At 44.1% G+C, this 51,009-nt stretch carries 45 protein-coding genes and 1 tRNA gene; 28 read left to right on the plus strand and 18 right to left on the minus strand.

Annotation, left to right across the window (positions count from 1 at the left end; translation table 11 throughout):
* Positions 1-186 precede the first annotated feature (186 nt).
* The 4 genes from CWC29_RS23275 to CWC29_RS23290 form a co-directional block, all read right to left on the minus strand.
* Positions 187-573 carry a hypothetical protein gene (locus CWC29_RS23275; RefSeq protein WP_128725847.1) on the minus strand — a complete coding sequence of 129 codons (387 nt, stop codon included), beginning with the start codon at positions 571-573 and terminating at the stop codon, positions 187-189.
* Positions 573-2,165, minus strand: a complete 1,593-nt coding sequence (locus CWC29_RS23280; RefSeq protein WP_128725846.1) for a S41 family peptidase — start codon at positions 2,163-2,165, stop codon at positions 573-575. The genes CWC29_RS23275 and CWC29_RS23280 overlap by 1 nt, the downstream gene beginning before the upstream one ends.
* A gap of 63 nt (positions 2,166-2,228) precedes the next feature.
* Complete coding sequence (locus tag CWC29_RS23285) at positions 2,229-2,849, minus strand: endonuclease (RefSeq protein WP_138523004.1); 621 nt, start codon at positions 2,847-2,849, stop codon at positions 2,229-2,231.
* A gap of 84 nt (positions 2,850-2,933) precedes the next feature.
* Entirely contained in the window at positions 2,934-3,644 is a 711-nt protein-coding gene (locus tag CWC29_RS23290; RefSeq protein WP_138523024.1) for a hypothetical protein, read from the minus strand.
* Between the two features lie 155 nt (positions 3,645-3,799).
* Between CWC29_RS23290 and CWC29_RS23295 the strand changes: the two genes are divergently transcribed.
* On the plus strand, positions 3,800-4,180 hold the full coding sequence (locus CWC29_RS23295) for a hypothetical protein (protein ID WP_128725844.1): 381 nt from the start codon (positions 3,800-3,802) through the stop codon (positions 4,178-4,180).
* Between the two features lie 89 nt (positions 4,181-4,269).
* On the opposite strand, the gene CWC29_RS23300 is transcribed toward CWC29_RS23295, so the two are convergent.
* Positions 4,270-4,908 (minus strand): hypothetical protein, encoded by a 639-nt coding sequence (locus CWC29_RS23300; protein WP_138523006.1) that lies wholly within the window; start codon positions 4,906-4,908, stop codon positions 4,270-4,272.
* 264 nt (positions 4,909-5,172) lie between these two features.
* Between CWC29_RS23300 and CWC29_RS23305 the strand changes: the two genes are divergently transcribed.
* Entirely contained in the window at positions 5,173-6,342 is a 1,170-nt protein-coding gene (locus tag CWC29_RS23305) for a DUF3103 family protein (protein WP_128725842.1), read from the plus strand.
* 69 nt (positions 6,343-6,411) lie between these two features.
* Here CWC29_RS23305 and CWC29_RS23310 read toward each other — a convergent pair whose 3' ends face one another.
* Positions 6,412-8,022, minus strand: a complete 1,611-nt coding sequence (locus CWC29_RS23310) for an endonuclease (protein WP_138523008.1) — start codon at positions 8,020-8,022, stop codon at positions 6,412-6,414.
* Between CWC29_RS23310 and CWC29_RS24215 the strand changes: the two genes are divergently transcribed.
* The 6 genes from CWC29_RS24215 (at position 7,983) to CWC29_RS23335 (ending at position 14,105) form a co-directional block, all read left to right on the plus strand.
* Positions 7,983-8,129 carry a hypothetical protein gene (locus CWC29_RS24215; protein ID WP_368439803.1) on the plus strand — a complete coding sequence of 49 codons (147 nt, stop codon included), beginning with the start codon at positions 7,983-7,985 and terminating at the stop codon, positions 8,127-8,129. The two genes, CWC29_RS23310 and CWC29_RS24215, sit on opposite strands and share 40 nt — an antisense overlap.
* A 194-nt stretch (positions 8,130-8,323) precedes the next feature.
* Positions 8,324-10,141 carry an assimilatory sulfite reductase (NADPH) flavoprotein subunit gene (locus CWC29_RS23315; RefSeq protein WP_138523026.1) on the plus strand — a complete coding sequence of 606 codons (1,818 nt, stop codon included), beginning with the start codon at positions 8,324-8,326 and terminating at the stop codon, positions 10,139-10,141.
* Between the two features lie 44 nt (positions 10,142-10,185).
* The gene (gene cysI, locus CWC29_RS23320; RefSeq protein WP_128725840.1) at positions 10,186-11,907 is read left to right on the plus strand and encodes an assimilatory sulfite reductase (NADPH) hemoprotein subunit; all 1,722 of its coding nucleotides are present in this window, start codon (positions 10,186-10,188) and stop codon (positions 11,905-11,907) included.
* Between the two features lie 38 nt (positions 11,908-11,945).
* The gene (locus CWC29_RS23325) at positions 11,946-12,686 is read left to right on the plus strand and encodes a phosphoadenylyl-sulfate reductase (protein ID WP_138523010.1); all 741 of its coding nucleotides are present in this window, start codon (positions 11,946-11,948) and stop codon (positions 12,684-12,686) included.
* A 104-nt stretch (positions 12,687-12,790) separates the two neighbouring features.
* A complete protein-coding gene (locus CWC29_RS23330) occupies positions 12,791-13,552 on the plus strand; it encodes an amino acid ABC transporter substrate-binding protein (RefSeq protein ID WP_128725838.1) in 762 nt (253 codons plus the stop codon).
* A 13-nt stretch (positions 13,553-13,565) separates the two neighbouring features.
* On the plus strand, positions 13,566-14,105 hold the full coding sequence (locus CWC29_RS23335) for a DUF4124 domain-containing protein (RefSeq protein ID WP_138523012.1): 540 nt from the start codon (positions 13,566-13,568) through the stop codon (positions 14,103-14,105).
* Here the strand turns inward: CWC29_RS23335 and CWC29_RS23340 are convergent.
* The 3 genes from CWC29_RS23340 to CWC29_RS23350 all read right to left on the minus strand — a co-directional run bounded on the left by CWC29_RS23340 (position 14,102) and on the right by CWC29_RS23350 (position 15,992).
* Positions 14,102-15,187, minus strand: a complete 1,086-nt coding sequence (locus tag CWC29_RS23340) for an NAD(P)/FAD-dependent oxidoreductase (RefSeq protein WP_128725836.1) — start codon at positions 15,185-15,187, stop codon at positions 14,102-14,104. The two genes, CWC29_RS23335 and CWC29_RS23340, sit on opposite strands and share 4 nt — an antisense overlap.
* A 71-nt stretch (positions 15,188-15,258) precedes the next feature.
* Positions 15,259-15,477 (minus strand): hypothetical protein, encoded by a 219-nt coding sequence (locus CWC29_RS23345; protein ID WP_128725835.1) that lies wholly within the window; start codon positions 15,475-15,477, stop codon positions 15,259-15,261.
* A gap of 77 nt (positions 15,478-15,554) precedes the next feature.
* Positions 15,555-15,992, minus strand: a complete 438-nt coding sequence (locus CWC29_RS23350) for a PaaI family thioesterase (protein ID WP_138523014.1) — start codon at positions 15,990-15,992, stop codon at positions 15,555-15,557.
* A gap of 95 nt (positions 15,993-16,087) precedes the next feature.
* Here CWC29_RS23350 and CWC29_RS23355 point away from each other — a divergent pair, with 95 nt between their 5' ends.
* A complete protein-coding gene (locus tag CWC29_RS23355) occupies positions 16,088-16,849 on the plus strand; it encodes a hypothetical protein (RefSeq protein WP_128725833.1) in 762 nt (253 codons plus the stop codon).
* A gap of 130 nt (positions 16,850-16,979) precedes the next feature.
* Here CWC29_RS23355 and acnA read toward each other — a convergent pair whose 3' ends face one another.
* Positions 16,980-19,718: an aconitate hydratase AcnA gene (acnA, locus tag CWC29_RS23360; RefSeq protein ID WP_138523016.1), complete on the minus strand. Its 2,739-nt coding sequence runs from the start codon at positions 19,716-19,718 to the stop codon at positions 16,980-16,982.
* A gap of 270 nt (positions 19,719-19,988) precedes the next feature.
* A complete protein-coding gene (locus tag CWC29_RS23365; protein WP_138523018.1) occupies positions 19,989-20,357 on the minus strand; it encodes an RNA-binding S4 domain-containing protein in 369 nt (122 codons plus the stop codon).
* Positions 20,358-20,555: 198 nt separating this feature from the next.
* Between CWC29_RS23365 and CWC29_RS23370 the strand changes: the two genes are divergently transcribed.
* Both CWC29_RS23370 and CWC29_RS23375 read left to right on the plus strand, forming a co-directional pair.
* Entirely contained in the window at positions 20,556-20,825 is a 270-nt protein-coding gene (locus tag CWC29_RS23370) for a hypothetical protein (RefSeq protein WP_128725830.1), read from the plus strand.
* 84 nt (positions 20,826-20,909) lie between these two features.
* Complete coding sequence (locus CWC29_RS23375; protein WP_128725829.1) at positions 20,910-21,572, plus strand: hypothetical protein; 663 nt, start codon at positions 20,910-20,912, stop codon at positions 21,570-21,572.
* On the opposite strand, the gene CWC29_RS23380 is transcribed toward CWC29_RS23375, so the two are convergent.
* Complete coding sequence (locus tag CWC29_RS23380) at positions 21,549-22,556, minus strand: extracellular solute-binding protein (RefSeq protein WP_128725828.1); 1,008 nt, start codon at positions 22,554-22,556, stop codon at positions 21,549-21,551. The genes CWC29_RS23375 and CWC29_RS23380 overlap by 24 nt on opposite strands.
* Positions 22,557-22,736: 180 nt before the next feature.
* Here CWC29_RS23380 and CWC29_RS24190 point away from each other — a divergent pair, with 180 nt between their 5' ends.
* Together CWC29_RS24190 and CWC29_RS23390 are read left to right on the plus strand one after the other, a co-directional pair.
* Entirely contained in the window at positions 22,737-25,343 is a 2,607-nt protein-coding gene (locus tag CWC29_RS24190) for a putative bifunctional diguanylate cyclase/phosphodiesterase (protein WP_328820821.1), read from the plus strand.
* A gap of 173 nt (positions 25,344-25,516) precedes the next feature.
* Positions 25,517-26,347, plus strand: coding sequence for an arylamine N-acetyltransferase family protein (locus CWC29_RS23390; protein ID WP_128725826.1), 831 nt, complete (start codon positions 25,517-25,519; stop codon positions 26,345-26,347).
* A 48-nt stretch (positions 26,348-26,395) separates the two neighbouring features.
* Here the strand turns inward: CWC29_RS23390 and cysQ are convergent, their stop codons facing one another.
* Genes cysQ through cysG form a run of 6 tightly spaced genes read right to left on the minus strand, consistent with a single transcriptional unit; the run spans position 26,396 to position 33,314 of the window.
* Entirely contained in the window at positions 26,396-27,166 is a 771-nt protein-coding gene (gene cysQ / locus CWC29_RS23395) for a 3'(2'),5'-bisphosphate nucleotidase CysQ (RefSeq protein ID WP_010376240.1), read from the minus strand.
* A gap of 3 nt (positions 27,167-27,169) precedes the next feature.
* Complete coding sequence (gene cysC / locus CWC29_RS23400; RefSeq protein WP_128725825.1) at positions 27,170-27,766, minus strand: adenylyl-sulfate kinase; 597 nt, start codon at positions 27,764-27,766, stop codon at positions 27,170-27,172.
* Between the two features lie 8 nt (positions 27,767-27,774).
* A complete protein-coding gene (locus CWC29_RS23405; protein WP_193554556.1) occupies positions 27,775-29,502 on the minus strand; it encodes an SLC13 family permease in 1,728 nt (575 codons plus the stop codon).
* 33 nt (positions 29,503-29,535) lie between these two features.
* Complete coding sequence (gene cysN / locus CWC29_RS23410; protein ID WP_128725823.1) at positions 29,536-30,951, minus strand: sulfate adenylyltransferase subunit CysN; 1,416 nt, start codon at positions 30,949-30,951, stop codon at positions 29,536-29,538.
* Positions 30,951-31,850, minus strand: coding sequence for a sulfate adenylyltransferase subunit CysD (gene cysD, locus CWC29_RS23415; RefSeq protein WP_128725822.1), 900 nt, complete (start codon positions 31,848-31,850; stop codon positions 30,951-30,953). The genes cysN and cysD overlap by 1 nt, the downstream gene beginning before the upstream one ends.
* Before the next feature lie 42 nt (positions 31,851-31,892).
* Positions 31,893-33,314 (minus strand): siroheme synthase CysG, encoded by a 1,422-nt coding sequence (gene cysG / locus CWC29_RS23420; protein ID WP_128725821.1) that lies wholly within the window; start codon positions 33,312-33,314, stop codon positions 31,893-31,895.
* A gap of 348 nt (positions 33,315-33,662) precedes the next feature.
* On the opposite strand from cysG, the gene deoC reads away from it, so the two are divergent.
* The 15 genes from deoC to CWC29_RS23495 all read left to right on the plus strand — a co-directional run.
* Positions 33,663-34,412 (plus strand): deoxyribose-phosphate aldolase, encoded by a 750-nt coding sequence (deoC, locus tag CWC29_RS23425; RefSeq protein WP_128725820.1) that lies wholly within the window; start codon positions 33,663-33,665, stop codon positions 34,410-34,412.
* A complete protein-coding gene (locus CWC29_RS23430; RefSeq protein WP_138523022.1) occupies positions 34,396-34,896 on the plus strand; it encodes a hypothetical protein in 501 nt (166 codons plus the stop codon). The genes deoC and CWC29_RS23430 overlap by 17 nt, the downstream gene beginning before the upstream one ends.
* Before the next feature lie 96 nt (positions 34,897-34,992).
* Positions 34,993-35,069, plus strand: a tRNA-Trp gene (locus CWC29_RS23435).
* Between the two features lie 133 nt (positions 35,070-35,202).
* Positions 35,203-35,580 carry a preprotein translocase subunit SecE gene (gene secE / locus CWC29_RS23440; protein WP_010376231.1) on the plus strand — a complete coding sequence of 126 codons (378 nt, stop codon included), beginning with the start codon at positions 35,203-35,205 and terminating at the stop codon, positions 35,578-35,580.
* A gap of 4 nt (positions 35,581-35,584) precedes the next feature.
* Positions 35,585-36,142, plus strand: coding sequence for a transcription termination/antitermination protein NusG (gene nusG / locus CWC29_RS23445; protein WP_010376230.1), 558 nt, complete (start codon positions 35,585-35,587; stop codon positions 36,140-36,142).
* Between the two features lie 167 nt (positions 36,143-36,309).
* Positions 36,310-36,738: a 50S ribosomal protein L11 gene (gene rplK / locus CWC29_RS23450; protein ID WP_010376229.1), complete on the plus strand. Its 429-nt coding sequence runs from the start codon at positions 36,310-36,312 to the stop codon at positions 36,736-36,738.
* A gap of 6 nt (positions 36,739-36,744) precedes the next feature.
* A complete protein-coding gene (gene rplA, locus CWC29_RS23455) occupies positions 36,745-37,449 on the plus strand; it encodes a 50S ribosomal protein L1 (RefSeq protein ID WP_010376228.1) in 705 nt (234 codons plus the stop codon).
* A gap of 339 nt (positions 37,450-37,788) precedes the next feature.
* The gene (rplJ, locus tag CWC29_RS23460; protein ID WP_128725818.1) at positions 37,789-38,283 is read left to right on the plus strand and encodes a 50S ribosomal protein L10; all 495 of its coding nucleotides are present in this window, start codon (positions 37,789-37,791) and stop codon (positions 38,281-38,283) included.
* A 71-nt stretch (positions 38,284-38,354) separates the two neighbouring features.
* Positions 38,355-38,717 (plus strand): 50S ribosomal protein L7/L12, encoded by a 363-nt coding sequence (rplL, locus tag CWC29_RS23465; protein WP_070982798.1) that lies wholly within the window; start codon positions 38,355-38,357, stop codon positions 38,715-38,717.
* Between the two features lie 350 nt (positions 38,718-39,067).
* Positions 39,068-43,093 carry a DNA-directed RNA polymerase subunit beta gene (gene rpoB / locus CWC29_RS23470; RefSeq protein ID WP_128725817.1) on the plus strand — a complete coding sequence of 1,342 codons (4,026 nt, stop codon included), beginning with the start codon at positions 39,068-39,070 and terminating at the stop codon, positions 43,091-43,093.
* Positions 43,094-43,202: 109 nt separating this feature from the next.
* Positions 43,203-47,384, plus strand: coding sequence for a DNA-directed RNA polymerase subunit beta' (rpoC, locus tag CWC29_RS23475; protein WP_128725816.1), 4,182 nt, complete (start codon positions 43,203-43,205; stop codon positions 47,382-47,384).
* Between the two features lie 351 nt (positions 47,385-47,735).
* On the plus strand, positions 47,736-48,110 hold the full coding sequence (gene rpsL, locus CWC29_RS23480; protein ID WP_010367657.1) for a 30S ribosomal protein S12: 375 nt from the start codon (positions 47,736-47,738) through the stop codon (positions 48,108-48,110).
* A gap of 101 nt (positions 48,111-48,211) precedes the next feature.
* Positions 48,212-48,682: a 30S ribosomal protein S7 gene (rpsG, locus tag CWC29_RS23485; protein WP_099031881.1), complete on the plus strand. Its 471-nt coding sequence runs from the start codon at positions 48,212-48,214 to the stop codon at positions 48,680-48,682.
* A gap of 27 nt (positions 48,683-48,709) precedes the next feature.
* Positions 48,710-50,824, plus strand: coding sequence for an elongation factor G (gene fusA, locus CWC29_RS23490; RefSeq protein ID WP_128725815.1), 2,115 nt, complete (start codon positions 48,710-48,712; stop codon positions 50,822-50,824).
* A gap of 57 nt (positions 50,825-50,881) precedes the next feature.
* The coding region (locus CWC29_RS23495; protein ID WP_033023824.1) for a GTP-binding protein at positions 50,882-51,009 on the plus strand (128 nt) is incomplete at its 3' end.

Here is a 51,009-nt window from a genome sequence, read left to right on the forward strand (position 1 = left end):
ATACCAATTGCACTAAGTCTCCAATCAATTTGAAGGGTGAAATACCATATTAGCGTCGTTAAAAATTTCTCATTTAGAACAACTAAATAGCAAAATTTTTGCCTAGCTACTAAAGTTATTTCCCCGCTTCAAATAGCTCATTTACCTAGTACAATTGGTATGAGGTTAAGAGAATTACGGCTGGCGTTATTTTTCCAGCTTTTTGCAGCTAACCTTACTGAGCACGACATAGGTATCCTTTTTCGGGTAGTAGAGCACACACTGGGTGTCGCGAAGCTGCAAAATGAAACTCTCATAAGCGAGATTATGGGCGCCTAAAATTGGACTGCCATTGCCATCTAGGCTTTGGCCATGCTCAAGCAGTAGTGTTGGACTACGTTGAAAAGCGGTGCTTGCGAGAGTCGGTGGTACGCCGCCTTTGAGTTTTACTATAGCTTGCTTGAGTTGTGATAACACTTCGGGCGAAGATGTTGAGAGTACAGCCTCATTTACCGAAGTTGCTGCAGGCGTGCTATTGCACGCTTGCAGCAATAAAGCCAAAACGGTGATTTTCGCCGCTTTTAGTAGCGCCATTATTGCGACTCCTTAGGCTTCATCAAAATGGCATTTTCCCGCAGTGGATAAACTGGAAGCGTAACCGCATGCTCCTTATTTTGATACTGTGGCTGAGCGTTAGGCGCAAATTGCGCTACATTTGGGCAACGACCGGTATCTATATGCGTAAGTGCTGCGGCTAAGAGTCCTTCATTTTCACTGCCTAACGGTTCTGAGAAGTCATCTGCGACAATACAACCTGGCACTTGCGCGCTTAGGCCAATTTCGCCACTGCTCGAAGCGCCTGATGGGGTGAAGCCATCTGCGTAAGCGTCAAAGCCCTTCGCGTTTTCTGAACCAAATTGGATGGTATAGTAAACCGTGCCGCAGTTTTGCGCGGGTACAAAGCCATAGGGCTTGCCTCGAGTGGTACCGCCGATCAAAAATACGTCAACATCAATGCCGCGCAGGCCATTAATCACATTTTCACTGGCAGAGGCTGTGCCTCGTGTTGAGAGTATATACACTCTAGGTAAGGTTACCGTGGGTAAAGAGGTGGTTGTAAACTTGTTTTCAGCCCAGTTTATTGCTCTAGACTCAAATTCAGTTCGTTCTTCTTCTGCAGTACGCTTGTCATTCAATGTGCTATAAGTGAAGGTTTTGTTTAGGCTGCTGTTGCCCGCAACCATATAGCCTAATTGCGCTGCCATAATGACGCGACCTCCACCGTTGTAACGCATGTCGAGCACTAAGTCGTCTATTTGTCGTGTTTTAAATAGATCAAATGCTTCAATTAATCCTTCTTGGGCTGTTGGAATAAATTGATTGAACTGCACATACCCAACCTGCTTCTCGCCATAGCTAATGACTTTGGCGTTTTGCACCGGTGAGGTTTCAATATCGACTGAAGTCAGGGTAATGGATTTTTCGTTGCCTGCTTTATCTTCAAATACAAAGGTATGAGGCTCGCTTTGCTTTGGTGATAGGCCCGCATTCAGTGCAGCGCTATTATCGCTTGAAATAAAGTCGATGCCATCTATCGAAAGGATTTTATCTCCACGTACGATCCCTGCATTCGCGGCTGGTGAATTGGGCTCTACTGCGGCGACAGTAAAATTACGTGGTGGTGATGTGGCAATGGCCGCCCAGCGAATGCCATAACCAGTTGCAACGCCCGACTGTGCTTCTTTTTGGAAGCTTTCATAAGATTCGTGGAAGTGAAATTGATCTTTGGCATTACCCGATGCTGTTGTTTGGTTTGTTTTTAATTGCTCAAAGTAATCGATAACGGTATCGAATTGTGTTGGGTCGTTGTCTAGTACTTCATCGTACCAAAGGTAAGTTTCATTGGTAAAAGAGCGGAGCCACATCTTTTCATGCATCGCTGTACCAACCTTATCGGGATAAGGTTGGTTGTTGTTATATTTGTCTATACCCGTTCTTGGGGAGGCGCAATAGTTAATAAACTGACTTGATGCAGGAAATTGATTGAACGTCCAAGTGGGCGGCTCGGTTTGTCCAGTGTTATTACCTGGGTTATCGGTGCCTAACGAATCGCTACCACCGCCACCACAAGCGGCTAATAACAAGCTCATTGCTGTTGATGCGAAAACTAGAGTAATACGTTGCATCGTATTCACGTTCCTGTTTTAGTTGTATGACTAAAAACTAGCACCGCTTGGGTTATCTCGCAATCACTGTTTTTGCCAAGCTGTGAATAATTTCCGCTGTTGTGGGGAGATTTTTAGTCCGTAGGTTCTTTCCATGTAAAAATACGCCTCAGCGATGCGTTTTCTTGCATATTCTGGCGGTTCAATTCGGCGTAATTTAAAGTCTATCTTTACTGGACATGCGCCATAGTTTGCTTCAGTGCTTGGTAACATGCCGAAACGAAAATTAGAGCGATCCCCATTAATTTCACCAATTGCTGGGGCGAGATTGTGAATATCGGCTTCCATCTTCCTAAATTGTTCACTAACCTTACGGCAGTTCTTTCTACCCCCATCTTGCCAGCACTGTAACTGATGTCCAAACTCCCACGCGGGCACGATATGCTCCCACTCAATGCGCTGAGCACGGGCGTTTTCTTTGCCGTTGCGAGTGTAAGGTAACCTCGGGGTATAACCACAACTTGCAGAGTCCGGCACCAGCTTTTTGCCTTGCTTTTTGATATTACAATTACAATAAAGCGTACGGGTATTTTCGGTAACTTGTTGTGATAAATGTTTCTTTGCTTTTGAGAAAGACGTGAATTCTTGAGCGTTAGCTGTTAATACAAATAAGCTAAGCGCTAAGATATAGTAATACCGTGACATAACCTCTCACCAAATGGTGGAATACAGGGAATGTCACTATATCAAAAAAGTCATTAATACCAACAGGGGTATAAGGCAACCCTTTTATTTATTCCGTGCTGGGCGGCGCTTTTGCCAAGGTGTAGATTGCAATAATAACAATATGCCGGTTAGACAAAAGAGTACACTCGTTGCAGCGAAGGAAATGAGCAAGGGGTTATTAAAATCCTCACGTTCGTCGTAATCCATAATGTGTAACATCCAAAAAAAATCAAAGATGCGCCACAACGTGCTACGAACCGTCACAACCTCGCCACTAGTTGCGCTTAGATACAGCGTGGTGGAGAGGATATCGTTATACTCGACTCGCCAAACATCTTCCTTGTAACCTGCTTCTCTAGGAGCGGTGGCAAGTCGTTCAATATGGCTTACATCTGCTGCAATTAATAGGTGTTGGTTGGCCTGTTGTATTATTTGCTGTTGATTTGGAGTGCTAAAAGGTTCCCCTGTTATCCCATTGAAAATGAGATTCTCATCTTGGTTGAGTTTGATGATGGGAGTATCGAGAAAATGGCCTAACTGGATTTGGTGCACTTGCACTGTGTTTTGTACTAACTGATTGAGGTCTGCCCGGTACGCAGCGGTGGGAAAGGGGTTATCTAAGTTTCTATGTGCCAAGTGTTTACCATGGACCTTTTCTAATGGGATCGCGCTCATGACCAGCCCGCCTAATAGCCAAGCAAAGATCTGTAAAAACAGTAAATAGCCAAGATACTTGTGGAGTTTACGAGCGGGTTTTAGCAGTTTTTTAATCATCACAATATGTTATTCTAGGTATTCGTGAGTATGATAACTATAACGCACGGTGCTTAGAATGTGACAAATTGTCGCATTGTCCAATAAGTAATGTCCTTATCACGCCGATAAGTAAGCCATTACTAGATTTAGCTTTACAAGGTAGCTTTTAATACATGTCTGAAATTCAATTTTTAAATGTCGATTTGGAACTGGAGTCAAAGCAAGATATCAGTGCGCTAGTTTCAGATTTAAAGAAAAATGCTATCGTGCTGCATTACGATCAAGATGACTATCGTCAATTGGCTCGTATTGAGGCAAATACCAATGAATTAACTCCTGATAAAGCGATTAACCAACTGTGTGAGTTAATTGAGTCTTGCTCTAAAGCGGCACTAAAGCAATGGCTAGGTTGTACCAAGCGTACATTTGATATTGGTTTTAATTCAGGCAAGTCACCCAAGTGCTTCTCACAAGCGCTACATGCTGATACGTTGCTTAGAATTTCGGCAATAGGGGCTAGCATCGAAATCACTATCTATCCAATCGAGTCTTAGGCTAAGTTAGAATAAAATAGTGTGGACTGAGTTACTCGCTGCTATTTTTGAAACTAGAGGGGAAGAAATGGCTCCCCCCTAGCTCTAGATCAATTGGTGAGACCAGGTCGACAGCTTATTAATGATACGTCCGTAACTACTTGACTGGTTTCTACATTGTTATTTAGGCTCGGATAAGCTGTGAAAATCGCTGTCTTATACTCTGTCCAAGGCTGGATATAAGTACGGCCTTCCCACCGTCCAGGGTGATACTTAGAAAATGTTCTTTTGCCTTCAATAGGGCTGGTTAACCTCGGGCATGACGGAATTTCTCCACCTGGGTTATAGTTGCTTTTATTCAAAGAGCCTTCCGTGTAAGTTGGTACGTGAATTGTTCTCATCCCAGAACCTGTGTCGATAAAAGCTGTAATCCATCTGCCGGGAATAGTTTCTACTCGAGAGTCACGGTTAGATGGCTTTGCTTCAGCGCTTCCGCTTTGTGATCTCAATGATTGTCCAGTGAAAGGATTTCTTGCGTCACCCCAATATAAATACTTACAGGTACGTGTTGATTCAGATTCAACTTTAATACTGCACGCAACAGGTCCTGAACCACCTCCGAATGATAATGTTGTGGCATCTGAATCAGCAAGTTTCACCGTCAATGGTTCTACTTCTGAAGATTCAGTTGCACTCAGTGTAAATGGTATGGTGAGCAAACTAGCAATATAAATAGATCTAATACTCATTAATGTTCCTTATTTGATATATTTGTTTTCTTTTTCAATACAAATGTTATTACTTTGTTTTTTGGTGGTCAATAAAAAGAGTCTTTTGTTGTATTTGTCTTTTTCAGATACTTGCTGAATGCAGGTGTTTAGTAATGGAAGTATAAAAACTCTAAAAGCTAGATTAAATTGTTTTGTATGTTAATGGTGTTAACTAGTTGATAATTTAATTTTGTTGTTTTATCTTGTTTGTTCCACAACACGGATTATTTCTAGGAACGCAAGATGAAACAACATGTAACGATCTCTACACTAATGATGGCTATGCTCGGCGGAATCTCTTTCGCAAGCTCAGCTGCAGACAAGGCTAACCTTAATACCTACAGTTCACTTAAGCAGCTTGATAAATTTAACGCTGCGCCAGTCCAAGTGGCTGATATAAAGAAACAAATTGCGAAAAAGCTAGCGCTATCCCTCAATCGTGTGGGTCCTCAGGTTCAAACTAAACTTAGCCAATATCAAGATGCTATTTCATTAGAGCAGTTACAAGTTTCGGGGGCGGCTCAGCAACTCATGACAGAAGCGAGCCAATACACTCGTTCGTTAAAGGGCTTAACTAACCATAATTCTAATTTATACCAGTTGCGTATTGCTTCTAGCGAAATGCTAACAAAGTGGCAACAAGGTGAAGCGCCTTTAATTGCTTTTGCACCTAAAGGTGATGATAAGCATTGGCAGTATGTAGAGGCCTTTGATGAGCATGGTCAATTACATTTACTTGACGCACATACAATGCCTGAGCGGCCGGTGTTAATTGTTGAACTTGATAGTAGTAAGGTGAAGCAAGAAGGCATGCAGGTAATGAGGCAAGTGTTTGCCAAGCAAGGCTTAGTCATGCCATCAATAGAAGTGCAGAGTAACGACGATGTGGAGCCGATTTCAACCAGTGTATTGAAAAAAATCAGACTAAATGACGATGAAGAGCCTTGGGTATCTGGGGCTGCGGAAGTTTACGGCATTGTGACTGGGGTAAATCCATCTCGAGATGAGCCCATTCTAGATATCGTGGATATGCCTTATTTGGATCATGATGGTACGGACTATACGCCTAATCAAGTTATCATTCACTGGGAACGATATCGTTGGCAGGCAGCAGATCTATTGTTAATGGAGCAAGATGACAATACCAATTACCAAGACTTAGCTACGACGTTTTTAGATATTGTGACGCAAGTAATGCGTGCCATTCCTGACCCCAATGTTCAGGGTTATGCGATTATCCCACAACTGACGAATCAATTGATCAAGGCGATGCCAAGCCACTGGTTTACTAACGATGATGACTACGTTGACGTATTTTACACCTTGTTTGAAGGACAAACTTACAATGGGCATATGGGCGCAAGTGGTAATGCGAAAGTGACGATTGAGCCACTTACAATTAACCCTCGCTAAATATTAGCCAAAGTGATGTTATTGAAAAAAGGCCAGTAACTGGCCTTTTTTATTTCTTTTTATTTATCGTTACCAAATTGCTTCGACAAATTCCGGATGGTCTACAAATGGATTTCTGTTACCCTGAAATTCATAAGCCGCTTGATTGCGTGCTTGCTCTAGAGCATCGACAGGATCTTCGTTATGCCATCTTTTTAGCATGTTGATGACCCAAGTTTCGAAGACCTGGTGCTGGGTGCCATTGAGTACCGCATTGCTGTAACTGGTATTGTTTTGCCAATTTGCAATCACATCTTGATAACGCGTTGCCATATAAAAGTAGACACGAGCAAAATCGCCTTTGAATTTGTCAATTGGCTCAAATACGGTACCGCTGTAGTTAATGCCAGATGCTGAACCTAAGCGACTACCATTACTAGAGGTATAAGAAGCGCTTCCTACTTCGCCAAATGGATAGTTACTGCGCTTTGAATTTACATAGCCATCGGAAGCAAAAATATGATGGATATCCGAATTCATCGGTTCTATTTGACCGCCAAACCAAGATTTGGGGAATGAGTGTTCTCGGTTATAGCAATCGCCTTCGCTTCTGTAACTGCCGCACTGGGATCCTGTAGAAACATAGTTGATACTATCATTTGCCGTTGGCTTTTCAGAGTAGCGATCTAAGATGCTGTTATCTTTTTCAAAATGGCGATCGCGCTCGTTCTGATCGATAAAGCTCCAAATGGCAGAGTAACCCTGTGATTGGTGGTTACGAATAATCTGGTGTAACTCTGTTTTCAGTGCATAACCGCTAAGTCCAGCAGTGGAGGCATAGTAACCATCGCCAGAAGGGGGAGGTGTGGTTGTGCCAAGCGTAAAGGCATGATCTTGACGATTACCGAACTGGCCGCCGGAAGCGAGTGTGGTACCCGCATGTGTTAAGGTGTATTGGCCATTACCATTGGTACAACAAATTCCGTCACCATAGCTGTCTAGAATCGTAAAGGTAAAACTACCGTCGTTAAGGCATAGGTTTTCATTTACCGATTGGTTATTGCTATAGCCACTACCACTAGCAACTGTTGTGTTTGTTGTATTAGTGATTTTCCAGCTAGTTTCGCTACCATAATTATCGGTCATCAAAGCGAGAGTGACACTATTATTTTGACAGCTTTGAGGCGGCTCTGGTGTGGCAGAAGTTGGAGCAAAGCCGTCAACGTAGACAGTTTCATTGCCGTCAAAACCACTGCCATCGTAAAAGCGTAAGCCAACATTAATCGCCGTGGTTGCCGTTGCGGTATAAGTATAGCTAAGTTGTTGCCACTGTCCGACATTGAACTGATCTGAATAGCCATGATAGCCATCCACCACCAGTCGAGCTTTTACGCCGCCTTCTGTATGATAGATCCAAGTGCTAAATTGATAGCTTTTACCCGCTTCAACGTTTACTTGCTGTTGTAAGTCAGTGCTACTTTGCGTTGCTGTGGTTACCTGCACCGCTGCGGCAAGGTTACCGCTTTTTACTGGTGTATTAACCGAAGTAAGTGCGATGCCCGAGTCTATAGTTGTCCACCCAGTAGGTACTTGACCACTCCAACTCTCGAAGCTGCCATTTGTTACCTGTGCGGTAACGTTGACGCTCAGTAAAGCGCAGCATGAACCGAAAATCAGATTTTTATATTTCCCGTGTTTCATTGTTACTCTCAATTATTTTGTTTATTTATATTATTAGTTTGTCTGTATATGACAGTTTGATTTTGCATCAAAACTGTTACGGCAATGTTAAACTTTTTGGCGGTTAAATATCGAACTTCTTTTAATCTGTTTTCTTTGGACTTTTCGATCTTCAATAACTAAAAGGAATATAAAAGCAGATTCTATTCTTTTTGATCTCTCAATTTGCCACGTATGCTTCACGCTAATAAAAGTAGGCTACGCTCTGTGCGAGCCAGTGATGCAATGAGCAAGCAAAACCTTTTGGGTACGGGGATCCATGATGTTGTTAAGTCAACTTAATGCTGCAGCAAGTCCGCTGACACATGAACAACTGCAAAAACTACAAGGCTTAGTTGGAGAGTTAAATCCAATCCAACAGGCATGGGTGAGTGGCTATTTAGCTGCAACCGCAAATTCAGCTGCATTATCAGGTATTGCTGGGCAAGCAGCAGCGGGCGCTGACGAGTCTGCACCTCTGACTATTTTATTTGGTTCACAAACTGGTAACGCAAAAGGGGTTGCAAACCAAATTAAAGCTCAGGCGGAAGCGCGTGGCTTGACAACTAAGTTAGTCAATATGGCTGACTACAAACCTGCCAACCTGAAGAAAGAGAAGTTCTTAGTGATTGCTGTCTCTACTTACGGTGAGGGTGAGCCACCAGAAGATGCAGAAGCATTGCATGAATTTTTAGCAGGTAAAAAGGCGCCTAAGTTGGAAGGTGTAAAGCAAGCAGTGATTGGTCTTGGTGATTCAAGTTATGAATTCTTCTGCCAAACAGCAAAGGATTTTGAAGCGCGCTTGGCTGCGCTTGGCGCTGAAATTGTTGTGCCGCGAGCTGACTTAGATGTGGATTATGAGGCTGAAGCTGAGGCGTGGATCGCACAGGCGCTAGATGCATTGGAGCCTGCGCTTAAAGCTCAGCAGCAAGCAGGTGGTGGTAAGGTTATCAGCATGCCGTTTGGTGCGCCTCAGGCCGCAGCGAGCCAATATACAAAGCAAAATCCATTTGCGGCTGAGCTGAGTGTGGTACAAAAGATCACCGGCAGAAACTCAAGCAAAGATGTGCGTCACATTGAAATTTCCCTTGAAGGTTCCGATATCACTTATCAGCCGGGTGATTCACTTGGCGTGTACTTCTTAAATGACCCACAAGAAGTGGCAGCGGTGATCGATGTCTTAAAACTCGACAAAGCGCAAACCGTAAAAATAGGTGAACTCACCGTTTCGTTAGAAACAGCATTAATTGAACACCTTGAGTTAACACAGTCATATCCCGGTTTCGTTGAGAAGTATGCGATTGCAACTGGGAATGAGGAGCTAAGCGCACTTACAAACGATAAAGCGGCATTGCGTGCGTATATTGAAGAGCGACAAATCTTTGATGTGATTAAGCAAAACCCTGCGAACATTGAGGCGCAAGCGCTAGTTGATTGCTGTCGCAAATTGCAAGCACGCCTGTACTCTATCGCGTCAAGCCAAGCAGAGGTGGAAGAAGAGGTGCATTTAACCGTAGGGCTAGTTGAATTTGATACCTTTGGTGAAAAACACTTTGGTGGCTGCTCTGGTTATTTAGCGAATCGAGCTGAAGAAGGCACGAAAGTGAAAGTATTCAGTGAGCACAACGATAACTTTAGATTACCAGCGGACAATGCCACACCTGTGATTATGGTTGGCCCAGGTACAGGTATCGCACCGTTCAGAGCCTTTTTGCAAGAGCGTGAGGCGCGTGACGCAGAGGGTGAAAACTGGCTGTTCTTTGGTAATCCACACTTTACGGAAGATTTCCTTTATCAAGTAGAAATTCAAAAGTATGTAAAGTCGGGTTTATTAACACATGTAGATTTGGCATTTAGCCGTGATCAGGCAGAAAAGATTTACGTGCAAGATAGACTGCGCGAGAAGGGCGAAGCTGTATTTGCATGGCTTGAAAAGGGCGCCCATTTTTATGTCTGTGGTGACGCTAGCAGAATGGCCAAAGATGTACACCAAGCACTTATCGACATCATTAAAACCCATGGAGGGAAAGATGATGAACAAGCTGAGCAATATCTTAAAGCATTGCGTAGCGCAAACCGTTATCAGAAAGACGTTTACTAACGCGTCTTGTTATACCGTCAGCCAATTTTAATGTAGGAAAGACAATGAGCAACTCTGAAATCAAACCGAATAGTAAGCTCGATGCAAACGCAAAGTTTTCTGATAATGAGCGTTTGAAGTCACAAAGTGCCCACTTACGTGGCACAATTTCAACGGATCTGACCGATCAGCTAACCGGTGGCTTTACTGCGGATAACTTCCAATTGATCCGTTTCCACGGTATGTATCAGCAAGACGACCGCGATATCCGCCCTGAGCGTACTAAGCAACGCCTTGAGCCATTGCATAACGTGATGCTTCGCGCTCGTATGCCTGGCGGTATCATTAAACCACATCAGTGGTTGGCGATTGACGAGTTTGCAGCGGATAAAACTATGTATGGGAGCATTCGTCTAACAACGCGTCAAACTTTCCAGTTCCACGGTGTATTGAAGCCAAACATCAAAGGGATGCACCAGCTGCTGAATAGCGTAGGTATTGATTCTATTGCGACGGCAGGTGATGTAAACCGCAACGTGTTATGTACAACTAACCCGGTCGAGTCTGAGTTACACCAAGAAGCGTACGAGTGGGCGGCTAAAATTTCAGAACACTTGCTACCAAAAACCAAAGCTTACGCTGAGATCTGGTTGAATGGTGAAAAAACGGAAACAACGGCCGAGCCGATTTTGGGTGATACGTATTTACCACGTAAGTTCAAAACCACGGTAACCATACCACCAAATAACGAGGTAGACGTGCATGCCAATGACCTCAACTTTGTTGCTATTGCAGATGAGGGCAAGCTAGTTGGCTTTAATGTGCTTGTGGGTGGTGGTTTGGCGATGACCCATGGTGACGTTAATACCTATCCACGCAAAGCTGATGACCTTGGCTTTATTCCGCTTGAGCACACGCTTGCCGTTGCTGAGCATGTGGTCTCTGTGCAACGTGACTGGGGTAACCGAGTAAACCGTAAAAATGCAAAAACTAAATATACGCTAGATACATTTGGCACTGAGGCGTTTAAAGCGGAAGTTGAAAACCGTGCCGGTATGAAATTTGAGCCAAGCCGTCCTTATGAATTCACCCACCGTGGTGACCGTTTTGGTTGGGTTGAAGGTATTGATGGTAAGCATCACTTAACGGTGTTTATCGAAAATGGCCGTATTTTAGATTTCCCAGATAAACCGCTAAAAACAGGTTGTCGCAAAATTGCAGAAATCCACAAAGGGGATTTCCGCATGACTGCAAATCAAAATTTAATTATTGCGGGAGTTGCGGCTGAAGATAAAGCGCAAATCGAACAAATTGCCCGCGAGCATGGTTTGATAGATAACCAGCATTCAGAGCAGCGCAAGAACTCAATGGCATGTGTATCGTTACCGACGTGTCCACTTGCGATGGCTGAGGCAGAGCGTTACTTACCTGAGCTTGTGACAAAGGTAGAAGAGTTGCTCGCCAAGCATGAGGTTGCTGAAGAGAATATTATCCTTCGTGTAGTTGGTTGCCCTAACGGCTGTGGTCGAGCGATGCTAGCTGAGGTTGGATTCGTGGGTAAAGGTCCTGGTAAATACAATATGTATTTAGGTGGTAACCGTGCCGGTACTCGCATTCCTAAGCTGTATTTGGAGAATGTTGGTGAAGACGTCTTCCTGCCAGCGCTAGATGAGTTGATTGGTCAGTGGGTCAGTGAGCGCAACGAAGACGAATGTTTTGGTGACTATGTCATCCGCAAAGAAATCGTTGCGGAAGTCAAAGTGTCAAAAACTGATTTCCACGCTTGATTTAGAACGGGCAGCTCTGCTGCCCATTGGATGAGAAAATGAGTGATTTTAAGCAAATATTGACTCTGGACAGTGCAACTCAGCAGATGCTACTCGCGGATGCTAATGCCCTGCTGAGTGATAAAACTGCCGAGCAGAGAGTGGCTTGGGCACTGGAAAACTTACCGGATACTCACTTTTTGTCTTCTAGTTTCGGTATTCAAGCTGCGGTTATGTTACATCTTTTGACCCAGCAGCAGCCTGATATTCCCGTGGTACTTACCGATACAGGTTATTTGTTTCCTGAGACGTATCAATTTATTGAATCACTGTCAGAGCGTTTGGCACTCAACCTTAAGGTATATCGAGCTAAACAGAGCCCGGCTTGGCAAGAAGCGGTGTATGGTAAGTTATGGGAGCAAGGCGAAGAGGGTATTAAAAAATACAATACACTGAATAAAGTTGAGCCAATGACTCAAGCGTTGCGTGAACTTAGCGCTGGCACTTGGTTCAGTGGCTTACGTCGTCAACAATCCTCAACACGTGCGGATAAGCCAATCGTTGAGCTCAGCCGCGGCACGGTCAAGTTTTACCCTATTATTGACTGGCATAATCGTGATGTGTATCAATATCTTACAAAATTTGATTTACCTTATCACCCGCTCTGGGAACAAGGTTATGTTTCTATGGGGGATGTTCACACCACCCGTAAGCTTGAGCCCGGCATGACAGAGGAAGAAACACGCTTCTTCGGTTTGAATCGTGAGTGTGGGCTGCATATTGATGGTGATGGTATTTAGACCCCCAATGTCCATTTAGCAGATTTGAGTGTGGCTGGTTTTTTGACTTGGAAATTCCCTGCGATCGGTCATACTTAGTCTATTATTTGTTCAAGGTCTTGGAGGTGGCTTTGATCTACTTACCCAAGACAAGACTGTTACTTAGTTGTGCTCTGTTTTTTTTCGGGCAGGCTAAAGCAGCAGAAGAGAGCAAAACGTTTATCAATTTTGCAGTTCAGTATTATCCTCCTTTTATTATTGAGCATGCTCAAGAGCAGGGAGTGCTGATCGATATTTTTGAGCTATTTTCGGCTCAATATCACTACCAACCACATTATCTAGTTTATCCAGAAAAGCGTTCTTCCATAGCAATTGAACGAGGGAATGTCGATGTGCGTATGGAGTCTGAGCATTGGTATCGTGGCACAATGCAAATGTGTTGGAGTGAGCCAATTTATACGGTTGAAGATGTATTTGTTACACACAAGGAGAGTGGGAAATTTGATATAAATGGCTTAAATGAACGTTTATTTTTAGGTCGATTTGGCTATACCTACCCTCAGTTAGAGCTGTCTTTTGATAATAACTTGCTGCAGCGCAAAGACTATTACTCAGAATTTGATATCTTGTCCGTGCTTGCAGGAGGAAGTGACAAAGGTCTCGCTTTCTCTATTGTTGGCGAACCAACACTGCGTTGGTTACAGCTGAAATATCCAGTATTCAAAAGTACGATCAGCGTGCATGGGGTTTCTGATGTGGCGCCGTTGCAATTGCAGTTTGGTCGCACTCAAAGAGCGAAAAAATTGTGTGATGACTTTAATCACTTTTATACCGACTTCAAAAAAACTGAGCAATTTAAGCAGATCCTGTTAAAGTATGGGCTCTAAGGAAAGTCAGAGTATGAAGATGAAAGCCGCAAGTTACTTGATGATTATGATAATGCTGGTGGCGTTAGCCAGTTTATTTGTATTGAAGCGCCCTGATGGAAAACCATGGTTAAGTGTAAATTCGTTGACCAACAAGGTTGAGCAGCAGGTAACAGAATTAACCTATCAAGGTGTGACAGCGCTTGAGAAAGTGAAGACACACACTAAGGAACTAGTGAGTGACGACACTCAACAGCCCACACCTTTGCTACAAGTGTATCGTTGGCAGGATGCCAAAGGACAATGGCATTACTCAGATAAACCCAGCCCAAACGGCGAGTCGCAGCATTACCAATTAGACGAACGTAAAATTACCGTGGTAGCAGCCGAAGACACTAGCATTTTGAATAAACAACCAGAGCAAGTCGCAAGTAAAGAAACCGCTTCGGCATTACCAACGGCATTAAATCCAAAAGCGGTAAAGCAGGTGATGGAAGATGCGAAAAACGTCCAACAGCTAATGAATGATAGAAAGAAACAGCTTGAAAAGGCGCTGGAGGAAAACCAGCGCTAAAGTCGTTGTTCAATATATTCTGCAATGGCGAGACTCGCAGTCAATCCTGGTGACTCAATTGCCATTAAGTTAACAAAGCCTGATATTCCATGTGCTGCCTCGAACTGAATTACAAAGTCACTTTGCTTTTCTTTGCTTAACTTGGGTCTTATTCCAGTGTAATCCGCTGTTAGTCTGCTCTCATCCAGAGTTGGCCAGTATCGTTTTATTGCGGCGACAAAGCGCGCTTTTTCGGAATCATCAAATTGGTAATCAATGTTTTCAATATAGTCGGTATCAGGACCAAACTTAAGTTGCCCAGCTAAATCTAATGTCGCGTGTACGCCCAATCCATGCGTGTTAGGTAGAGGATAGATGAGCTGTTGAAAAGGGTGCTTGCCCTGATAGCGATAGTAACGGCCACGACAATAATAGGCGAAGGCTTTGTCGCTATCACCGGTAACTTTATTGAATACATCTGGCGCGTTCAGTCCGGCGCTGTTTATCAGCTGGCTGCAGCCCATTTCGAACAGCTCGCCATTGCAGCGCATCGCAACAATAAAATCACTGTCTAATTGCTGTGCGTGAATAAACTCACTTTGCGTTGCGACAATCCCCCCATTACTTTCAATCTCAGCGATGAGTGACAACATAAATTGGTGACTATCTAAAATACCGGTGGAGGGGGAGAATAGTGCGCTATGTATTTTCAAATAGCTAAGCTGTTGCTTGATTAGTTTGGATGAAGCAAAGTCAATGTCTGTGACAGAGTTAGTATGGGCACGAGTCTTAATTTTTTCTAGGCTTTGCGCTTCCTCGTCGTTTGTCGCGACAATGAATTTTCCGAGTCGCTGATAGGGAATGTTTAGCTGCTCACAGTGTGTATAAAGAAGCGCTTTCCCTCTAACGCATAGCTGGTGTTTTAAACTACCATGGGGGTAGTAAATGCCTGCGTGGATCACTTCACTATTTCGGCTACTCGTATGCTCACCAACGCGAGATTCTTTATCTATAACAATAACGCTGCGGCTATGGCTGAGCTTTGCCGCTATTGCTAAACCTACAACGCCAGCGCCAATAATTAGGGTGTCGACCTTTTCCACAAACTGATTACCTTTATAAACGTAGACGCTCAGGGTGCAGTAAAACCGTCCCAATATCAAGCTGGTATGCGCTAATCGCGGCGCTCTCGACGCATCAGCAAAATGGTCAGATATATTTTAGTCGGTAAAGAGCAAATGAGACCGAGCGCGACACAGCTCGCACCAATAATAAAACCACTCGGACCAAGATCGTTCAACCAGTCGCTCGTTAACATGGTGTGGCCCGTGAAAATTAAAATTAATCCCACTACGATGAGCGTATGAAGAGGCCAAAGCTTTTGAGTTGACACATTACCACCTCACTATTCTTTGTGTTGCAATAATAGTGAGGTGGGTTTGATTTTTTGTAATTGTGATAGATCAAGTTTTAGCGTGATACAACCGCGGCGGTCATTCTGGAAATGCAGCATAGTTCGTTGCGACTGTTAGTAATACGGATTTCCCACACAGATGAACGTTTTCCTAGGTGTACAGGCTTAGCTACGGCTGTGAGTATTCCTGTTCTTGATGCCTTTAAGTGATTCGCATTTATTTCTTGCCCTACGCAGTAGAATTGTTTGGTATCTACAACAAAATTTGCTGCGTAGCTTGCAACAGTCTCCGCCAAAGCGACGTTTGCGCCGCCATGAACCATACCCATTGGGTTATGATGCTCAGGAATGGCTGGCATAGTGGCAACTAGATAGTCGTCACCCACTTCACTGATTTCTATTCCTAGCGTCTTCATGAGCGTGCCTTTTCCCGTCGCTCCCTCTTCTAACGATTTACATAGCTCAAGACTAATTGGGTTAAACCATATGGACATGTTTGTCCTCCTTTTATATACATATGCTTACACTTTTTTACTATGGCGATTTTTTCTCATCGTTACAATCTTTGCATTATCGAAAAGGGGAAAACATGAAAGTACTTCCAATACTTAGCTTGCTACTTTATTCAGGTGTGAGTGCAGCCAATTCACATGAAGTAAGTATCGGTTTTGGTGAATTTTTAGAAATTGAGGACGGATTCTTAGGAGTTCAGTATAAACATTATCTGACAACTCTGGAAAATAATAGCACACCGTACAGCTTACAGGGATATATACAAAAAAGTGATAACTTCTCTTTTGGCGGGTTCTCAAATGATGATTGGCAACTGTACCAAGCTGATGCTGAGCTGTTTATCGGGCGGCATTGGCGGGTTGAGGTAGATATAACCCAATTTAGAGATGATGAAGCATTTTTCACTTCTACTAAAGACACTATTGCGCTGTTACAAGTTGGTCGTTTTGTGAGCCGTAATATGCAGTTAGGTTTAACATTGATCGGTCAGCGCTCAGAGTTTGATAGCTTTGGTGTAGATGAACGTAGCACTGAAACAGCACTAGCTCCCTTTTTTAGGTATACCGAGATTGAGGATGGGGTTGGATGGGATGTGAAAATGCAAAAAGTTGCGGCTGATACGGACTTTTGGCAAGTGCAAGCTGGTTATCACTTTGCCAAAGACTGGCAGGTTGCGGTGTCAGCGAGGCTGCAAGAAGAAGAGTTTAATGAGTCTATTGTTGAGCTGCAAACAGAGTACTGGTTTAACGCTCATACAGCGTTGCGATTTGGCTTGGGATCGGATCTAAACGATGCCGATCTCAACACTGTTACACTTATTTTTACTGGACGGCTTTGATACTTAAGGTTGTACTGCTTCACCGTAACAAGATTGAAAACAGTGAAAAACTTTTGTGAGGCTAGAAATAAAAGTAGAGCATAGCGCGGACTTTCAACTTCGGCGCTATGCTCCCTTAAATGTTGTTGGGTTAATTAAGCATTTGTCTCAATACATACTGCAAAATGCCGCCATGTTGGTAGTACTCCCACTCTTTGGGGGTATCGATCCTGATATCCGCCGAAAACTTGACTTCTTTGCCATCCGCATTAGTTGCAGTGACTATTACTTCGGTTGATGTATCGTATATTCCTTCAATTTCGAACTCTTCTTCACCTGTTAATTCTAGTTCCTCGTGGCCATCACCTGATTTAAACTGCAGTGGTAGTACCCCCATACCGATGAGGTTAGAACGGTGAATTCGTTCATAGCTTTTAGCAAGTACAGCTTTAATACCAAGTAGTAAAGACCCTTTAGCAGCCCAATCCCGTGATGAACCTGTACCGTATTCACTACCAGCGAGCACTACGAGTGGCGTATTACGCTGTTGGTACTGCTCCGCAGCATCGAAAATACTCATAAGTTCGCCCTCGGGTAATAGGCGGGTAATACCACCTTCGGTACCTGGAGCCAATTGATTGCGTAAGCGTACATTTGCGAATGTACCCCGCATCATAACTTCGTGGTTACCACGACGCGAACCATAAGAATTAAAGTCAGCTTGCTTTACTCCTTGTGCTTGCAAATACTCCCCTGCTGGTGCCGAGGCTTTAATATTACCTGCTGGAGAAATGTGGTCAGTCGTTACAGAGTCGCCTAATTTGGCGAGGCAGCGTGCGCCTTTGATACTGGGGATCCCAGGTGGCTCTTTACTCATATCATCAAAGAAAGGGGCTTTTCGAATATAAGTGGAGCTATCTTGCCAATCATAGCGCTCGCTCTGATTTACCGCGATTTGTTGCCAATGTTGGTCGCCTTGGTAAACGTCAGCATAGTTCTTCTCAAACATGGCTTGTGTGACAGTCTGAGATACAAGTTCACTGACTTCAGAGACCGATGGCCATATGTCTTTTAAGAATACATCCTGTCCATGATCGGTTTGGCACAGTGGCTCATTATAGACATCGATATCAGTGCGACCTGCAAGTGCATAGGCAACGACAAGTGGCGGCGACGCAAGGAAGTTCATTTTTACATCTTGGTGGATCCGCCCCTCAAAGTTACGGTTTCCTGATAAAATGGAACTGACGACTAGCTGGTGTTTAACGATGGCTTCGTTAATTTCTTTTGGTAAAGGGCCTGAGTTGCCGATACAAGTCGTACAACCATAGCCGACTAAGTCAAAGCCGAGTTCAGCAAGCGGTTCTAAAAGGTCAGCTTGCTCTAGGTAATCGGTAACTACTTTTGAGCCTGGAGCCAATGAGGTTTTCACCCAAGGCTTAGGTTTCAAACCAAGCGCCTTTGCTTTTTGTGCCACAAGACCCGCGGCAAGAATAACACTTGGGTTAGAAGTGTTTGTGCAACTTGTGATAGCGGCAATAACACAGGCACCATCGACTAATTCAAACTCTTGCTCTTTAAATTTAACCTTACCAACGCCAAGTGTTGCGGGCTCATTTTGAGCAACCCGAGAAGTTCCGCCTTCACCAACAGTGCGAGCTTCATCTTGATCTGACACGGCATTTTTTTCACTGCGTTCATGCTGGAATTCACCTAAATGGGCTTGAATTGTTTTGCCTGCGTCATTGAGAGGAATTCTATCTTGTGGGCGCTTTGGACCTGCAAGGCTCGGAACCACTGTCGCTAAGTCTAGTGTCAGTACGTCGGTGTAAAGTGGTTCATCACCGGGTTCTCGCCACATACCTTGATGCTTAGCATAACCTTCTATCAGTGCAATTTTTTCTTCATCACGATTAGTTAATCGCAGATATTCCAGGGTTTCGTTATCAATGGGGAAAATACCGCAGGTTGCCCCATATTCAGGAGCCATATTGGCGATGGTAGCACGATCAGCAAGTGGTAAGTCTGCTAAACCATCACCAAAGAATTCGACAAACTTACCCACTACGCCATGTTCACGTAGCATTTGTGTCACGGTGAGTACCAAGTCTGTTGCGGTTGTACCTTCAGGCAACTGCCCTTCAAGTTTAAAACCAACGACCTGAGGAATGAGCAGTGAAATTGGCTGACCAAGCATAGCGGCTTCGGCCTCAATGCCACCTACGCCCCAACCCAAAATACCAAGGCCATTGATCATTGTTGTATGAGAGTCAGTTCCTACTAATGTATCAGGGTAAGCGAATGGCATACCGTCGATTTCTTTTTCAAATACCACACGTGCTAAATACTCTAGGTTGACTTGGTGCACGATCCCAGTTGCGGGTGGCACCACTTTTAGATTGTCAAACGCGCCTTGCCCCCAGCGCAAAAACTCATAGCGCTCTTTATTGCGTTGGTACTCTAACTTAGCATTAAGATCAAAGGCACCATCGTGGCCATATTCGTCTACTTGTACTGAGTGGTCTATGACCATTTCAGCGGGTGATAAGGGGTTGATTTTGTTTGGATCTCCGCCGAGTTTAGCCATAGCATCACGCATTGCTGCAAGATCCACGATGGCCGGTACGCCTGTAAAGTCTTGCATCACAACGCGCGCAGGCGTAAAAGCAACTTCTTTACTGGGTTTATCTTCCGGTTTCCAGTTGAGTAAGGCATCGATGTCTTGAGCAGTCACGTTTTTGCCATCTTCATGACGCAGTAAATTCTCTAATAAAATTTTAAGCGAAAACGGTAATCTTCTTGCTCTGTCGCTTAAAGCTGGAAGTGAGTGAATATGGACCTGACGTTCGCCGACGGTAAGCTGAGTCAGGGTGTTATATGAGTTATTCATGCTTGACCCTTTCCTTATACCAACTGCACTTAAGGTTTGCTCTATGTTAATAGGGAAGTAGAGCATCAAATTAAGCGAATTGGTTTGGTTCTAAAAATGCAAAACATGGTGCATAGAATGTACCAGTTGCAGATTTGCTGCTTTTTTATACTTCTTATAGTCCTAGTGTTGATTGAGTACTTTTTCAAGGGGGAAGTGCACTTTAGCGGGGTATCAGTGCACTAAAAAGGTGAGCCTTTTTGTTATTAAGTGTGTCAGCGTGTGGAATTATCAGCCAAAGGAAATGGGCTTTCGACCTGTATTTTTGTCTACTTGTGTGTAAGATTTTCCTGACTTTTGTCGTTTTTTCTTACTTGATTTTGGTGCCGTTTCGGCGCGTGGTGTGGCTACCGCACGGGGTTGTGGCGTTGCATCAGGTGCTAAGGTTAAATGAAATTCATCACCATCAAAATGCAGAATATCGCCTGAATAAATCTTTTTACGCTTTTGCGTACATATTTCATCGTTGACTGCTACATAACCTTCAGTGATCAGTAACTTAGCATGTCCACCAGTTTCTGCTAAGTCCAGTACTTTCAAAAGGTTACATAATTCTATTGGCTCTTCTTCAAGCTCAATTTCAATAAACCCATCTTGCATTTAATTAACCTCAACATGCCGTATTTACTTAACACGGCCAGTGCCTCATTGTCTTATACGACAGTATATAAAATTACTGCGATGAATGACGAAACTTTTTCGTTAAATCTGAGGTCTTTAACATTACTGAAGCATTTGGTGTGTATCTTGCACGCCGACCACGCGATTTGTTTTTATCAGTATTATATGGAGGCAACGATGGGTATTCGCACAGCATTAAGAAAAGAGCTTATGAACGTAGATAAGACTGATCTAATGACCGCGGATGATGTACGTCACTATGTCAATGAGTCTCTTACGCAAGCCAAGGATAAGCTTTCGGTCATCTCTCGATTCAATGAGCATCATAGTCAGGTGCAAGCGGGACTGCCAAGTCAGGAACAGCACCTACGTCATCAACAGCATCGATTGTTTAAAGATATTCTCTATCCTAAATCATCTGTTCAAAATTGGCTATCTAGGTGTTAATCTAAGGTATTAATAAGACTGAGGTTGAAATGCACTACCTAGATTAGGTGCATTTCAAACCGAGGCATAACACCAAGGATGACAATGCAACGTATCTTCGCAATGGCCGCTTTACTATTGAGTGGTTGTAGCATCCAAACTCTACATATTTTTGAGTCTGGTCTTGATGACAGTACCAGAGCGGATCTAGTTAAAGCTTTAGAAGAGCGAGATATTCATTATCGTTTTACAGAGCTTCCCGTACCTCAACAATATGAAGATGCACGCTTGAATATTCCACCGATGACTTCAGGTGACAAGTGGCATAGGGAGATTGAATATGTGGTTAGAGAGATTGGTTTTGATTCGCTGACAATCTCTGAATTTAATATGCAAAGGCATCGCTATACTCCAAATAATGCAGGATTGTATTTGGTGCAAAACAGAGCTGTTCAAGCATTGCCAGATCTATTATTTGCCCACCAATGCAAAGACGATTCTATCCAATTGCAGCTGAAATCTAGTGGTCATTGGCAGCAAGTTGGCACTGAGTATCGGGGGCGTTGGACTTATAAAAGTAAATATCTCACGCTCACGTGGCGTGAGAAGCCCGAACAACATCCTTACCAGCAAGTGTATTCCGAGCGAGAACATATAGTACAGACACTGCACGGGCCGAAGCCTGCAAAAACATTTACCCGGCAGCAGCTTTTCGATGGACCTGTGCCAGTATTTAACTGTGACTTACAAGTGATCTTTGCTGAGTGAGTTAATGGCTCGCTGGGCTCGTGAGACTTGCTGCAGGCCAAGCTTCACCTGTTGCATGGCGGGAAGAAATGGAGCAGGAACTGTGTTCGAGCTCTGAATCACAGGGTATTCATGAAGTAAATTAGCATACATGGACTGAGTACTCGGTTTCAGCAAGAAATCAATAAATAGCTCGGCATTGTGTGCATTGGGTGAGTGCTTTGCTATAGCAACTGTCGTGGTAGAAATAGGCGTTTTTCCCGAGTGCATTTTCAGAAAGTGGATTTCTAGCTGTTCGGCAAGGGCCTTGTCGCGCTTATTTTCGGAGTGCTGCATCATGCTCCAGTAGTAGTGATTTGCCAACGCGAATTCGCATTGGCCTTGTGCAAGCGCTCGCAGTTGATCTCTATCTCCTCCAACAGGGCGCTTTGCTAATAGCGCATTGGCTTGGCTGAGCCATGCGGAGTCATTGTTATGTGAAGAAGCATAGAGGCTCGATGCTAACGTCAAGTTATAACTATGAGACCACTGGCGAATGCAAAATTTACCCTTATAAAGTGCTTTATCTAAATCTGAAAAGTGTTCTGGCAAGGGGGTAGAAACGCCTTTTTTACGGAATAATGCGCGTGTCCTTATAGAAACGCTGATCCAACGCTTATCATCATCCTTGAGTTCATGATTTACTGCTTGCCAATTTGTGATCTTGTCGATAGGCCGCAGTAGTGTTTTGTAATCATGCAACTGAATAAGATCGGAGGTGAGTAACACATCGGCCTTTGAGTGGGCACCATCGCTTTTGAGACGCTCAAGCAGTTGTGCTGATTTACCATTTACTAGGTTTACGGTGATCCCAGTCTCCTTTTCAAATGCCTTAAGGACAGGTTGAATTAATTCATATTTTCTAAATGAATAGACGTTTACTTGCGAGGTGTGGGGCTGCTTCGCAACCGCTTGACCAAAATGTACCCAAAAGAGCAAAAAAAGGAAAAGTTTACTTTTATTCATTGCAAATAAGAATTATTATCGAATGGGTGTAGCATACAATGTTCAATGAAGATGTCCAGACTTAAACGACGTATTTTTACAAGCGCCAGGCTCACTAAAGCTCGAGTGCTTTTTAAGCGCGCTTTCCCTGCATTATGGCTATTATTATTATTTGCTACATTAATTTATGTCGGGGTGATAGTGAATGTTTACTATCAAAATCAGTCCGATAGTAAAAGGGCACAAGAATTAACACGCTTAGAATACTTGTTAGATGGTAAGTTGCAGCACGTTGCCCACCTACTGTATTCGATAGATGCCTACCTTAACACCCACCAAGATGCTGACTTTTACGAGATAGCACAATCACAGCTTACCACGGCGAACTTAGGGTTGAGTATGGAGACATACGCGGCGGTTTCACCAGATCAATTCTCTATTTTAGAAAAAGTGCAGCGAGAAAGGGGTTATTTTGACTTTAAAGTCAGACGCGAAGTAGAGGAACAGGCTGAACAGTGGTTGGTGGTTACCCGCGCTGCACCTGTGTCTGAAGTTGGCCAAACGGTTGGGCAAGCGCGTGTACTCGCACAAGATATTTTTGCAGAGCGAGATGAGAATGACCTAACAACTTATGTCTGGCCAGATAGACAAAAACTCAGTGTCTTGATAGAGCAGCCTCGACTTGGAGAGCTTAAGACGTTATTAGGGTTAAGCTTCGAGCTGCCAATGTTGCTAGATTCATTATTTGGGCAACTCTACCAACAGCGCAAGCAACACATATTGGTCTCTTCAAAAAATGAAATTATTTATAGCTCCGATTGGCAGAAACGTTTTGACCTTAATAGCTTAACGCCAAGTGCGGTACACACCATTAATTTTTATGGTTTGTCTATTACTATGCAGTTGTATGATGAGGCGTGTTTACATCCAAGTTGGTTAAATAATCATAGTGTGCTGATTGTACTCTTTTTAGCTATTTTGGCTGCATGTATTTTATTGGTGTGGCTCCAGCTAAGACAACTGAAAAACCGGAATGAAACTGTCAATAGTTTAGTGATTGAAAGAACCAAAAGCCTCGAGGTGTCGAACCACAGATTACAAATTGAATCTAATAAGCGATTGGGGGCTTTGCAGCAACAGGTCGCTGCAGAGCGTAAATATAAAAGTTTGTTTTTTAATAGTCATGAAGGTTTGTTTGTACTAAATCGTCATGGCCATATTATTGACTCTAACCCTGCATTCAATCAGTTGCTTTTTGCTGGGCGCATTCCTTCGCCTGATACGAACTTTGCTGTGCTTATGCAAGATCCTGAATGTCATGAGCAGTGGAACCAGATTGTTGCTATGAAGCGAGCTCACCAAGAAATGGAGTGGCTGGCAAAGGCTGAGTCTGGGGAGCACATCTGGCTTAGACACTCTGGGAATTGGTTGCATCAACCAGATAGTTGCCTATACGAGGGGAGAGTGACGGACATAACTCAGGCGAAACTATTCCAAGAACAATTACACTATAAAGCGCAACATGACAGCTTGACCGATCTGCTAAATCGCCAAAGTTTTGTGCCTTTGGTTGATAAGCTCCGTGAGCGTAGAAACGCCAAATTTACCCTGCTGTATATAGATTTAGACCGCTTTAAACTCATAAACGATACTTTGGGCCATCAATCAGGCGATAAGCTACTTATCGAGTTTGCAACGCGAATGCGCACGCTGCTTAGTAGCTTTGCAGATATTGCTCGACTTGGTGGAGATGAATTCGCCGTCCTTATTTACGATGAACATCTACCTCAACCAATAGAGGGAGTATTAGAAGATATTCTTGCGCGGATCCGAGCACCATTTTTGTATCAGGGCAATAGTCATTCTGTGAGCGGTAGTGTCGGTGTACGTCACTTTACCGTTCCTTGTCTAAATTACGATGCTGAGAAACTACTACATGATGCTGATATTGCTATGTATGAGGCGAAGAAGCGAGGCAAGAATACCTACCATGTATTCACTAATGCAATCGCTTGTGAAGCTGGTCGAAAAATCCAGATTGAGCAAGCACTTCAAGCAATGGTAATGTCACGTGAATTAAATCTGAACTTGCAACCCGTCTATTGTCAGCAAGGGCAGAATCTAAAAGGATTTGAAGCTCTGTTACGTTGGAATAGCCCAACGCTTGGAGAAGTGAGTCCCGCGGAATTTATTCCTATTGCAGAACAATGTGCGAAGATTTCGGAGCTTGGTCGTTGGGTGTTTGATCAGGCGCTAAGTTTTATGAATGAAGTAGGGGACAGTATGCTTTTTATAGCTGTCAATGTTTCTCCACTGCAGCTCCAATCGCCTGAGTTTGCTGCTTGGTTAATGTCTCGTTGTAAAGATGAGGGAATTGCGATGGAACAGATCAAGCTTGAACTTACGGAGTCCGCTATGATGGCAGAGGAAAATATGCTTATTGGGCCGCTTGAGCAGCTACATCAAGCGGGATTTGGTATTTATATTGATGACTTTGGTACCGGCTATAGCAGCCTTGCACGACTAAATCATCTTCCAGTGGATGGCGTTAAAATAGATAGGGCATTTATGTCAGGTATTGAACAGGGCGGTAAGGCGACGCAACTGATCGAAGCGATTTGTGCCATTGCGAACAGCTTTAACCTTGTAGTGACAGCCGAAGGTATTGAAACGGCAGCACAGCTTGATGCGTTATCAAGGCTTTATTGTCATCAAACTCAAGGCTATTTTATGTCAAAGCCGCTCGGTGTTGCGAATGCTAAACGTTTGGCTCGAGGTAAGGCTGAAGTTCATCAATTATTTGGTTAGCTTACAGTCGCCCAGTTTATAGGCTTAAAGAGAATAAAAAATGATGCTTAGCTTTGTTGAGCTACGTTAAACTTAAGGTTCATTTTGAGTGCCAAAAATTATTTTAAAATAATCTATTGACCTAAAGTCGGGTTGAGGTTTTAACCTAAGCTTATCAACTTAAGGAGCTAGTCATGGATTTAAAAGTAAAAATTAATCAATATCTTGAAAGTTTGAATTTGCAATGTTCAGAGGGGCTTGCGCTTGTTACTGAGCTGCAACAAAAGCATCAATCTCATTTTTCTTTTTCTAGTATCAATGCCATGTACGGAGAGCGCTTACTCCTTGATGAACAGCCGCTTTTTGAGCGTTTGGTAAGTGGCAAGCAAGGTGGATATTGCTTTGAGCACAATAAGGTAGCATTTCTTGCACTACAACAGCTTGGTTTCAATGTAAGGCCTGTGTTGGGAAGAGTCATGTTGAATGGTAGTTTAACCAACCCTCGTTCTCACCGCATCACACTATTAGAGCTAGATGGTGAGCAATATCTTGTAGATGTTGGCTTTGGTGTGAAATCTCCTCGGGCACCAATTAACATCAATCAGGCCTTAACTATCCAGGGTCAGCAGACTTATCAGGTACAAAAAACAGCAGACACAGTCAAAGTGACTTTGTTAGAGGAGGGAGAAGCACCGCTCACTCTTTATCATGTCGACCTTGCTGAGGTGTTCGAATCCGATTGTGAAGTGGCACACTTTTATTCCCATCAACACCCTGAAGCAGCGTTTGTGAATAACCTAGTGGTTTCTCGAATTACAGATTGCCATCGCTATTTGCTGCGCAATCAGAGCTATTTTGAATGGCATGAATGCGATGGCAGCGTTACTGAAACAGCAGTAGAGAGCTTTTCCCAGCTGGAGCAGCTCGTAAAGGAGGTATTTTTGCTTGAAATACCAAGAGCGGTTTTAAAAAGCGTATACGATAAAGTTCTAACTCGCGCAGCCAACAAACCAGTCGAACGTTAGTTCGACTGGTCTTACGTGAACTAGCTTAAGCTATTAAAACCGTCTCGTTTAGTCTTCCAACCTAGAAACTACAAAATAGGGGTTAAGATACTCGGCTTTTTGATTGTAGCGCAGAGGCTCGCCATTCACTTGGCTGACCTTTGCCCCTGCGATACTTGCCACTGCGTGTCCGGCTCCGGTGTCCCACTCTGAAGTCGGGCCAAGGCGAGGATAAACATCGGCTTTACTTTCTGCCACTAAACATAACTTGAGTGAGCTACCTTTAGGCACCATGTCGACTTGCTCGAAACGGGTAAGGTACTCAGCTAAATCTGGTGAAGGGTGTGAGCGCGAGCCGACCACCTTAATTAATCCTTGATTGGGCTTTGTTGTGACTTTTAGTTCTATGCGAGCTTCACCCGTTTGCTTGAACGCGCCAATACTTTTTTCTGCAAGGTAGCTCTCATTTAGTGCTGGAGCATGAACAACACCGAGAATAGGTTCGCCGTTATTGATAAGTGCAATATTTACTGTAAATTCGCCATTTTTCTTGATGAATTCCTTGGTGCCGTCAATGGGATCAACCAGCCAATATTCTTGCCATTGTTGGCGTTCTTGCCAATCTATTCCCGCGCTTTCTTCACTTAATATCGGCATTTCGGGAGTGAGGGTTTTAAGGCCTGCAACAATAATTTTATGTGCAGCGAGATCTGCCTCAGTGACGGGACTTTCATCTTCTTTATACTCAACATTAAAGTCCTTGGCATAAATCTCCATAATCGCTTCACCAGCGCGAATACTTAGATTTAATACTTCTTCCAGCAGATCCGTATGATTCATGACTTACCCTATTAAATTTTTTGACAGTAGATAGTGTATTAGCTGCTGGACAGATTCTTCCAGCGACTGCTCGGAAGTATTTAAACATATTTCTGGACTAATTGGGGGCTCATACGCCGAATCTATGCCAGTAAAATGTTTTATTTCTCCAGCACGCGCTTTTTTATACAAGCCTTTAGGGTCTCGCTGCTCGCAAACAGCAAGCGGCGTATCTAGATATACTTCAATAAACTCGCCGCTTGCGACTAAGTTACGCACCATGTCTCGCTCTGCTTGAAAAGGAGAGATAAACGCGGTGAGTACCATGAGTCCCGCATCGACCATGAGCTTGCTGAGTTCACCCACTCGACGAATGTTTTCGACGCGGTCCTCATCGCTGAACCCTAAGTCTTTACACAGTCCGTGCCTGACATTATCCCCATCAAGGAGGTAGGTATGTATGCCTCTTGCTTGCAATGCATGCTCAAGTGCATTGGCCACGGTGCTTTTACCTGAGCCTGAAAAGCCTGTAAACCACAGCACGCAAGGCTTATGACCTTTTAATTCGCTACGTTTTGTTTTATCTACGGCATAGTTATGCCAAACAATATTTTCGTCCATACTTTGCTCTATGAAAATGGAAAGACAAGTGGAATAACAGTCAGTACCGTCGCTGAATAAATCAATGATAAGGGCAGTCCCATGGTGACGTAATCACGAATTCGATAGTTGCCTGCGCTATACACCATGAGGTTAGTTTGATAGCCAAAAGGTGAGATAAAGCTCGCGGATGCGCCAAAGGCTACCGCCATTACAAATGGCAGTGGGTTTACACCAAAACCACTTGCTAGCGCATAAGCCACCGGGAATGAAAGTGCTGCCGCGGCATTGTTAGTGATGAGCTCGGTAAATATCACGGTCATCACAAAAATGGCGATAAATGCACCGTAAGGACCAAAATCCCCTAACAACCACAATAAGCTTGAAGAAATCTCGGCTGCCAGTCCGGTTTCAATCATTAACTTAGCTAGTCCTATCGCACTGCCAACAATAGCGACAAGCTCGATAGGAAAGCGGCGTTTCATCTCTGGGACTTTAATTGTGCCGAGCACCACAAGGGCGGCGAGTAACACAATCAACCCTTTTACCAGCGGCACAACCCCAAAGATACTAAGGCCAACCACTGTCGCAAAACTCGCAAGTACCGTGTTGGACTTATTGCGAGATAGATGTGTTTGTAAATCTAGGCCCGAGATATACACAAATTCGCGTTTGAGATTGGGGAGTGCATAAAAATCGCTGCTTGGGGCAAGTATTAAAGAGTCGCCTGCTTGTAATTCGACCTGACCGATCCCACCTTGTAGGCGGTCATGACCACGACGTATTGCAATAATAGCGGCATGAAACTGCTCCCTAAAGCGGATCTCTTTAATGGTTTTGCCAAGAAAGCGCGAAGACTGACTGACGACCACTTCCACCAAGTGCTCAACATCTTTCTCGTGTTTATCATGGACTATCTTTAATCCATCGAAACGCTGTAACAGTGGCACTGAATTGATGTCACCCACAAATAGCAGAACATCACCAGCAAGAATTTCTTGTTGTGGCGTAACGGCGCAGATCCGTCGTTCACCACGAATGATTTCAGCAAGAAATAAGTCTTTGAGGTCGCGCAGGCCGTTTTCTTCAACCGTGCGGCCAACTAGCTTCGAGCTTGGCTCAACTTTCCCTTCTAAATAAAACGGCACGACCTCATCATTATTTTTGCCGTTGTCGGGCAAATATTTGAGCATAATCGTGATGGTCAATAAACCAACACTCAGGACGGCGAGACCTACTAAGGTAAAGTCAAAAAAACCCAGCGGCGCCATCCCAGCTTCTACGGCAAAGCCATTAACAATAAGATTGGTAGAAGTACCTATCAGCGTTAACGTACCACCTAAAATAGCAGTATAAGAAAGCGGCAATAGCAGCTTAGAAGGCGCGTGTGTTTTGCTCTCTTTAACGGTGGTGATCAGCGAAGCAACCACCGCCGTGTTATTGGTAAAAGAAGACAAAAAGGCGGTGGATAAACCCAATTTAATCACCGCTTTTGCGAGACTACCTTGCGCCATTGAGTGAGCGAGTTTTTTGACTAAGGTTGTTTTTTCAATCGCAATAGAAACTAGGATAAGTAGTACAAGCGTGATTAAAGACGGATTCGCATAATTCACCAGCATCGATTCAAGATCGATGAGGCCAGTCAAATAACTGGTGGCGATTGCGCCTGTGAATAGCCATGCAGCGTTAATGCGTGTGGCAAAAAGACACACGACTAACGCTAGCATAATGCCTGTTAAAATGACTTGTTCCATAATGACGTCATACCTCGACTAACAGGCTAAATTGCATTATTTTAACTTCGAAATATCAAGCGCTTGCCAATGAGGGAAGTGCTTGCGAACTAATGCATTAAACTCAATCTCAAATTCACTAAACTGACTTGAGGACGTTGCTGTTGCTGCTTGAACCGTTTCCACCATACCTGCACCTATGGTTAGGTTAGATAGGCGATCAATTAGGATAAACGAGCCGGTTTCACGATTATTTAAATACTCATCCGCAACGACATTTTCTGTCAGCTCGATGGTTACGATAGCAATTTCATTTAATGACAATGAATCGGCTTGGCCATGCTCAAGTGTATTCACATCGATAGTGTGCTCGATATTTTTCACGATTGCCGCAGTTTTCTTGCTACCCAATTTAAGGTTATAACTTTTACCTAACTGCAGTGGTGTTTCGTGCATCCATACCAGCTTAGCCGTGATCTGGTTCGTCACCTGAGCAGTGGACTCAGCAGGCACAATCACATCACCACGACTCACATCGACTTCGTCTGCTAATGTGATAGTGAATGCTTGCCCGGTTTCCACTTGGGTTAGATTGCCATCAAAAGTCACGAGTTCTTTGATGGTTGAAGTCTTACCTGATGGCAATACTTTAACCGCTTGGCCAACGCTTAAGCTACCAGAGGTTAATGTGCCTTGGAAACCACGAAAATCTAGGTTAGGACGCACTACATATTGCACCGGGAATCGCGCTTCAAAACCATGATTAGGCTCTGCTGCAGGAGAATCTTCCAGCAGTTCCAGCAATGGTTTGTCTTGATAATAAGGTGTTTTTTCTGAGCGGTTTACAACATTGTCGCCTTTAAGTGCTGACATTGGCACAAAGCGAATATCTCGTACGTTCAGTTGCTCAGCAAACTTCAAATAATCAGCTTTTATGCGCTCAAATACGGCTTCATCAAAGTCGACAATATCCATCTTGTTTATCGCGACAACGAACTGTCTGATACCCAGTGAATCACAGATAAAGCTATGGCGTTTAGTCTGAACTTGTACACCATAACGGGCATCGACAAGGATAATCGCCAAATCGCTGGTCGAAGCACCTGTTACCATATTACGTGTGTATTGCTCGTGTCCCGGCGTATCGGCAATAATAAATTTACGCTTCGCAGTTGAGAAATAGCGGTAAGCCACATCAATAGTAATACCTTGCTCACGCTCCGCTTGTAAGCCATCAACAAGTAACGCTAAATCTAGATCTTCACCCGCATTGCCGACTTTTTCATTGTCTTTGTGTAGCGCAGCTAACTGGTCTTCATAGATTTGATGACTATCGTGCAGTAAACGGCCGATCAGCGTTGATTTACCGTCATCTACGCTGCCGCAGGTCATCATGCGCAACAAGCTCTTGTCTTGCTGACGTGCTAAGTAGGTTTCAATGCCTAATTCTTTCACTTCATTTGCTGTTGACATTAGAAATACCCCTCGCGCTTTTTCTTCTCCATTGATCCTGATGAGTCATGATCAATCACTCGACCTTCACGTTCTGACGACGTAGATAACAACATTTCTTCGATAATTCCGGTAAGCGTATCAGCCTCTGATTCAACTGCCCCCGTTAGTGGGTAACAGCCAAGCGTTCTGAAGCGTACAGATTTCATTTCAGGCACTTCACCTTCAGCAAGCGGCATACGGTCATCATCGACCATGATTAACGTTCCGTTACGCTCGACAACTGGTCTTGGCTTAGAGAGGTAAAGTGGCACTATTTCAATGTTTTCTTGGTAGATATATTGCCAAATGTCGAGTTCAGTCCAGTTTGATAATGGGAAAACACGAATGCTTTCACCAGGGTTCACTTGACCGTTATACGTATTCCATAACTCCGGACGCTGGTTTTTAGGATCCCAGCGATGGTGTTTATCTCTAAATGAATAAACCCGTTCTTTTGCACGAGATTTTTCCTCATCACGGCGTGCACCACCAAAGGCCGCATCAAAGCCATATTGATCTAGCGCTTGCTTCAGGCCTTGTGTTTTCATGATATCGGTATGCTTAGATGAACCATGAACAAATGGACTGATGTTCATCTCTAGTCCTTCTGGATTTTTGTGCACAAGCAATTCAAATCCGTACTCTTTTGCTAATCTATCGCGAAACTCGATCATTTCTCTAAATTTCCAATTGGTATCAACATGGAGTAGAGGAAAAGGGATCTTCGCAGGGTAGAAAGCCTTACGAGCAAGATGAAGCAGTACCGACGAGTCTTTACCAATCGAGTACAGCATTACCGGGTTTTCAAACTCTGCGGCAACCTCTCGGATGATCTTTATGCTCTCAGCTTCGAGTTGCTGGAGATGGGTTAAAGCCATGATTAATGTCCTACTTATAAATTTAACTATCTTGTACTTTAATTACGCCACTTGCGTAATGGGTTGAGCAAAGCTACTGATTTGATTGTTCTTATTAAACCAAGCTAATTGCTCATGTAATGCTGCTACTTCACCAATAATCAATAGTGCTGGTGACTGAATATCATGCGTAGTAATGGTCTGTGCAAGTTGATCTAATTGTGTTCTTACGACACGTTGAGATTTGCGCGTGCCATTCTCAACAATTGCTACAGGTGTATTCGGCGAGCGACCATGTTCGAGTAGTTGCGCCTGAATATGCGGCGATTTAATCACTCCCATGTATACAGCAAGCGTTTGATTCGCCTTAGCTAAGCCTTCCCAGTCGAGTTCTTGTCCATCTTGCTTGCAATGCCCTGTCACAAATTGAATAGCTTGAGCATGATCTCTATGAGTTAATGGAATACCAGCGTACGCGCTACACCCTGCAGCAGCCGTAATACCCGGAACAATTTGATATTTCACGTTATTTTCGGCCAATACTTGGACTTCTTCGCCACCGCGACCGTAAATAAATGGGTCGCCGCCTTTTATTCTACAAACCTTTTTACCTTGTTTGGCTAAATCAACCAAAATCTTGTTGGTGTGTTCTTGCTTAACACTATGATTACCGGCTTTTTTTCCTACGCAGATTAAATCAGCGTCACGGCGCACAAGCTCCATGATTTCGTCAGATACCAGGTAGTCATAAACCACAACATCGGCTTGCTGCATTAGTTGTAATGCCTTAAGTGTCAGTAGCTCTGGGTCGCCAGGACCTGCACCGACGACATAAACCTCGCCTTCAGGGGAGGGGGTGTGTTTCAGCATGACTTCAAGCTGAATTTGTGCATTTTCATTGTTACCAGCTTGTACTTCACTTACCACATTTGAATCAAAGACGGATTCCCAAAACTGACGGCGGTCAGCAAAGTGTTTAAAACGCGCTTTCACTTTATGTCTGAATTGACCGACAAGCGTTGCCAGCGGACCAATATGCTGTGGAATAAGGGTTTCTAACTTTTCTCGTAATCGTCTTGCAAGGACGGGCGCAGTTCCAGCACTGGATATGGCAATCGTTATAGGGTTTCTATCCACGATTGAAGGGAAAATAAAATTGCACTTTGGTTGGTCGTCGACCACGTTAACGAAAAGGTTGCGAGCTTCAGCAAGCTCTGCCACCTCTGCATTTACTGCTTCAATATCCGTTGCCGCAACGACTAACATAGCATTGTTTAAGTCTGATGCATCAAACGGCTTATGTCGAAGTGCAACGCTTGAATCCGCAGCTAGTGATAAAAGCTCAGCGCAAAACTCAGGTGAAACCAAAGTGACTGCTGCGTTGGCTTTTAAAAAGGCGCGGCACTTTCTCAGCGCAACCTCACCACCACCTACAATTAATACAGGTTTATTTTCTAGTTTGGTAAAAATTGGCAAGTATTGCACGATAACCTCTGCTAAACATCACGACGGTTAATATCAATATTGATTGATATTAGTAATAGGGCGCAGCATATAGAGTTGCAAATGTGGGAAAAAATAATTTAAACCGACTCCATATAACCAAAAGTTATAAAAAAAGTGGTTAAACCTTGGTTTCTTTTTATTTCATATAGTTAGCCAGTATTTTACCGTGATTTTATGATTATAGTGTTTGGTTATGAGATATTCATTTTATGAACAATAGAAGAAACAGCGTCCGAGAGGTAATTGTATGCGGACATTTGTCCTATTGTTGGTGTTGCTGTATGCATTTAACTAGGCTTATTACATAGAGTGAAAAGGAACACAGTAATGACTTTACAATCTGATGCTCGGTTGTCGCTGAGTTTAATGGATTTGACCTCGTTGAAAGAGGACGATACGCCGGCAAGTATTCTCGCGTTATTGAATAGCATTAACCCTGATATAGGACTACCAGCGGCGATTTGTGTGTATCCGCAGTTTGTGACGTTAGTAAAAGAAGAGTTGGAAAAGCGTGAGTGGTCGCAGATAAAAGTAGCAACGGTGACCAACTTCCCATCTGGAGAGCAAAAACTCCAACAGGTCCTTGCACAAACTCATTCAGCAATCGCTGATGGCGCGGACGAAATCGATCTTGTGCTTCCTTATCAGCAGCTCATGGCGGGTGATCCAGATACACCTTGGCAATACGTGCACTCGAGTAAGCTCGCTTGTCAAGGTAAAGCAAAGCTTAAGGTCATCATCGAAAGTGGCGTATTGGCCAAACCAAAGCTCATTGCGGAGGCCGCGCAGCTTGCCATTATGGCGGGCGCGGACTTTGTTAAAACAAGTACAGGAAAGGTTGCTGTCAATGCTACACCAGAAGCGGCAGAAGTTATCCTTAAGACAATCAAAAGCAGCGGTAAATCGGTTGGATTTAAAGCGGCCGGTGGAGTAAAGTCAGTAATTGAAGCGCAGCGATATTTACGATTGACGGAAGAAATTATGGGGGCCGAGTGGCTCAATGCCAATAATTTTAGATTCGGTGCTTCAAGCCTATTGAGTGATGTAGCAGTGGTTGTGAATGGACAGAGCGAGTGAAGCAGAAAAGGTAAAACTTGAGCATGACGCGGCTAAACTGTTTTTACGCAGTTATGAAAAGCAGTTTGCAGTGCATATGCGCCATATTTGGCACAATGAGCCCAATAAACCGGACGTCAGTTGTTATCAAGGAAAAACACAGCTTGATATAGAAATAGCCCATTTTTATGCCAGTGAGAAAGAAGCGATGGCTGTGCTTGGGCGTCCTCTGTCTCTCTCCACGCAAAGAGAGCTGGCAGCAATGAGTCAAGCCGCTGACTCCGTTCAATTGAGTATCGGCTTACAGCGGCTGCTCAATCAAAAAGCCAAAAAACACTATGATTCACAACGTGTTTGGTTGTTAATTCGAAATGCCAGCCCAATTTATCATCTTGACGATTTTAAGCGCTTAAAAGCCGCTTGGGAGATCCCTGATTGTCATCCATTTGAGCAAGTTTGGGTGCTTTGTGATTTTTATCACGGAGATTTATTGCGTCTTTTCTAAAGCCGTCGCAAAACCAAGTTTAGATTAAATGTTACTTTGCATATCTTTTACACTTGTTTTCGTTTGCTTCGTCAGTATAATGGGCATCCACTTTGCAGGGGCGTAGTTCCAATTGGTAGAACAGCGGTCTCCAAAACCGATGGTTGCGGGTTCGAGTCCTGCCGCCCCTGCCAATTCAGCAACAAGTCCACATTTAAAATAACGTGACCCAAAACCACTTAAGTCGCTTATTTGTAAATTTGGATTGAATGGATTTACCCTGTTCTATGCAGGGTTGTTGTGTCTGTATTTAAGGTAAAATTGATTATGAGCACTAATGTTGAAAACTCGTCAAGCTCGATGGACACGGTAAAGTGGCTAGCTGCTATTGCACTTCTAACTGGTGCCGTAGTTGGTAATTATCTATATGCCGATTTATCTGTTTTAGTACGCGCTGTAGGCGTAGTTGCAGCTATCGCTGCGGCTTTGGGCATTTTGGTAACGACTGAAAAAGGCCGTACCTTTATCGCTTTTGCTAAAGAATCACGTATCGAAGTACGTAAAGTTATCTGGCCAACGCGTCAGGAAGCGACTCACACTACTTTCATCGTGATCATTGCAACGGTGATTATGGCATTAATCCTTTGGGGATTAGATGGTATACTTTTCCGTGCAGTAGGCTTTTTAACTGGATTGGAGATCTGATCCCATGTCGGATGAGAACAAAGAAAAGAAATTACGTTGGTACGTGATCCAAGCGTTTTCAGGTTTTGAAAAACGTGTAGCACAAACCATTATCGAGCATATTAAAATCGAAGGGTTAGAAGACCTATTCGGTGAGATCCTTGTGCCGACTGAAGAAGTGGTTGAAATGCGTGCAGGTCAGAAACGTAAATCTGAACGTAAATTCTTCCCTGGTTATGTATTAGTTCAAATGGTGATGGATGATGCGTCTTGGCACTTGGTGAATAGCACACCTCGTGTAATGGGCTTTGTTGGTGGTACGTCAGACCGTCCTGCACCGATCAGTCAAAAAGAAGCGGATCGTATTCTTAACCGTCTACAAGAAAATGCTGAAGCACCGAAACCTGCCACATTATTTGAGCCGGGTGAAGTGGTTCGTGTTACAGATGGCCCATTTGCTGACTTCAATGGTGTGGTTGAAGAAGTGGATTACGAAAAGAGTCGCCTGAAAGTATCGGTACTTATTTTCGGTCGTTCAACGCCTGTAGACCTAGAGTTTGGTCAGGTTGAGAAAGACAAATAAATTCTAACTTGAAAAAGTTGTCAAAGGCCGCTGATTAATCTATAATCAGCGGCCTTTTTGTTGTACGCAAAAATATGCGGCAAAAAGACTGAATTTTTTAACTGGGAAGCCGTTTGAGTACGCGTCCTCGCGCGCACGAGGCAAAGACCCACAATTGAGGTATTATCATGGCTAAAAAAGTTGAAGCTCTAATCAAGCTACAAGTTGCTGCTGGTATGGCTAACCCTAGTCCTCCAGTAGGTCCTGCACTAGGTCAACACGGTGTAAACATCATGGAATTCTGTAAAGCGTTTAACGCACGTACAGAGTCTATCGAAAAAGGCGCACCTGTTCCTGTTGTTATTTCTGTTTACAGTGACCGTTCTTTCACTTTTGAAATGAAGACTCCACCTGCGGCATACCTTCTTAAGAAGGCTGCTGGTATCAAGTCTGGTTCTGGTCGTCCTAACACTGAAAAAGTTGGTACAGTTACTCGTGCTCAACTTGAAGAGATCGTTGAGACGAAACGTCCAGATCTTACTGCTGCTGATATGGACGCAGCTGTACGCACGATTGCAGGTTCTGCACGTGCAATGGGCTTGAACGTAGAGGAGTAATTGAGAATGGCTAAATTAACTAAGCGTATGCGTACTATCCGCGAGAAAGTGGATGCGACTAAAGAGTACGAAATCAACGAAGCTGTTGCTCTTCTAAAAGAACTTGCTACTGCTAAGTTCGTTGAAAGTGTTGACGTTGCTGTAAACCTAGGTATCGATGCTCGTAAATCTGACCAAAACGTACGTGGTGCAACTGTACTACCTCACGGTACTGGTCGTGATGTACGCGTAGCAGTATTCACTCAAGGTGCAAATGCAGAAGCTGCTAAAGAAGCTGGTGCTGATTTAGTAGGTATGGAAGACCTTGCAGAGCAAGTTAAGAAAGGCGAAATGAACTTTGACGTTGTTGTTGCTTCTCCTGATGCAATGCGCGTTGTTGGTCAACTAGGTCAAATCCTAGGTCCACGTGGTCTTATGCCTAACCCTAAGACAGGTACTGTAACGCCTAACGTTGCAGAAGCTGTTAAGAACGCTAAAGCTGGTCAGGTTCGCTACCGTAACGATAAGAACGGTATCATCCACACTACTATCGGTAAAGTAGACTTTGACGCTAACCAACTTCAAGAAAACCTTGAAGCGCTAATCATCGCGCTTAAGAAGGCTAAGCCTTCTACTGCAAAAGGTACTTTCGTGAAGAAAGTAAGCATCTCTACTACGATGGGTGCTGGTGTTGCTTTAGACCAAGCTACTCTAAATACTCAAGTAGTATAATTTAGAGTTTAGCGTTTACATGGCGTAAAAATTAGACTATAATTTTGCGCCATTTTGTAGAGAAGTGTGCTTCTTTACAAAGCAAAGAATTCGGGTTGAAGCGCATAATTTCGAAAATTGTTTCCATCATGGTCTACAATGAATCGATAAATTGCGCTTCCGTCCAAGACCGTAGGTGGCTTCGGCCTTAATCGTCCTACGTAGACGGTGTGAATCCCAGCTAGATTTTCCTAATCTTCTGGCTCTCGCCGTAAAAAGCATCTCTGCTAAAGTTTTTAGCAGGGTAGAGTAGAACTGAAAAACATATATGTGTTTTTCTATAAACCAGGAGTAACACCCATGGCTTTAAATCTTCAAGACAAAAAAGCAATTGTTGCTGAAGTCAACGAAGCTGCCAAAGGTGCTCTTTCAGCAGTTGTTGCTGATTCTCGTGGTGTAACAGTAGGTGCAATCACTGCTCTTCGTAAAGAAGCTCGTGAAGCTGGTGTATGGATGAAAGTTGTTCGTAACACCCTAGCTAAACGTGCTGTTGAAGGCACTGATTACGAATGCCTTAACGAATCACTAGTTGGCCCAAGCCTTATCGCTTTCTCTTCAGAGCACCCTGGTGCTGCTGCGCGTATCTTTGCAGATTTCGCGAAAAAGAACGAAGCATTTGAGCTTAAAACTGCTGCATTCGAAGGCAAAATCGTTGATGTAGATATGCTTGCTAAGCTACCTACTTACGACGAAGCTGTTGCACGCTTAATGAGCGCTATGAAAGAAGCGTCTGCTGGCAAATTGTGTAAAACAATTGAAGCGGTACGTGTACAGAAAGCTGAGCAAGCTGCTTAATCTAAGCAACGCTCCTTTCTTTAATAAATTTTTTGAACCGCATGGGTTCGTAAATAATTAGGAAATTTGAAATGTCTGTAACTAAAGACCAAATCCTTGACGCTATTGCTGAAATGTCAGTAATGGAAGTTGTTGAACTAGTTGAAGCTATGGAAGAGAAGTTCGGTGTAACTGCAGCTGCTGCTGTTGTTGCTGCTGGTCCTGCTGAAGCTGCTGAAGAAAAGACTGAGTTCGACGTAATCCTAGCTGCTGCTGGCGGTAACAAAGTTGCTGCAATCAAAGCGGTACGTGGCGCAACAGGTCTAGGCCTTAAAGAAGCTAAAGCGCTAGTTGAGTCTGCTCCTGCACCTATCAAAGAAGGTGTATCTAAGGAAGAAGCTGAAGCGCTTAAGAAAGATCTTGAAGAAGCTGGTGCTGAAGTTGAGATCAAGTAATCTAGCTCCCGCTAGGTTCGCTGCCTGAGAAATCAGGCAAGGGCTGGTGATTATTTAATCACCGGCCCTTTTGCGCTATAGAGATATACATTTCTATCGTGCATAAATCTTCGAATTTCACTGTAATTTTCAATAACTTAGAAGTTTTTGTTGAAAATCGCAATGGCATTTGAAGTAACACTGATTTGGTAACATTAACGATTTGAATAGAGCCTGAATTGTGCTCCTTTAAGCCGTTAGTTGAGTAAATTAGTGTGACAATTTAGATGTTGTTATCATGGCTTAGATGCCAGTGAAGTCTGTTCAATTTTGGACAGGTTGGGTCAAAGATCAGCAAGCTGAGGAACCCCATGGCTTACTCTTATTCTGAAAAGAAACGTATCCGTAAGGATTTTGGTAAACGTCCACAGGTTTTGGACATACCTTTCCTACTGCAAATGCAGTTGGAATCGTTCGATAAGTTCATTGCGCCTGATGCCGATGGCGATACTGGACTGGAAGCTGCATTCCGTTCTGTATTCCCTATCAAGAGCTACTCGGGCAACTCTGAACTTCAATACGTCAGTTATCGTATTGGCGAGCCAGTATTTGACGTTAAAGAATGTCAAATTCGCGGTGTGACATATTCTGCTCCACTTCGCGTTAAACTACGTCTTGTGCTAATGGACAAAGATGCACCTGGCACAGTCAAAGACATAAAAGAGCAAGAAGTTTACATGGGCGAAATCCCGCTCATGACAGACACCGGTACTTTTGTTATCAATGGTACTGAGCGTGTTATCGTTTCTCAGCTACACCGTTCACCTGGTGTATTCTTTGATAACGACCGTGGTAAATCACACTCATCTGGTAAAGTGTTATATAACGCTCGTGTGATCCCTTACCGTGGCTCATGGCTTGACTTTGAATTCGACGTTAAAGATAACCTTTACGTTCGTATTGACCGTCGCCGTAAACTACCAGCATCTATCATCTTACGTGCACTAGAATTCACTTCAGACGAAATCTTGGCACTATTCTTTGAAACAACAAGTTTCGAAGTAAAAGATGGCAAAGTGTTGATGGAACTTGTGCCTTCACGCCTACGTGGTGAAACTGCTGCATTTGATATTAAAGATGCAAACGGTGACGTCTTGGTTGAAAAAGGCCGTCGTATTACCGCACGCCATATTAAGAGCATCGAAAAGCAAGGTATAGATACTCTTGAGGTACCACATGAGTACATCATCGGCCGTGTTGTTGCTAAAAACTACATCGACGAATCGACAGGCGAAGTGATCGCAGAAGCGAATGCCGAGTTATCACTAGAGCTTATGGCTGAATTGGTGAAGGCGGGTCACTCAAAGATCGATACGCTTTACATCAACGAAGTAGACAGTGGTGCGTACATGTCAGAGACATTACGTGTTGACTCTACTAATAATCGCCTAGAAGCATTGGTGGAAATCTATCGCATGATGCGCCCGGGTGAGCCACCAACAAAAGAAGCTGCAGAAGCGTTATTCGACAACCTATTCTTCTCTGAAGAGCGCTATGATCTATCAACAGTAGGTCGTATGAAGTTTAATAGCCGTGTTGGTTATGATTCAGACGAAGGTGAGGGTACGTTATCTAAAGAAGATATCGTTAGCGTGATGAAGGTATTGATCGACATCCGTAACGGTAAAGGTGATGTGGACGATATCGACCACTTAGGTAACCGTCGTATCCGTTCAGTAGGTGAAATGGCTGAAAACCAATTCCGTGTAGGTCTTGTACGTGTTGAGCGTGCAGTACGTGAGCGTCTAAGTCTTGGTGACCTAGATAACGTTATGCCACAGGATTTGATCAACGCTAAGCCGATTTCTGCAGCAGTAAAAGAATTCTTTGGTTCTTCACAGCTTTCACAATTTATGGACCAGAACAACCCGCTTTCAGAAGTGACGCATAAACGTCGTATTTCTGCATTAGGTCCGGGTGGTCTAACTCGTGAACGTGCTGGTTTCGAAGTACGTGACGTACACGTAACGCACTACGGTCGTGTTTGTCCTATCGAAACGCCTGAAGGTCCAAACATCGGTCTAATCAACTCGCTATCTACTTACGCGCGTACAAACGACTATGGTTTCCTAGAGACTCCATACCGCAAAGTAGTAGACGGAATCGTTACAGACGATGTTGATTACCTTTCAGCAATTGAAGAAGGTCAGTTCGTTATCGCACAGGCGAATACAACGCTAACTGATGACAACCAATTTGCTGAAGAACTGATTCCATGTCGCTTTAAAGGTGAATCAACCTTTATGCCAAGCGACAGCATTCAGTATATGGACGTATCTCCACAGCAGGTAATCTCTGTGGCTGCAGCGCTTATTCCATTCCTAGAACACGATGACGCGAACCGCGCATTGATGGGATCGAACATGCAACGTCAAGCTGTACCTACACTACGTGCTGATAAGCCGCTAGTTGGTACTGGTATTGAGCGTACACTAGCGAAAGACTCTGGTGTAACAATCGTTGCTAAGCGTGGCGGTATCGTTAAGTATGCTGATGCGAGCCGTATTGTTGTTAACGTTAATGAAGACGAGCGCATCCAAGGTGAAGCGGGCATCGATATCTATAACTTAACTAAGTACACACGCTCAAACCAAAACACTTGTATCAACCAGAAACCAACTTGTATGGTTGGTGAGCCGGTAGTACGTGGTGACGTGCTTGCTGATGGTCCTTCAACAGACCTAGGTGACTTAGCACTTGGTCAGAACCTACGCGTAGCGTTCATGCCTTGGAATGGTTACAACTTCGAGGATTCAATCCTACTTTCAGAGAATGTTGTAAAAGAAGATCGTCTAACGACTATCCACATTCAAGAGCTTCAGTGTATTGCTCGTGATACTAAGCTTGGTCCAGAAGAAATCACTGCGGATATTCCAAACGTAGGTGAGTCTGCACTAGGTAAGCTTGATGAATCAGGCGTTGTATACATTGGTGCTGAAGTGAAAGGCGGCGACATCCTTGTAGGTAAAGTGACGCCTAAAGGTGAAACGCAACTAACTCCTGAAGAAAAGCTACTACGTGCTATCTTTGGTGAAAAAGCGTCTGACGTTAAAGATAGCTCGTTACGTGTACCGAACTCTGTATCTGGTACGGTTATCGACGTACAAGTGTTTACGCGTGACGGTGTTGAAAAAGACAAACGTGCGCTAGAAGTTGAAGATATGCAGCTTCGTGAAGCGAAGAAAGACTTCAACGAAGAGTTCAGAATCCTTGAAGGCGGTATCTTGACTCACGCTCGTAACCTACTTATCAAAGCAGGTATGAGTGAAGAGCAACTTGCAGGCTTTAACACTGAGAAGCTATTGACACAAAGCCTTGCTGACGAAGAGCATCAAGCAGAGCTTGAGCAACTAGCAGCGCAGTATGACGAGCTTAAAGCTGACTACGACAAGCGTTTCGAGAACAAGCGTCGTAAGATCACTCAAGGTGATGACTTAGCGCCTGGCGTACTTAAGATTGTTAAAGTATACCTAGCTGTTAAACGTCGTATCCAACCTGGTGATAAGATGGCGGGTCGTCACGGTAACAAGGGTGTAATCTCAACTATCGTTCCTGTTGAAGACATGCCTTACGATGACAAAGGCCGTACTGTAGATATCGTACTTAACCCGCTGGGTGTACCATCTCGTATGAACATCGGTCAGATCCTAGAAACTCACATGGGTCTAGCTGCTCGTGGTATCGGTGAACGTCTTGAAGAAATGATGAAAGAGCAACGTGAAATACACGAGCTACGCGAATTCATCAGAAAAGCTTACGAAATCGGTGACTGCCGTCAGAAAGTAGATATTGCTAACTTCTCTGATGATGAAATCCGTCGCTTGGCAGAAAACCTTAAAGGTGGTCTACCAATCGCAACACCAGCATTTGATGGTGCACGTGAAGCTGAAATCAAAGACATGCTAGAACTTGGTGGTTATCCAAGAAGTGGTCAGGTAACGTTATATGATGGTCGTACTGGTGATGCGTTTGAGCGTCAAGTAACGGTAGGCTACATGTACATGCTGAAACTGAACCACCTTGTTGATGACAAGATGCACGCGCGTTCAACAGGTTCTTACAGCCTAGTTACTCAGCAACCGCTGGGTGGTAAGGCACAGTTCGGTGGTCAGCGTTTCGGTGAGATGGAGGTATGGGCACTTGAAGCATACGGTGCTGCCTACACGCTACAAGAAATGTTGACAGTGAAGTCGGATGACGTAAACGGTCGTACTAAGATGTACAAGAACATCGTAGACGGTAACCACAAGATGGAACCGGGTATGCCTGAGTCGTTCAACGTACTGTTGAAAGAAATCCGCTCGCTAGGTATCAACATCGAGTTGGAAGAAGTTTAATCCGACCGCCGCAGTGCGCTGCGGCGTTGCATAACTGCAACCGGACTGAAAAGAATGTAGGGGCAGGCGTGGCTTGCCCTCGAGATTAACCTCCGACAGGAGAGCTAAGGTGAAAGACTTACTTAAGTTTCTGAAGCAACAAAATAAGACCGAAGAATTCGATGCAATTCGCATTGGTCTTGCTTCGCCAGACATGGTGCGTTCATGGTCTTACGGTGAAGTAAAGAAACCTGAGACAATCAACTACCGTACTTTCAAGCCTGAGCGTGATGGCTTATTCTGTGCCCGTATCTTCGGCCCAGTAAAAGATTACGAGTGTTTGTGTGGTAAATACAAGCGCTTGAAGCACCGTGGTGTTATCTGTGAAAAGTGTGGCGTTGAAGTAACGCTAACAAAAGTACGTCGTGACCGTATGGGTCACATCGAGCTGGCTAGCCCAGTTGCGCATATTTGGTTCTTGAAATCACTTCCGTCACGTATTGGCCTAATGCTAGACATGACGCTTCGTGACATTGAGCGCGTACTTTATTTCGAATCATTCGTGGTAACTGAGCCAGGTATGACTACGCTTGAGCGTGGTCAATTACTAGGTGAAGAAGAATACCTAGATGCACTTGAAGAGCACGGTGATGAGTTTGAAGCGAAGATGGGTGCAGAAGCTGTACTTGATCTACTTCGCGAGCTAGACCTTGGTCAGTTAATCGCTGAAATGCGTGAAGAGTTGCCAACAATCAACTCTGAAACTAAGCGTAAGAAAATCACAAAGCGTCTTAAACTAATGGAAGCGTTCCACCAATCAGGTAACAACCCTGAGTGGATGGTAATGAGTGTGCTACCAGTTCTTCCGCCAGATCTACGTCCTCTAGTACCACTAGATGGCGGTCGTTTTGCGACTTCAGATCTGAACGACCTTTACCGTCGAGTGATCAACCGTAACAACCGTTTGAAGCGTCTTCTTGACCTAGCTGCGCCAGACATCATCGTACGTAACGAAAAACGTATGCTTCAAGAAGCGGTTGATGCGCTACTTGATAATGGTCGTCGTGGCCGTGCGATTACGGGTTCTAACAAGCGTCCACTTAAGTCGCTTGCAGACATGATTAAAGGTAAGCAAGGTCGTTTCCGTCAAAACCTTCTAGGTAAGCGTGTTGACTACTCAGGCCGTTCTGTTATCACCGTAGGTCCTACGCTGAAACTACATCAGTGTGGTCTACCTAAGAAGATGGCGCTTGAGCTATTCAAACCATTTATCTACGGTAAACTAGAGCGCCGTGGCATGGCGACAACCATCAAAGCTGCGAAGAAGATGGTTGAGCGTGAAGTACCAGAGGTTTGGGACGTACTAGACGAAGTTATCCGTGAGCACCCGGTTTTACTTAACCGTGCGCCAACACTTCACCGTCTAGGTATCCAAGCGTTCGAACCTGTACTTATCGAAGGTAAAGCGATTCACCTACACCCACTAGTGTGTGCGGCGTATAACGCTGACTTCGATGGTGACCAAATGGCGGTTCACGTCCCACTGACGCTTGAAGCGCAGTTGGAAGCGCGTGCATTGATGATGTCTACTAACAACATCCTAGCACCAGCTAACGGTGAACCAATCATCGTTCCTTCACAGGACGTTGTACTAGGTCTTTACTACATGACTCGCGATCGCATCAACGGTAAAGGTGAAGGCACTGTATTTAAAGATGCTAAAGAAGCTGAAAAAGCATACCGTGTAGGTGCTGCTGAGCTTCACGCTCGTGTTAAAGTGCGTATCACAGAAGTGACTATCGACGAAGAAACACGTGAGCGCGGCACGTTAACTCACCTAGTAGATACGACAGTAGGTCGTGCAATCCTTTCATTGAATATCCCTGAAGGCTTGCCGTTTGAACTGATCAATAAGCCACTAGGTAAGAAACAAATTTCTGGTCTTCTTAATGAGTGTTACCGTCGTCTAGGTCTTAAAGATACAGTTATCTTTGCTGACCAAGTGATGTATACCGGTTTCCACTACGCGATGAAGTCTGGTGTTTCTATCGGTATCAATGACATGGTAATCCCACCAACTAAAGGTGAGATCATCGATCGTGCGGAAGCTGAAGTTGCAGAAATCAACCAACAGTTCCAATCAGGTCTTGTAACTGCCGGTGAGAAGTACAACAAAGTTATCGATATCTGGTCACGTGTAAACGAAAACCTTTCTCGCGAGATGATGGCTAACCTTTCAAAAGAAACGGTTATCAACGCTGAAGGCAACGAAGAAGAGCAACCGTCATTTAACTCAGTGTTTATGATGGCAGACTCGGGCGCTCGTGGTAGTGCTGCTCAGATCCGTCAGCTAGCGGGTATGCGTGGTCTAATGGCACGTCCAGATGGTTCAATCATCGAAACGCCAATTACAGCAAACTTCCGTGAAGGTCTAAACGTACTACAGTACTTTATCTCGACGCACGGTGCGCGTAAAGGTCTAGCGGATACGGCACTTAAGACAGCGAACTCGGGTTACCTAACTCGTCGTCTAGTAGACGTAGCACAAGATTTGGTTATCAACGAATCAGACTGTGGTACCGAAGAAGGTCTAGTAATGAAGCCGCTAATCGAAGGTGGTGACGTTGTAGAACCACTTCGCGAGCGAGTACTAGGTCGTGTTGTTGCTGAAGATGTATGTAAGCCAGGTACTACTGAAGTACTTGTTGCACGTAACGTAATGATTGACGAAAAACTGTGTGATCTTTTAGAAGAACACTCAGTAGACGAAGTTAAAGTACGTTCTGTAATCACCTGTCAAAATGACTTTGGTGTGTGTGCACACTGTTACGGTCGTGACTTGGCGCGTGGCCATATCATCAATCCTGGTGAAGCAGTTGGTGTAATCGCGGCACAGTCAATCGGTGAGCCGGGTACACAGCTTACGATGCGTACATTCCACATCGGTGGTGCGGCATCACGAGCTTCTGCAGAGAACAGTGTTCAAGTTAAGAACAATGGTAATCTGAAACTTCACAATGCGAAATTTGTAATCAATGCTGATGGCAAAATCGTTATCACATCTCGTTCAACCGAGATCACGATAATCGATGAGCACGGTCGTGAGAAAGAGCGTTATAAAGTACCTTATGGTGCAGTATTAACTGTACAAGATGGTGCTGATGTTAAAGGTAACGACATCGTCGCTACTTGGGACCCGCATAGCCACCCAATCATCATTGAACATGAGTCAAAAGTATCGTTCAGCGATATCGATGATTCAAACACTGAAGCACAGACTGATGAATTAACTGGTCTAACACGTGTGGTTGTTAAGGATCTTGCGAAAGTAAACGCAAAAGAGCCTAAACTAATCATTGAGAACGAAGAGCGTGGTCTTCAAGAGATCCGCCTACCTTCATTCACAACGATTGAAATCACAGATGGTGCAACAGTACTACCAGGTTCTGTATTGGCTCGTATCCCACAAGAAGGTTCGAAGACTCGTGACATCACGGGTGGTCTACCTCGAGTTGCAGACTTATTCGAAGCGCGTAAACCAAAAGATCCTGCAATTCTTGCAGAAATCACAGGTACTGTTAGCTTCGGTAAAGAGACTAAAGGTAAGAAGCGTCTTGTGATCACACCTGACGAGGGTGATGCGTACGAAGAAATGATCCCGAAATGGCGTCAGCTTAACGTGTTCGAAGGTGAGCAAGTGGCTAAAGGTGAAGTTATTGCCGATGGTCCAGAATCACCACACGATATCCTACGTCTACGTGGTGTTACTGATGTATCTAACTACATCACTAACGAGGTACAAGAAGTATACCGCCTACAGGGTGTAAAGATTAACGATAAGCACATTGAAACTATCGTTCGTCAGATGCTTCGTAAGTGTATCATCCTTGATGGTGGTGACAGTGAATTCCTAGCAGGCGAGCAAGCTGAAGTTGCACGTGTAAACATCGCTAACCGTGAGCTAGAAATGCAAGGTAAGATCCCAGCTAAGTTTGAAATTCAGCTAATGGGTATTACTAAAGCGTCACTTGCGACTGAATCGTTCATTTCTGCGGCATCGTTCCAGGAAACGACACGTGTTCTAACCGAAGCTGCGGTTAACGGTAAGAGCGATGAGCTACGTGGTCTGAAAGAAAACGTAATCGTGGGTCGTTTGATCCCAGCGGGTACAGGTTTCGCATACCATGAAGAGCGTATCAACCGTCGCAAGCAAGGTGAAGCAGCTGTTGAAGAACAAACTGTAAGTGCTGAAGAGGCAACTCAAGCGCTAACAGATGCACTGAATGCTGATTTACTAGGTGGTAACGAGTAATCCCCACCATTTAGCTTATTGATTGAAAAGCCGCTGTGTGAATACAGCGGCTTTTTTATGCATTCTCAACTCCGCAGTCCGATTTGCCATCAAAGCGTCACATCGATGTGTATACTGCAACAAAGGTTTTTCAATGTGATTGCTAACTTTTGTTAACTTTCAACAGTTTCGCAGACAAAACCAACCGATTGGTATGCATTTACTTAATGCTGATGACGACTTTTGGTTGACAGGTTAAACTTTGGTCATTAAAATTCGGCCACCCATTTTAGTCGTTCAAGAAAACTGGATTTGACTTAAATGGTAAGATTTTATTTTTCAGTAGTAATTTATTAATTCAGGAGCTATTTAATGGCAACTATTAACCAGCTAGTGCGTAAGCCACGTCGTAGCAAGGTTACAAAGAGCAACTCTGCTGCTCTTAAAGCTTGTCCACAAAAGCGTGGTGTATGTACTCGTGTATATACAACAACACCTAAGAAACCAAACTCTGCATTACGTAAAGTAGCGCGTGTACGTTTAACTAACGGTTTCGAAGTAACTTCATACATTGGTGGTGAAGGTCACAACCTACAAGAGCACAGTGTAATCCTAATCCGTGGTGGTCGTGTTAAAGACTTACCAGGTGTGCGTTTCCACACTGTTCGTGGTGCACTTGACTGTGCAGGCGTAAACGACCGTAGACAGGCTCGTTCTAAGTACGGTGCAAAACGTCCTAAGGGCTAATGGTTCTCCGTTAGTAAGGCCAAGCACTTAAGTTTTAAATTTTTATATATTGTTTTGGGAATCCGTGTTTAACACGGACCTGAAGATACCGGAGAAAGAAAATGCCTAGAAGACGCGTAATAGGTCAACGTAAAATTCTTCCAGATCCGAAGTTCGGATCAGAGCTTCTTGCTAAATTCGTTAACGTAGTAATGCTTGACGGCAAGAAATCTACTGCTGAAAAAATCGTATATGGTGCGCTAGACGTGGCTGCTGAAAAATCAGGCAAGTCGCACCTAGAAATCTTTGAAGCTGCACTTGATAACGTTCGCCCACAGGTAGAGGTTAAATCTCGCCGTGTTGGTGGTTCAACGTACCAAGTACCAGTTGAAGTACGTCCAGTGCGTCGTAACGCACTAGGTATGCGTTGGTTGGTTGAAGCTGCACGTAAGCGTGGCGAGAAATCAATGGGTCTTCGTCTTGCTCAAGAGATGATCGACGCTGCTGAAAACAAAGGCACTGCGGTTAAGAAACGTGAAGACGTTCACCGTATGGCTGAAGCGAACAAAGCATTCGCTCACTACCGTTGGTAATCTGCTAACACCTTTTAAGAGGATATTATGGCACGGACAACTCCGATTGAGCGCTACCGTAACATCGGTATATGTGCTCACGTAGATGCGGGTAAAACAACTACGACCGAGCGCGTACTTTTTTATACTGGTCTTTCTCATAAGATTGGTGAAGTACACGACGGCGCCGCAACTATGGACTGGATGGAGCAGGAGCAAGAGCGTGGTATCACGATCACTTCTGCTGCAACAACGTGTTTCTGGAAAGGGATGGATGCTCAGTTTGATGAGCATCGTGTTAACATCATCGATACTCCAGGACACGTAGATTTTACTATCGAAGTAGAGCGTTCATTGCGCGTACTTGATGGTGCTGTTGTTGTGTTATGTGCTTCATCAGGTGTGCAACCGCAAACTGAGACCGTTTGGCGTCAGGCTAACAAATACGAAGTGCCGCGTATGATTTTCGTCAATAAGATGGATCGTACAGGTGCTGACTTCTTGTCTGTAGTTGAACAAGTTAAAAAACGTCTCGGTGCTACACCTGTGCCTATTCAGTTACCAATTGGTGCTGAAGATGAATTTAAAGGTGTTATTGACCTTATTAAGATGAAAGCAATTAACTGGAATGAAGAAGACCAGGGGATGACTTTCACCTATGAAGAGGTCCCAGCAGATCTTCTTGAGCTAGCTGAAGAATGGCGCTCTCATCTAATTGAGAGTGCTGCAGAAGCTTCTGAAGAACTAATGGAAAAATATCTTGAAGATGGTGAGTTGAGCGAAGAAGAGATTAAATCAGCCCTTCGCCAACGCACATTGGCCAATGAAATTGTGCCTATGACGACAGGTAGTGCATTCAAGAACAAAGGTGTTCAGGCTGTGCTTGACGCTGTGATTGAATTCATGCCGTCGCCTACTGAAGTAAAAGCTATCCAAGGTGTCTTAGAAGACGAAACCGAAGATACGCGTGAAGCTGACGATAATGCACCGTTTGCGGCGCTTGCATTTAAGATCGCAACTGATCCATTCGTTGGCACACTTACTTTCTTCCGAGTTTACTCTGGTAAAGTTAGCCAGGGTGATTCGGTACTAAATCCTGTTAAAGGTAAAAAAGAGCGTTTTGGACGTATTGTTCAAATGCACTCTAACTCGCGTGAAGAGATTAAAGAAGTTCATGCGGGTGACATCGCGGCTGCTATCGGCCTAAAAGATGTAACTACTGGTGATACACTTTGTGCTCAAGAAGCGCCAATTACGTTAGAACGTATGGAGTTCCCTGAGCCTGTAATCTCAGTCGCAGTAGAACCTAAAACAGTAGCTGACCAAGAAAAAATGGGCGTTGCACTTGGTAAACTTGCAGCAGAAGATCCTTCATTCCGTGTAGAAACGGACGAAGAATCAGGTCAGACGATTATCTCTGGTATGGGTGAGCTTCACTTAGATATCATTGTCGATCGTATGAAGCGTGAGTTTAACGTTGTGTGTAACGTTGGTAAGCCTCAGGTTGCATACCGCGAAACTATCCGAGCTTCTGTTGAAGCTGAAGGTAAGTTTGTGCGTCAATCTGGTGGTCGTGGTCAATATGGTCACGTTTGGTTGAAGCTAGAACCAATGGATGTTTCTGATGATGATGCACCAATATACGAATTCGTTAACGAAATCGTTGGTGGCACAGTACCAAAAGAATATATCCCAGCGGTTGATAAAGGTATTCAAGAGCAGATGAAGCAAGGTGTTCTTGCAGGTTATCCGCTATTGGGTGTTAAAGCTACCTTGTTTGATGGTTCATTCCACGATGTTGACTCAAACGAGATGGCGTTTAAGATCGCAGGTTCGATGGGCTTTAGAAAAGGCGCGCTAGAAGCAAGCCCTGTTCTACTTGAGCCTGTCATGAAAGTAGAAGTAATCACTCCTGAAGAAAACATGGGTGATGTAGTAGGCGACTTAAATCGTCGTCGTGGCATAATTGAAGGCATGGAAGAAGCATTTGGTGGCTCGAAGCAAATTAATGCTCAGGTCCCACTTTCTGAAATGTTTGGCTATGCAACAGACTTACGCTCCGCTACACAAGGGCGCGCATCATACTCTATGGAATTCCTAAAGTATGCTGAAGCGGCTAAAAACGTAGCTGATGCAATAATTGCAGCTCGCGCTGTTAAGTAATTTTAGTTCGGTCCGGTCTTAGGGCTGGACTTTAATTTCTTTATAGGAAATTTGAAAATGGCAAAAGAAAAGTTTGAACGCGTAAAACCGCACGTAAACGTAGGTACAATCGGCCACGTTGACCACGGTAAAACAACTCTAACTGCAGCAATCACTAACGTACTTGCAAAAGTATACGGTGGTGA

It is taken from the genome of Pseudoalteromonas galatheae, assembly GCF_005886105.2.
Classification (GTDB): Bacteria; Pseudomonadota; Gammaproteobacteria; order Enterobacterales; family Alteromonadaceae; genus Pseudoalteromonas; species Pseudoalteromonas galatheae.

Coding starts and splice junctions, on each gene's coding strand:
- CWC29_RS23275 (WP_128725847.1), bottom strand. CDS start 573: ATGGCGCTACTAAAAGCGGCGAAAATCACCGTTTTGGCTTTATTGCTG.
- CWC29_RS23280 (WP_128725846.1), bottom strand. CDS start 2,165: ATGCAACGTATTACTCTAGTTTTCGCATCAACAGCAATGAGCTTGTTA.
- CWC29_RS23285 (WP_138523004.1), bottom strand. CDS start 2,849: ATGTCACGGTATTACTATATCTTAGCGCTTAGCTTATTTGTATTAACA.
- CWC29_RS23290 (WP_138523024.1), bottom strand. CDS start 3,644: ATGATTAAAAAACTGCTAAAACCCGCTCGTAAACTCCACAAGTATCTT.
- CWC29_RS23295 (WP_128725844.1), top strand. CDS start 3,800: ATGTCTGAAATTCAATTTTTAAATGTCGATTTGGAACTGGAGTCAAAG.
- CWC29_RS23300 (WP_138523006.1), bottom strand. CDS start 4,908: ATGAGTATTAGATCTATTTATATTGCTAGTTTGCTCACCATACCATTT.
- CWC29_RS23305 (WP_128725842.1), top strand. CDS start 5,173: ATGAAACAACATGTAACGATCTCTACACTAATGATGGCTATGCTCGGC.
- CWC29_RS24215 (WP_368439803.1), top strand. CDS start 7,983: ATGAACCGAAAATCAGATTTTTATATTTCCCGTGTTTCATTGTTACTC.
- CWC29_RS23310 (WP_138523008.1), bottom strand. CDS start 8,022: ATGAAACACGGGAAATATAAAAATCTGATTTTCGGTTCATGCTGCGCT.
- CWC29_RS23315 (WP_138523026.1), top strand. CDS start 8,324: ATGTTGTTAAGTCAACTTAATGCTGCAGCAAGTCCGCTGACACATGAA.
- cysI (WP_128725840.1), top strand. CDS start 10,186: ATGAGCAACTCTGAAATCAAACCGAATAGTAAGCTCGATGCAAACGCA.
- CWC29_RS23325 (WP_138523010.1), top strand. CDS start 11,946: ATGAGTGATTTTAAGCAAATATTGACTCTGGACAGTGCAACTCAGCAG.
- CWC29_RS23335 (WP_138523012.1), top strand. CDS start 13,566: ATGAAGATGAAAGCCGCAAGTTACTTGATGATTATGATAATGCTGGTG.
- CWC29_RS23350 (WP_138523014.1), bottom strand. CDS start 15,992: ATGTCCATATGGTTTAACCCAATTAGTCTTGAGCTATGTAAATCGTTA.
- CWC29_RS23355 (WP_128725833.1), top strand. CDS start 16,088: ATGAAAGTACTTCCAATACTTAGCTTGCTACTTTATTCAGGTGTGAGT.
- acnA (WP_138523016.1), bottom strand. CDS start 19,718: ATGAATAACTCATATAACACCCTGACTCAGCTTACCGTCGGCGAACGT.
- CWC29_RS23365 (WP_138523018.1), bottom strand. CDS start 20,357: ATGCAAGATGGGTTTATTGAAATTGAGCTTGAAGAAGAGCCAATAGAA.
- CWC29_RS23370 (WP_128725830.1), top strand. CDS start 20,556: ATGGGTATTCGCACAGCATTAAGAAAAGAGCTTATGAACGTAGATAAG.
- CWC29_RS23375 (WP_128725829.1), top strand. CDS start 20,910: ATGCAACGTATCTTCGCAATGGCCGCTTTACTATTGAGTGGTTGTAGC.
- CWC29_RS23380 (WP_128725828.1), bottom strand. CDS start 22,556: ATGAATAAAAGTAAACTTTTCCTTTTTTTGCTCTTTTGGGTACATTTT.
- CWC29_RS23390 (WP_128725826.1), top strand. CDS start 25,517: ATGGATTTAAAAGTAAAAATTAATCAATATCTTGAAAGTTTGAATTTG.
- cysQ (WP_010376240.1), bottom strand. CDS start 27,166: ATGAATCATACGGATCTGCTGGAAGAAGTATTAAATCTAAGTATTCGC.
- cysC (WP_128725825.1), bottom strand. CDS start 27,766: ATGGACGAAAATATTGTTTGGCATAACTATGCCGTAGATAAAACAAAA.
- cysN (WP_128725823.1), bottom strand. CDS start 30,951: ATGTCAACAGCAAATGAAGTGAAAGAATTAGGCATTGAAACCTACTTA.
- cysD (WP_128725822.1), bottom strand. CDS start 31,850: ATGGCTTTAACCCATCTCCAGCAACTCGAAGCTGAGAGCATAAAGATC.
- deoC (WP_128725820.1), top strand. CDS start 33,663: ATGACTTTACAATCTGATGCTCGGTTGTCGCTGAGTTTAATGGATTTG.
- CWC29_RS23430 (WP_138523022.1), top strand. CDS start 34,396: ATGGACAGAGCGAGTGAAGCAGAAAAGGTAAAACTTGAGCATGACGCG.
- secE (WP_010376231.1), top strand. CDS start 35,203: ATGAGCACTAATGTTGAAAACTCGTCAAGCTCGATGGACACGGTAAAG.
- nusG (WP_010376230.1), top strand. CDS start 35,585: ATGTCGGATGAGAACAAAGAAAAGAAATTACGTTGGTACGTGATCCAA.
- rplK (WP_010376229.1), top strand. CDS start 36,310: ATGGCTAAAAAAGTTGAAGCTCTAATCAAGCTACAAGTTGCTGCTGGT.
- rplA (WP_010376228.1), top strand. CDS start 36,745: ATGGCTAAATTAACTAAGCGTATGCGTACTATCCGCGAGAAAGTGGAT.
- rplJ (WP_128725818.1), top strand. CDS start 37,789: ATGGCTTTAAATCTTCAAGACAAAAAAGCAATTGTTGCTGAAGTCAAC.
- rplL (WP_070982798.1), top strand. CDS start 38,355: ATGTCTGTAACTAAAGACCAAATCCTTGACGCTATTGCTGAAATGTCA.
- rpoB (WP_128725817.1), top strand. CDS start 39,068: ATGGCTTACTCTTATTCTGAAAAGAAACGTATCCGTAAGGATTTTGGT.
- rpsL (WP_010367657.1), top strand. CDS start 47,736: ATGGCAACTATTAACCAGCTAGTGCGTAAGCCACGTCGTAGCAAGGTT.
- rpsG (WP_099031881.1), top strand. CDS start 48,212: ATGCCTAGAAGACGCGTAATAGGTCAACGTAAAATTCTTCCAGATCCG.
- fusA (WP_128725815.1), top strand. CDS start 48,710: ATGGCACGGACAACTCCGATTGAGCGCTACCGTAACATCGGTATATGT.